57 protein-coding genes and 1 tRNA gene (2 of these 58 only partly in view) are annotated in these 57671 nt (G+C 33.5%); 20 read left to right on the forward strand and 38 right to left on the reverse strand.

What is annotated here, in order from left to right:
- Nucleotides 1–311 precede the first annotated feature (311 nt).
- The 16 genes from HM984_RS11380 to HM984_RS11450 all read right to left on the reverse strand — a co-directional run bounded on the left by HM984_RS11380 (nucleotide 312) and on the right by HM984_RS11450 (nucleotide 15302).
- Nucleotides 312–385, reverse strand: a tRNA-Asp gene (locus HM984_RS11380).
- 76 nt (nucleotides 386–461) lie between these two features.
- The gene (locus tag HM984_RS11385) at nucleotides 462–1391 is read right to left on the reverse strand and encodes a DUF58 domain-containing protein (RefSeq protein WP_179349261.1); all 930 of its coding nucleotides are present in this window, start codon (nucleotides 1389–1391) and stop codon (nucleotides 462–464) included.
- A 67-nt stretch (nucleotides 1392–1458) separates the two neighbouring features.
- Entirely contained in the window at nucleotides 1459–1776 is a 318-nt protein-coding gene (gene trxA, locus HM984_RS11390) for a thioredoxin (protein ID WP_020898224.1), read from the reverse strand.
- A gap of 309 nt (nucleotides 1777–2085) precedes the next feature.
- A complete protein-coding gene (locus HM984_RS11395) occupies nucleotides 2086–3054 on the reverse strand; it encodes an alpha/beta fold hydrolase (protein ID WP_179349262.1) in 969 nt (322 codons plus the stop codon).
- Nucleotides 3055–3063: 9 nt separating this feature from the next.
- On the reverse strand, nucleotides 3064–4044 hold the full coding sequence (locus tag HM984_RS11400) for an alpha/beta fold hydrolase (protein ID WP_179349263.1): 981 nt from the start codon (nucleotides 4042–4044) through the stop codon (nucleotides 3064–3066).
- A 104-nt stretch (nucleotides 4045–4148) separates the two neighbouring features.
- Entirely contained in the window at nucleotides 4149–4895 is a 747-nt protein-coding gene (locus HM984_RS11405; RefSeq protein ID WP_179349264.1) for an SDR family NAD(P)-dependent oxidoreductase, read from the reverse strand.
- 62 nt (nucleotides 4896–4957) lie between these two features.
- The gene (locus tag HM984_RS11410; protein ID WP_179349265.1) at nucleotides 4958–5521 is read right to left on the reverse strand and encodes a TetR/AcrR family transcriptional regulator; all 564 of its coding nucleotides are present in this window, start codon (nucleotides 5519–5521) and stop codon (nucleotides 4958–4960) included.
- 51 nt (nucleotides 5522–5572) lie between these two features.
- The gene (locus tag HM984_RS11415) at nucleotides 5573–5935 is read right to left on the reverse strand and encodes an SdpI family protein (protein ID WP_257018494.1); all 363 of its coding nucleotides are present in this window, start codon (nucleotides 5933–5935) and stop codon (nucleotides 5573–5575) included.
- 159 nt (nucleotides 5936–6094) lie between these two features.
- On the reverse strand, nucleotides 6095–6382 hold the full coding sequence (locus HM984_RS11420; RefSeq protein ID WP_179349266.1) for a type II toxin-antitoxin system RelE/ParE family toxin: 288 nt from the start codon (nucleotides 6380–6382) through the stop codon (nucleotides 6095–6097).
- Nucleotides 6382–6615, reverse strand: coding sequence for a ribbon-helix-helix domain-containing protein (locus tag HM984_RS11425; RefSeq protein ID WP_179349267.1), 234 nt, complete (start codon nucleotides 6613–6615; stop codon nucleotides 6382–6384). Before HM984_RS11425 ends, HM984_RS11420 begins: the two co-directional genes overlap by 1 nt.
- Before the next feature lie 293 nt (nucleotides 6616–6908).
- The gene (locus HM984_RS11430; protein ID WP_179349268.1) at nucleotides 6909–7754 is read right to left on the reverse strand and encodes a hypothetical protein; all 846 of its coding nucleotides are present in this window, start codon (nucleotides 7752–7754) and stop codon (nucleotides 6909–6911) included.
- Nucleotides 7755–7815: 61 nt separating this feature from the next.
- Nucleotides 7816–7938 carry a hypothetical protein gene (locus tag HM984_RS17960; protein ID WP_503328564.1) on the reverse strand — a complete coding sequence of 41 codons (123 nt, stop codon included), beginning with the start codon at nucleotides 7936–7938 and terminating at the stop codon, nucleotides 7816–7818.
- Between the two features lie 59 nt (nucleotides 7939–7997).
- A complete protein-coding gene (gene dinD / locus HM984_RS11435) occupies nucleotides 7998–8837 on the reverse strand; it encodes a DNA damage-inducible protein D (RefSeq protein ID WP_179349269.1) in 840 nt (279 codons plus the stop codon).
- 14 nt (nucleotides 8838–8851) lie between these two features.
- Nucleotides 8852–13231 (reverse strand): DNA polymerase III subunit alpha, encoded by a 4380-nt coding sequence (gene dnaE / locus HM984_RS11440; RefSeq protein WP_179349270.1) that lies wholly within the window; start codon nucleotides 13229–13231, stop codon nucleotides 8852–8854.
- Between the two features lie 218 nt (nucleotides 13232–13449).
- Nucleotides 13450–13899, reverse strand: a complete 450-nt coding sequence (locus HM984_RS11445; RefSeq protein ID WP_115808036.1) for a ferritin-like domain-containing protein — start codon at nucleotides 13897–13899, stop codon at nucleotides 13450–13452.
- A 191-nt stretch (nucleotides 13900–14090) separates the two neighbouring features.
- Nucleotides 14091–15302 carry a DUF6252 domain-containing protein gene (locus tag HM984_RS11450; protein WP_115808037.1) on the reverse strand — a complete coding sequence of 404 codons (1212 nt, stop codon included), beginning with the start codon at nucleotides 15300–15302 and terminating at the stop codon, nucleotides 14091–14093.
- Between the two features lie 214 nt (nucleotides 15303–15516).
- Here HM984_RS11450 and HM984_RS11455 point away from each other — a divergent pair, with 214 nt between their 5' ends.
- The 7 genes from HM984_RS11455 to HM984_RS11485 all read left to right on the forward strand — a co-directional run bounded on the left by HM984_RS11455 (nucleotide 15517) and on the right by HM984_RS11485 (nucleotide 21538).
- Entirely contained in the window at nucleotides 15517–16029 is a 513-nt protein-coding gene (locus HM984_RS11455) for a 30S ribosomal protein S16 (protein ID WP_115808038.1), read from the forward strand.
- A gap of 173 nt (nucleotides 16030–16202) precedes the next feature.
- Nucleotides 16203–16730, forward strand: coding sequence for a ribosome maturation factor RimM (gene rimM, locus HM984_RS11460; RefSeq protein WP_115808039.1), 528 nt, complete (start codon nucleotides 16203–16205; stop codon nucleotides 16728–16730).
- 39 nt (nucleotides 16731–16769) lie between these two features.
- A complete protein-coding gene (locus tag HM984_RS11465; protein WP_115808040.1) occupies nucleotides 16770–17117 on the forward strand; it encodes a four helix bundle protein in 348 nt (115 codons plus the stop codon).
- Nucleotides 17118–17156: 39 nt separating this feature from the next.
- Nucleotides 17157–17867 (forward strand): tRNA1(Val) (adenine(37)-N6)-methyltransferase, encoded by a 711-nt coding sequence (locus HM984_RS11470; RefSeq protein ID WP_179349271.1) that lies wholly within the window; start codon nucleotides 17157–17159, stop codon nucleotides 17865–17867.
- 180 nt (nucleotides 17868–18047) lie between these two features.
- Nucleotides 18048–19079 (forward strand): AI-2E family transporter, encoded by a 1032-nt coding sequence (locus HM984_RS11475; protein WP_179349272.1) that lies wholly within the window; start codon nucleotides 18048–18050, stop codon nucleotides 19077–19079.
- A gap of 254 nt (nucleotides 19080–19333) precedes the next feature.
- The gene (locus HM984_RS11480) at nucleotides 19334–20512 is read left to right on the forward strand and encodes an acyl-CoA dehydrogenase family protein (protein ID WP_179349273.1); all 1179 of its coding nucleotides are present in this window, start codon (nucleotides 19334–19336) and stop codon (nucleotides 20510–20512) included.
- Between the two features lie 129 nt (nucleotides 20513–20641).
- Entirely contained in the window at nucleotides 20642–21538 is an 897-nt protein-coding gene (locus HM984_RS11485; protein WP_179349274.1) for a metallophosphoesterase family protein, read from the forward strand.
- 65 nt (nucleotides 21539–21603) lie between these two features.
- Here HM984_RS11485 and HM984_RS11490 read toward each other — a convergent pair whose 3' ends face one another.
- The 8 genes from HM984_RS11490 to trmB form a co-directional block, all read right to left on the reverse strand.
- Nucleotides 21604–21936 carry a 2Fe-2S iron-sulfur cluster-binding family protein gene (locus HM984_RS11490; RefSeq protein ID WP_179349275.1) on the reverse strand — a complete coding sequence of 111 codons (333 nt, stop codon included), beginning with the start codon at nucleotides 21934–21936 and terminating at the stop codon, nucleotides 21604–21606.
- A gap of 59 nt (nucleotides 21937–21995) precedes the next feature.
- Entirely contained in the window at nucleotides 21996–23057 is a 1062-nt protein-coding gene (locus HM984_RS11495) for an NAD(P)/FAD-dependent oxidoreductase (RefSeq protein ID WP_179349276.1), read from the reverse strand.
- A 62-nt stretch (nucleotides 23058–23119) separates the two neighbouring features.
- Nucleotides 23120–23362 (reverse strand): NifU family protein, encoded by a 243-nt coding sequence (locus HM984_RS11500; protein ID WP_020898203.1) that lies wholly within the window; start codon nucleotides 23360–23362, stop codon nucleotides 23120–23122.
- Nucleotides 23363–24502, reverse strand: coding sequence for an Mrp/NBP35 family ATP-binding protein (locus tag HM984_RS11505; protein WP_115808048.1), 1140 nt, complete (start codon nucleotides 24500–24502; stop codon nucleotides 23363–23365).
- A gap of 180 nt (nucleotides 24503–24682) precedes the next feature.
- Nucleotides 24683–25564, reverse strand: a complete 882-nt coding sequence (locus HM984_RS11510; protein ID WP_179349277.1) for a hypothetical protein — start codon at nucleotides 25562–25564, stop codon at nucleotides 24683–24685.
- Nucleotides 25565–25589: 25 nt separating this feature from the next.
- Complete coding sequence (locus tag HM984_RS11515; RefSeq protein WP_179349278.1) at nucleotides 25590–25919, reverse strand: MGMT family protein; 330 nt, start codon at nucleotides 25917–25919, stop codon at nucleotides 25590–25592.
- Nucleotides 25919–26512 (reverse strand): LysE family transporter, encoded by a 594-nt coding sequence (locus HM984_RS11520; RefSeq protein ID WP_371312446.1) that lies wholly within the window; start codon nucleotides 26510–26512, stop codon nucleotides 25919–25921. Before HM984_RS11520 ends, HM984_RS11515 begins: the two co-directional genes overlap by 1 nt.
- A gap of 39 nt (nucleotides 26513–26551) precedes the next feature.
- Nucleotides 26552–27226, reverse strand: a complete 675-nt coding sequence (gene trmB / locus HM984_RS11525) for a tRNA (guanosine(46)-N7)-methyltransferase TrmB (RefSeq protein WP_179349336.1) — start codon at nucleotides 27224–27226, stop codon at nucleotides 26552–26554.
- A gap of 96 nt (nucleotides 27227–27322) precedes the next feature.
- On the opposite strand from trmB, the gene HM984_RS11530 reads away from it, so the two are divergent.
- Complete coding sequence (locus tag HM984_RS11530; RefSeq protein WP_179349279.1) at nucleotides 27323–28375, forward strand: glycosyltransferase; 1053 nt, start codon at nucleotides 27323–27325, stop codon at nucleotides 28373–28375.
- Here HM984_RS11530 and HM984_RS11535 read toward each other — a convergent pair.
- Both HM984_RS11535 and HM984_RS11540 read right to left on the reverse strand, forming a co-directional pair.
- The gene (locus HM984_RS11535) at nucleotides 28358–29401 is read right to left on the reverse strand and encodes a sensor histidine kinase (RefSeq protein ID WP_115808052.1); all 1044 of its coding nucleotides are present in this window, start codon (nucleotides 29399–29401) and stop codon (nucleotides 28358–28360) included. The two genes, HM984_RS11530 and HM984_RS11535, sit on opposite strands and share 18 nt — an antisense overlap.
- Nucleotides 29401–30087 (reverse strand): response regulator transcription factor, encoded by a 687-nt coding sequence (locus HM984_RS11540; RefSeq protein ID WP_115808053.1) that lies wholly within the window; start codon nucleotides 30085–30087, stop codon nucleotides 29401–29403. Before HM984_RS11540 ends, HM984_RS11535 begins: the two co-directional genes overlap by 1 nt.
- A gap of 231 nt (nucleotides 30088–30318) precedes the next feature.
- On the opposite strand from HM984_RS11540, the gene HM984_RS11545 reads away from it, so the two are divergent.
- A complete protein-coding gene (locus HM984_RS11545; protein ID WP_179349280.1) occupies nucleotides 30319–31914 on the forward strand; it encodes a T9SS type A sorting domain-containing protein in 1596 nt (531 codons plus the stop codon).
- Nucleotides 31915–31989: 75 nt separating this feature from the next.
- Complete coding sequence (locus HM984_RS11550; RefSeq protein WP_179349281.1) at nucleotides 31990–32970, forward strand: long-chain-fatty-acid--protein ligase; 981 nt, start codon at nucleotides 31990–31992, stop codon at nucleotides 32968–32970.
- Nucleotides 32971–33235: 265 nt separating this feature from the next.
- On the opposite strand, the gene tyrS is transcribed toward HM984_RS11550, so the two are convergent.
- Nucleotides 33236–34546, reverse strand: a complete 1311-nt coding sequence (gene tyrS / locus HM984_RS11555; RefSeq protein WP_115808056.1) for a tyrosine--tRNA ligase — start codon at nucleotides 34544–34546, stop codon at nucleotides 33236–33238.
- Between the two features lie 162 nt (nucleotides 34547–34708).
- Here tyrS and HM984_RS11560 point away from each other — a divergent pair, with 162 nt between their 5' ends.
- Nucleotides 34709–35722, forward strand: a complete 1014-nt coding sequence (locus HM984_RS11560; RefSeq protein ID WP_179349282.1) for an NAD-dependent epimerase/dehydratase family protein — start codon at nucleotides 34709–34711, stop codon at nucleotides 35720–35722.
- On the opposite strand, the gene HM984_RS11565 is transcribed toward HM984_RS11560, so the two are convergent.
- The 3 genes from HM984_RS11565 to HM984_RS11575 are packed head-to-tail and all read right to left on the reverse strand — an operon-like array spanning nucleotide 35709 to nucleotide 38253.
- Nucleotides 35709–36182 carry a DUF4296 domain-containing protein gene (locus HM984_RS11565; RefSeq protein ID WP_115808058.1) on the reverse strand — a complete coding sequence of 158 codons (474 nt, stop codon included), beginning with the start codon at nucleotides 36180–36182 and terminating at the stop codon, nucleotides 35709–35711. The genes HM984_RS11560 and HM984_RS11565 overlap by 14 nt on opposite strands.
- A gap of 1 nt (nucleotide 36183) precedes the next feature.
- Nucleotides 36184–37527: a dihydroorotase gene (locus tag HM984_RS11570; RefSeq protein WP_179349283.1), complete on the reverse strand. Its 1344-nt coding sequence runs from the start codon at nucleotides 37525–37527 to the stop codon at nucleotides 36184–36186.
- Nucleotides 37528–37533: 6 nt separating this feature from the next.
- On the reverse strand, nucleotides 37534–38253 hold the full coding sequence (locus HM984_RS11575) for a polyprenol monophosphomannose synthase (RefSeq protein WP_115808060.1): 720 nt from the start codon (nucleotides 38251–38253) through the stop codon (nucleotides 37534–37536).
- Between the two features lie 147 nt (nucleotides 38254–38400).
- Here HM984_RS11575 and HM984_RS11580 point away from each other — a divergent pair, with 147 nt between their 5' ends.
- Entirely contained in the window at nucleotides 38401–39051 is a 651-nt protein-coding gene (locus HM984_RS11580; protein WP_115808061.1) for a DUF4271 domain-containing protein, read from the forward strand.
- Between the two features lie 16 nt (nucleotides 39052–39067).
- Complete coding sequence (locus tag HM984_RS11585) at nucleotides 39068–39817, forward strand: uroporphyrinogen-III synthase (RefSeq protein ID WP_115808062.1); 750 nt, start codon at nucleotides 39068–39070, stop codon at nucleotides 39815–39817.
- 74 nt (nucleotides 39818–39891) lie between these two features.
- Here the strand turns inward: HM984_RS11585 and pckA are convergent, their stop codons facing one another.
- Together pckA and HM984_RS11595 are read right to left on the reverse strand one after the other, a co-directional pair.
- Nucleotides 39892–41508: a phosphoenolpyruvate carboxykinase (ATP) gene (gene pckA / locus HM984_RS11590; protein WP_115808063.1), complete on the reverse strand. Its 1617-nt coding sequence runs from the start codon at nucleotides 41506–41508 to the stop codon at nucleotides 39892–39894.
- Between the two features lie 65 nt (nucleotides 41509–41573).
- Nucleotides 41574–41963, reverse strand: coding sequence for a DUF423 domain-containing protein (locus HM984_RS11595; RefSeq protein ID WP_115808064.1), 390 nt, complete (start codon nucleotides 41961–41963; stop codon nucleotides 41574–41576).
- Nucleotides 41964–42208: 245 nt separating this feature from the next.
- Here HM984_RS11595 and HM984_RS11600 point away from each other — a divergent pair, with 245 nt between their 5' ends.
- The 3 genes from HM984_RS11600 (at nucleotide 42209) to HM984_RS11610 (ending at nucleotide 44746) form a co-directional block, all read left to right on the forward strand.
- Complete coding sequence (locus tag HM984_RS11600) at nucleotides 42209–43573, forward strand: saccharopine dehydrogenase family protein (protein ID WP_115808065.1); 1365 nt, start codon at nucleotides 42209–42211, stop codon at nucleotides 43571–43573.
- A gap of 109 nt (nucleotides 43574–43682) precedes the next feature.
- On the forward strand, nucleotides 43683–44204 hold the full coding sequence (locus HM984_RS11605) for a hypothetical protein (RefSeq protein WP_179349284.1): 522 nt from the start codon (nucleotides 43683–43685) through the stop codon (nucleotides 44202–44204).
- A 71-nt stretch (nucleotides 44205–44275) separates the two neighbouring features.
- Nucleotides 44276–44746: an Lrp/AsnC ligand binding domain-containing protein gene (locus HM984_RS11610; protein WP_115808067.1), complete on the forward strand. Its 471-nt coding sequence runs from the start codon at nucleotides 44276–44278 to the stop codon at nucleotides 44744–44746.
- A 61-nt stretch (nucleotides 44747–44807) separates the two neighbouring features.
- Here the strand turns inward: HM984_RS11610 and HM984_RS11615 are convergent, their stop codons facing one another.
- From HM984_RS11615 to HM984_RS11625, 3 genes are all read right to left on the reverse strand, one after another.
- Entirely contained in the window at nucleotides 44808–45845 is a 1038-nt protein-coding gene (locus HM984_RS11615; RefSeq protein ID WP_179349285.1) for an aldo/keto reductase, read from the reverse strand.
- A gap of 256 nt (nucleotides 45846–46101) precedes the next feature.
- On the reverse strand, nucleotides 46102–47061 hold the full coding sequence (locus HM984_RS11620) for an OmpA family protein (RefSeq protein ID WP_115808069.1): 960 nt from the start codon (nucleotides 47059–47061) through the stop codon (nucleotides 46102–46104).
- A gap of 62 nt (nucleotides 47062–47123) precedes the next feature.
- A complete protein-coding gene (locus HM984_RS11625; RefSeq protein ID WP_115808070.1) occupies nucleotides 47124–47885 on the reverse strand; it encodes an exodeoxyribonuclease III in 762 nt (253 codons plus the stop codon).
- Nucleotides 47886–48087: 202 nt separating this feature from the next.
- Between HM984_RS11625 and HM984_RS11630 the strand changes: the two genes are divergently transcribed.
- Together HM984_RS11630 and HM984_RS11635 are read left to right on the forward strand one after the other, a co-directional pair.
- Complete coding sequence (locus HM984_RS11630) at nucleotides 48088–51513, forward strand: DUF8818 domain-containing protein (RefSeq protein ID WP_179349286.1); 3426 nt, start codon at nucleotides 48088–48090, stop codon at nucleotides 51511–51513.
- Between the two features lie 91 nt (nucleotides 51514–51604).
- Nucleotides 51605–52639 (forward strand): flavin-containing monooxygenase, encoded by a 1035-nt coding sequence (locus HM984_RS11635; protein WP_179349287.1) that lies wholly within the window; start codon nucleotides 51605–51607, stop codon nucleotides 52637–52639.
- Nucleotides 52640–52757: 118 nt separating this feature from the next.
- Here the strand turns inward: HM984_RS11635 and HM984_RS11640 are convergent, their stop codons facing one another.
- Together HM984_RS11640 and HM984_RS11645 are read right to left on the reverse strand one after the other, a co-directional pair.
- Entirely contained in the window at nucleotides 52758–54296 is a 1539-nt protein-coding gene (locus HM984_RS11640) for a glycine--tRNA ligase (RefSeq protein ID WP_115808073.1), read from the reverse strand.
- Nucleotides 54297–54373: 77 nt separating this feature from the next.
- The gene (locus HM984_RS11645; RefSeq protein WP_179349288.1) at nucleotides 54374–55258 is read right to left on the reverse strand and encodes a DUF8428 domain-containing protein; all 885 of its coding nucleotides are present in this window, start codon (nucleotides 55256–55258) and stop codon (nucleotides 54374–54376) included.
- A 70-nt stretch (nucleotides 55259–55328) separates the two neighbouring features.
- Between HM984_RS11645 and HM984_RS11650 the strand changes: the two genes are divergently transcribed.
- Together HM984_RS11650 and HM984_RS11655 are read left to right on the forward strand one after the other, a co-directional pair.
- A complete protein-coding gene (locus HM984_RS11650; protein WP_115808075.1) occupies nucleotides 55329–56006 on the forward strand; it encodes a ComF family protein in 678 nt (225 codons plus the stop codon).
- A 56-nt stretch (nucleotides 56007–56062) separates the two neighbouring features.
- Nucleotides 56063–57671, forward strand: the 5' portion of a protein-coding gene (locus tag HM984_RS11655; RefSeq protein WP_179349289.1) for an Ig-like domain-containing domain. 2 nt of this gene lie beyond the right edge of the window; only the first 1609 of its 1611 coding nucleotides appear in the window; its start codon is at nucleotides 56063–56065; its stop codon straddles the right edge of the window (only 1 of its three bases is visible, at nucleotide 57671).
- Nucleotides 57657–57671 carry the final stretch of an amidohydrolase gene (locus tag HM984_RS11660; RefSeq protein WP_179349290.1) on the reverse strand. It continues 768 nt past the right edge of the window, so 15 of the gene's 783 nt are visible here — the last part of the coding sequence; its start codon lies beyond the right edge, outside the window; the stop codon is at nucleotides 57657–57659. The genes HM984_RS11655 and HM984_RS11660 overlap by 17 nt on opposite strands.

Below are 57671 nucleotides of genomic sequence, written 5' to 3' on the forward strand. Positions count from 1 at the left end.
GCACAGTTTAGAGGTGTTAAAAATATAGAATTTTTCCTTTTTAGATTAACAACCATTTTTGCTTAAACACAACTTTTAGTCTTGATCCTAGATCTCCTCATTACATAGGTATTAAAGCAACTTAAGAAGCCCAAAAAACAAAAAAGCATCCCGATTTTCTTATACAGAAAAAAGGAAAGCTTCTCATTGGTAAGAACTCAACAACAATGAGTTTCTTACAACTACTCTAGGATCTCTCCTAGAACAACACAACGTCTTTATGTCGCTAAAAAAAAGCCTCAATTTCTTGAAGCTTCTTTCTGCAATTTTAGCGGTCTGGACGGGACTCGAACCCGCGACCTTCGCCGTGACAGGGCGACATTCTAACCAACTGAACTACCAGACCGTTGCTTAATTGCGAGTGCAAATATACACTGCATTTTCAATTCCACAAACAAAAAACAAAAAAAATAAAAAATATTTTAAATAAATTTTTGTCGCTCTATCATGTACGTCGTTAATATACTATTAAAACCAGCATTAATATCAGCCTCTACATACTTAATTCGGTATTGACCACACCTTAATTTTAAGTCTGTAAAGTATTCTTTTACAGATTTTTCGTAGTTCTCTTTGATGTTATCGGCATACAAATTTATATGGTCACCAGTCTCAACATCTATAAATCGTGTTGGTGTATTATTAAAATTAAAAGTTTGTTCTTTTTCTTTATCAAAAACATGAAATAAGACCACTTCATGCTTATTATGCTTTAAATGTCGCAACGCTTCAAACAGTTTTTCGTCATCTTCTGACGTTTGAAACATATCTGTAAACACAAAAATTAAGGATCTGCGATGAATTTTTTCTGCAATCTGATGTAAATAGCGATACGTTTCCGTTGTTTTAGTCTCAGATTTAGAAACCACAGCATCACTCAACTTATGTAATAACATTTGATGATGACGCTCACTACCTTTTTCAGGGGAATAGAAATCATAAGTATCACTATAAATACTTAGGCCAACAGCATCGCGCTGCTTTTTAAGAATATGCATTAAGCAGGCACTTGCTAAAGCCGAGAACGCAATCTTATTAAGATTGTCTAAAGCAGTCCCAGCCGTTTCAGGATAGTGCATAGAACGGCTATTATCTAATATAATATGGCAACGCAAATTGGTTTCCTCATCATAACGCTTGGTGTACAAACGGTCTGTTTTTGCATATAACTTCCAATCAATATGCCTGGTGCTTTCTCCGGGATTATAAATCTTATGCTCGGCAAACTCTGCAGAAAACCCATGAAATGGACTTTTATGCATACCAGCAATAAAGCCTTCAACGACTTGCTTCGCTAACAATTCGAGATTTTTAAAACCTCCTGTTTTATTGAGTTCTTGTTGTAAATCCATCAGTTACCGAAACTAAAAAAGGTTTGCCGTATAGGCAAACCTTTTATCATTTCTTTTAGAGTATTGACTACAAAAGTGCGTCGATAGCGTCAGAATATGCCTTTTTAGGCGCAACTCCAACTTGGCGACCAACAACTTCACCACCTTGAAAAACCAATACTGTAGGTATGTTTCTTACACCATACTTAGCTGCAAATTCTTGGTTTGCATCAACATCTACCTTACCAACAACAGCTTTACCTTCGTATTCTGTGCTGATTTCGTCAATGATTGGTCCAACCATACGACAAGGTCCACACCAAGCAGCCCAAAAATCAACTACTACAGGTTTGTCACTCTTTAATACTGTCTCTTCAAAATTTGCATCTGTTATTTCTAATGCCATAATATTTATTTTTTAAATGTATTCGACTTTGTTTTTATTCTAACTTTCTTCCAGTTAGAACTACAAAATTAGTCAAAATATTTCGCAAACCTTACAATGGCTGTATATGTTTTGGTTATAGCCATATAGACGACTTATATGTTTATTTATTTTAGCGCAACCGAAAAGGTCAGGCTGTCCGTTATATCTTTTTTTTGCCATATGTGGCAGCAAAAAAAAGGATGCCACTTCCATCCTTTGCGCAAATTTAGTATACAGACAAGCTTTTTCCTTTAAAATGAACACTAAATACGTTTTGCATTGCGTCCTTTATTCTATGCCATTCTTAGACAAAAATTCTAAAATGAGTTTTGCAATGTCTCTGGTCTTTTCTTCCGCTGCAAAATGACCTGCATCTAATAAATGTAATTCTGCATCTGGTACATCTCTTAAATACGCTTCCGCTCCTTTGTAAGTGAATTTCAAATCCTTTTTACCCCAAACAATTAAGGTTTTTGGTTGGTTATCTCTCAACATCTTTTGCCATTTCGGATAGCGAATCAAATTGGTATTGTAATCTTGAAATAACTGCACTTGAATTTCTCTATCACTTTCAGATCTTAAAAATGCTAAGTCGTGTGTCCAAGCATCCGGACTTTGTATATTGATATTTGTAGCATCTAAATCAAATAAATATTGTTTATTTATTATGGCATCTTCACCTGTTAAGCTATATAAAAAATCGTGCTTTGCTTGTGACGTATCGGTTTGTGCCGTTCTAAAAAAATCCTGTCGGTTCGATGATAAACCATCTAAATACGCATTCGCATTCTGAACAATTAAAGCTTCAATCCGTTTTGGGTTTTTCATCAGCATTCGGTACCCCACAGGAGCTCCAAAATCTTGCATGTACATCACGTAATTCTTAATATCAAGTCTATCAATTAACTTCTCTGTATAATCCGCCAAGAGATCAAAAGTGTATGTCGTCGTTGCTGGATCTAAATGTGTGCTATAACCAGACCCCAAATTGTCTGGTGCAATCACATGATAATGCGTCGCTAACATCGGAATTAGATTTCTATACGAATGTGAAGATGACGGGTAACCATGCAGCAATACTATCGTTGGGTTGCTTTGATCTCCTGCCGCTCTATAAAATAGTTTTACACTATCAATTTCAACATAATTATAGGTCGTCGCTGGTGGTAAAAAGAATTGTTTTTTAGTCTCTTCTGATTTACGCTGACATCCAAATAAGGCTAGTGATACCAGTAAAATTATTACAAATTGTTTCATTCTAGTTTTCTATTTATTCTGATTTCTCATGAAGTTTCTAATGTTTTCAATAATAGCATCTCCCTCTTCTTCTAATGCAAAATGTCCTGTATCATAAATGTTATAATCAATGTCTTTTACGTCTTTTTTAAACGCTTCTGCACCACTTTCTGGAAAAAAAGCATCGTTTTTACCCCAAACTATTAATAAGGGAGGTTGGCTATCCCTTAAATAATCTTGCCATTTTGGGTATAACTTCACGTTATTCTGATAATCGTAAAACAAATCTAAATTTACCGCATGTGCATTTGGTCTAGAGAGTCTTAAAAAATCCAAATTATAACTATCAGGATCTACGGTTTCAATATCTCTAACACCATGTGTGTATTGCCATTTTAAACCTTCCAAAGAAAAAGCAGGCAATAAAGCATCTTCAGTTTCTTTAGTTCTGTTTTTCCAAAGTGCCCTTATTCCAGCCCAAGCATCGCCTAGACCTTCTTCGTAAGCATTTCCGTTTTGGTTGATGATTGCAGTAATTCTTTCAGGATGTGCAGTCGCTAAACGAAATCCAATAGGTGCTCCATAATCTTGTATCATTATAGCATAAGAATTAATCTCCTTTTGCTCTAAAAAGGAATCAATAGTAGTCGCTATATTATCAAAGGTATACGTATATGTTTCAGCATCTGGAAAATCACTATTACCAAAACCTGGATAATCAGGTGCTATTAAATGAAACTCGTTAGATAATTGTGCTAACACTTTTCGGTATTGGTACGATGATGCCGGAAAACCATGTAGTAAAACAATAGTCGGATTTTTAGGATTACCAGCTTCACGATAGGCAATATTTATCCCGTTTACAGCTAAGGTTTTATATTTTAATGTTGATTTTTCACTAGTAATATTGAATGTTGTCGTTTTAGACATACGATCCGTTTCTGATGTTACCTTCTCTTTACAAGATACAAACAGTAAAACGATACTCACGGTTAGGACTAAATTTTTCATAGTTTGAATTCAAATTTAAATCTCAAAATTATTTTGAGACTTATGGAATAGAAAAGCCATAACCTAAATTAGTTAAGATTATGGCTCATTAATTATTTATACTTTTAATTTCTACCAGCCATAACACCACCATCGGTATCCCAAATAGCACCTGTTACCCAAGAAGCCTTGTCTGATAATAAAAAGATAATACTATTGGCCACATCTTCCGATTCACCAAAACGACCTATGGGGTGAAATCCATTAAAACCAACCAATGCTTTTTTAGCCGCTTCTTCACCTCCAAAAACACCATGATACACAGGAGTATTAACTAAAGCAGGAGACACCGCATTAACACGAATGTTATCTTCTGCCAATTCCATCGCCAGATGTTGTGTCAGCGAATGCAAACCTGCTTTTTGCATAGAATATGCCGTAGAAGGAGTTGCTTTTACAGCTTGTTTTGCCCACATAGAACCTACATTTACAATAGAGCCTCCTTCAGTTGCTTTCATTTTTCTAGCAGCACTTTGTGTAATAAAAAAGAAACCTCTATTTAAATCTAAATATGAATTATAGTCTTCCATCGTATGATCTAAAAACGGTTTAGGGCCAAAAATCCCTGAAGCATTTACCAAATAGTCTAAGTTATCTAAACCATCAATTTTAGCGATTAAAGCATCTACATCTGTTGTACTAGATATGTTTGCTGTGTGTTTAACCAAGTTTGGTGCATCCGCAATTTTATCTGTATTTCTACCTACAACATGTACTGTTGCTCCTCCTTCTAATAAGGCGTTTGTAGTGGCATTACCTATTCCGCTTGTTCCGCCAATGACTAAGGCTACTTTGTTTTCAAATTCTTTCATTATATTTTCATTAAATTATTAAAATTAGACAGACAAGTCTGTCTTTGATTGTTCAAATTTTTTTAAGCAATTATTTTTTTACATAAATTTTTAGACTCAACAATAGGCCAATCTTCTTGGTGTAAGTGACTTTCTCCAACAGCACTTTCATAGAGTAAATATATTTGTCTTGCGAGTGAATTTACTTGTTCACTTTTAACTTGCTCTAAATTGCTGGTGATCAGTTTTGCGATAAGTGCGATAAAACTGTTTTTCTGAGATTGAATTTCATGTCTAATACTCTCATTGTCTTTTGGTATTTCTGAAACGGTTTTAATACACCAACACCCATTAAAATCTTTATCCTGATAAAACAGTTGAAGGAAATCGAATATCGCTAGGATCTGATCTTTTCCTTTTGGTTTAGAGGTCGTGAAATTTTCAAAATCTTCTAAAAAATTGACATTCTTGTATTGGAGATATGCCAGACAAATGTCTTCTTTAGATTTAAAATGATTATAAAGGGTCGCCTTAGCAATGCCTGCTTCAGCAATAATTTGATTGATACCTGTAGAATTATACCCATTCTTATAAAATAAAAATGAGGCCGTTTCTGTAATTCTATTTTTTACTTCGGCATGTTTCATGGTGCAAATATATAAAATAATTCTAAAAACAGACAAGTCTGTCTATTTTATTTATTGAGTATCTTTAAATTCTTCTTTCATTTTTTTCTCGACTTTAACGATTAATAAAACTACCATTAAAATCATTAAACCTAAGCCTAACATAGTAGAAATACTTTCAGCTGGCTCGTACACCAAACCAACTAATCCAAATACTGAAAGTAGAAGTCCGTATTTTATCATTTGTTTAGAGGCATATAGCTGTGCAAAATCCCATCTCACTTGATTTTTCATAGAACTTGCTGTTCTATAGCCATAGAGTCCATTGATTTTCTTTGGTGGAAACTTATACATTATCAGTCCTACAACGCAAAAAATGAGTCCGCTACTGAATGGAATTAAAAATAATGGATTTTCGAATAACATGTTATTCATTTCTATTCGTGGTTTTTACTGGAAGAATAAATGTTTTGTTGTGTTGCTAAGCAACTAAGTTAGCAAATAAATCACGGAGAGAATATTCCGTAGGAATTAGTAAGTTGACATTGACCAAGCAATTAATTATACATGGTGTTGCAACTGTAATTTTTTAAATCAGAGACTATTCTTCAAATCCTGTTTTCCAACTATCGCCATAATTTCCACGATATTATTATTTATTTTGTAATAAATACTATCAGCACCAGAAACACACCGTCTATATCCAGTTTTTATGTAATCGACAGATTCAAAAGAAAATGGGTTTTTAGCTATAATATCAAAGTTCTCAAAGAAAGAATCGAAATATTTATCAGCCTGAGCCGTTCCGAATTTTGCCACTCCATATCTATGAATTCTTATTAAATCTTCTTTGGCTAAATTACTTAGTTTATAATCAGCCATTAAATCAACGACTTAGATTCCGCTAATATTTGTTCTTTGCTTAAATTCGTAAATCCGCTATTTTCGGCCTTTTGCAATTTAGCACTAATCCAGTCAATTTGTCTTTGCTGTTTTCTTGCTTGTCTAATTAAATCGTTTACTAATTCACTTTTAGTTGAATACTCTTTTTTATCAACTTGTTCTTTTAACCACTCATCATTCGGTTGAGTGAATGAAATACTTTGCCTTCCCATACTATTTAATTTTGGTGCTAATTTACACCACAAATGTATATTTTACAAATTAATATCCAATATCAGTTCGTAGGTTTTTATAGTTACCAACGTTAAGTATAAGAAATCGTAGGGCAGTTAAAAAGAACTGTCGTTTCGGTTTGTTACTTAGCTAAATATAAATATTTTGCTTTTATCTTTTCTATTATAAACGCCAAATTTTATATTTAGCGGACTTTGTTAATATGTACAGGCCTTTTGGTTTAGCACAAACGCCCTATGTTTTTTATACCGTGTTGTACATAGTGCTTTTATCAGCTAATCTGTTTTATGTTTTCTGCAACACCAATAAGCACGACCTCTTTAAGGTAATCATCAAAATCTATTGAAAAAAAAACTCCAAATTCTTCAGAGTTTTTAAAAACGGTATCTACTAATTTCCAACCATCTTTTGGAATATAATTTCCAGTAATTTCAGTTAGATGTGCTTTCGAATACGATGTATTATGTGTGTAATCATTTCTTATACTGTATAAGTATTTTTCCTTTTCTAAATCAGGTAAATCTCCATCGATATATTCTCCGATTACATTTCCTATTGAGGTATAATTATTTGTTATTTTAATTTTACTAAACAAAGTTTCACGAGAATTTTCTGTGATTACTTTTCTTAGAAATTTGATAAAAGAATTTTTTACACCATAAATTTCATTGTGTTTTACGTAAAGAGCTTTTGCAAATTGAAGCTTGTCATCTTCTTCTATTTCGGAAATTATATTTTCTCTTTCAACTTTCTTTTTTGCAGAAATTAACCAATCATTAAATGGTTGTCTATTTTCAGGTTGACCTAATTGATCAAAACAAGTAAGCAACAGATAAGTTCTTAATGGTGGGTATGAATATCTTTTAATGATTTGTCCGCTCTCATTTTTCACTTCTTCATCCAATAATTCTACTAACTGTATTCTTTCATATACCTCTAATAAAATTCTAACTTTTGATTTTTTCCAATTGTCTTTATTAGGTTTTTGTCTCAAGTTATTATCGTGCCTCTCGCAAATTGATTTAAAACCGTTTAAGTATTCTTCTTTATTTATCCAATTTGAAACATTTTCATAAAGACTATTTATTATATTTCTATAGGCTTTAAATGTGGTCATTTTTTTTGTTTTTTGGCATTATGTACAACACATAAATATACGTAAGTCAAGTTATAAACATCTAATTCAACTTATAAATTATATCATGCTCCTTCAAACTATTTAAAAGCTGTTGCGAAATCTTAACTTTATTTTTTCGGCTTGGCATCTGTACTTTTATCTTTTCAGCATTATCATATACCACAAAATTTAAGATTCAGTATTTTGGACAAAAACACTTAGAATGATCATGATTTAATTTTGTTATTTTAATTTATCCGGATTCTTTCCTAATTTCTTAGATTCAGAAGAAACTCTTCTTTCTAGTTTCTTAATATCTTCTTCTGCAGGTAATTCTTCTGGCTTAATTCCTCTTTCAATAAGTAATCCTCTTACTCCTTTGTTATTCTTAATATGTTCGTAAGAAATACTACTTTCTCTCTTGTATCCTTTTTCCTTTGTATTGAACACAGTAATTTCAGTAGCAAAATCCTTAGCTTTAATGGTTATTGTTGGAAGAAAATCTGCTAATGCTCGACCTTTAGGGACTCCAAGTTTATTTTTCATTTGTTGCGTTGTTTTACCGAACAATGCCTTATCTCCTTTACTTCTTATTAAACCGAAATTTTTATCACTTCCTGTTTTTTCATATATAAGTTCTGAGAGCTCTTTTTCCGAACTACTAAGTTTTAAACGGGCTTGTAATCTTTCCCAATCTTTTATTCTCTGTTCAATTATTTCAAACTTTCTAGTTTGAATAGCAAAATAATTCTGAGCAAAAGAAATTTGCTCTTTTCTTGGATCTCCATTTTGTGCAATCAAGTAACACGCATATCTTGTCAACATAATATCTTCAATCTCTCTGCTACTACCAGAACCTATTGGTACCATTTTGTTGACGTCAACAAAATGGTCTAAAATTAGATTATCAGATGCCTCACAAGAAATTTGAGCTTTAACAATAACTTTATGAAAATTCCGCCATTCTTTATATCCTAATAATTGTTGAATATCTCTTGCAAACCAAAATTCAATTCCATCTTCAGTTGTTTGAGAGTGATTTTCAAAATTATCTGTTAATGATTTTACTATTTCAGACTTCATATTAACGTCTTTTTCTAATTCAACTTATAAATTATATCATGCTCCTTCAAACTATTTAAGAGTTGTTGCGAAATCTTAACTTTATTTTTACGGCTTGGCATCTGCACTTTTATCTTTTCAGCATTATCATAGACCACAAAATTTAAGGTTTGAGTGCCTTCATGGAATTTTATTAAGTCATACAACACAGAAACTGTTTCCCTTTCTAAATCCTTAATATTTAATTGAATCGATAACTTTTTAGCATAGGTATCCATCACATCATGCAACAACTGGAAACTATTAAACTGAATCCTTGGATCCCCTTTTTTACCTGTGTCTCTATTTACCCAACCTTCTCGGACAAATGCTCTGACATACACAAAAGAGTTAATCACAAAAAAGTGTCTAAACTTTAGATAATCTTCTCCAAAAATTCGAAACTCAAAACTATCGGTATAATCTTCAATGGTAAAAATAGCCCAACCTTTTCCTTGTTTACTCACACGATGTTGCACATCGGTGACAACACCTCCAAAAGTAACTTCTTTGTTTACAATGGTTTCCAAATCATTAAAATGCGCCACCACTCCGTTGCAGAAGGTTTTCATTTCAATATTAAAATCATCTAATGGATGACCAGAAATATAAATCCCAACCACTTCACGTTCTCGCGATAATTTCTCCATCGTTCCCCAATCTTCACATGGAGGTACAATAGGTTCTGCAATCTGAACATCACTTGCCGCACCAAATAAACTGACTTGCGCCGAGTTCTCATTTTCCTGATGTTTGGCTCCATACTTAACTGCTTTTTCTAAAAAGCTAATACCATCACCTTCATCTGCAAAGTATTGCGCTCGGTGTGTATCTGCCCAACAATCAAAACCACCTGCATTCGCTAACCCTTCAAAAGCTCTTTTATTGGCAGCACGCAAATCAATACGTTTGGCAAAATCGAAGATAGATTTATAGTGTCCATCTTCTTTTCTGTTGTCTACAATCGTTTGAACAGCTCCATGACCAACACCTTTTATCGCTCCCATTCCGAAACGAACGGCATTATCTTTATTTACTGAAAACTTGTAAAAACTTTCATTAACATCGGGTCCTAAAACCGGTAAGCGCATCCGTTTACATTCTTCCATAAAGAAGGTTACGGATTTAATATCATTCATATTATTGGATAATACCGCAGCCATATATTCTGCTGGGTAATGCGCTTTTAAATAGGCCGTTTGGTAAGCAATCCATGCATAACATGTGGAGTGCGACTTGTTAAAGGCGTAACTCGCAAAGGCTTCCCAATCCTTCCATATTTTTTCTAACTTTTTAGCATCTAAACCTTTTGCACTTGCTTGTTCAATGAATTTTGGTTTCATCTTATCCAAAACAGCAATCTGCTTCTTACCCATTGCTTTTCTCAAGACATCGGCTTCACCTTTGGTAAAGTCAGCCAATTTTTGAGACAGTAGCATTACTTGCTCTTGGTAAACCGTAATTCCGTAAGTTTCCTTAAGGTATTCTTCCATTTCTGGTAAATCGTACACAATCTCTTCATCACCATGTTTACGCGCAATGAAACTTGGAATATATTCCATCGGACCAGGACGATACAAGGCGTTCATGGCAATTAAATCATCAAAAACCGTAGGTTTAAGATTCTTCATGTGTTTTTGCATTCCAGGCGATTCATACTGAAACACACCAACCGTTTCTCCACGCTGGAATAACTCGTACGTTGGCACATCATCTAACGGAAAATTCTCTGGATCGAGTAAAATATCGTGCTTGGCTTTTACAAGTTTAACCGTATCCTTAATTAAGGTTAACGTTTTTAATCCCAAGAAATCCATCTTTAACAGCCCTGCATCTTCTACAACAGAGTTATCAAATTGGGTAACATATAAATCGGAATCCTTAGCCAGCGCAACAGGCACATAATTGGTAATATCTCCCGGTGTAATGATTACACCACAAGCGTGAATCCCTGTATTACGAACCGAACCTTCTAAAATCCGTGCTTGGTTGATGGTTTCGGCTTGTAAATCATCACCATCAGAAATATTGAGTAATTCATTAATTTTCTCTAAATCTTCAGCTCTAAATTTACTTGCTAATTCTTTTTCCGAAAGTCCAAAAATCTTGCCTAGTTTAGACATCAGCGGAATTAATTTCGCAATATGATCGGCTTCATTAAGTGGTAAATCTAAAACTCTGGCGGTATCTCTAATTGAAGATTTTGCAGCCATGGTTCCGTAAGTAATAATCTGCGCTACTTGGTTAGAACCATATTTATCAATTACATATTGCATCACACGACCTCGACCTTCATCATCAAAATCGATATCAATATCGGGCATACTTACACGATCTGGATTTAAGAAACGCTCAAAAAGTAAATCGTACTTTATCGGATCAATATTGGTAATCCATAAACAATAGGCAACCACCGAACCTGCTGCAGATCCACGCCCAGGACCAACGGAAACATCCATTTTTCGGGCTTCGCGAATAAAATCTTCTACAATTAGGAAGTAACCTGGATAACCCGTTTTTTCAATAACGCTCAACTCAAAATCGAGACGCTCTTCAATAGCTGGTGTAATCTCACCATAACGTATTTTGGCACCTTTGTAGGTTAAATGTCTTAGAAATGCATTTTCTCCACGTTTACCGCTATCGGCTATATCTTCTTCAAATTTAAATTCTTCAGGAATATCAAACGCAGGCAATAATACAGCTCGCGCTAATTCGTAAGGCTCAATCTTATCGACTACTTCTTGAATATTTACAATTGCTTCTGGCACATCCTTAAAGAGTGCTTTCATTTCTGCTGAAGACTTAAAGTAATATTCCTGATTTGGTAAACCATAACGATAACCACGACCACGACCAATTGGCGTCGCTTGTTTTTCACCATCTTTTACACACAATAAAATATCGTGCGCATTGGCATTTTCTTGATCGACATAATAAGTATTATTGGTGGCGACCAATTTAACATCATGCTTTTTTGCCAATTGAATTAATACCGGATTCACCCGATTTTCATCCTCTTGGTTATGACGCATTATTTCAATATATAAATCATCTTGAAACGTTTCTTTCCACCATAATAAGGCTTCTTCCGCTTGATTTTCACCAACGTTTAAAACCTTACTTGGTACTTCACCATACAGGTTTCCGGTTAAGCAGATTAAATCTTCTTTGTACTGTTCAATCAATTTTTTATCAACTCTTGGTACATAATAAAAACCATCCGTAAAGGCCGCAGATGATAATTTTGCTAAATTGTGATAGCCTTTTTTATTCTTGGCCATTAACACAATTTGATACCCATTATCTTTTCTGGTTTTATCTGCGTGATTTTCGCACACAAAAAACTCACAACCGATAATTGGTTTCATGATTTTACCTTTCTTTTCTAATCCAGCTTCTTCTGCTTGTTTGTGTTGTGCTTTTACGCCTTTATTATGATTAGAAACTGCAGTCACAAAGTGAAATGCTCCCATCATATTTCCGTGATCCGTCATCGCGACGGCCGGCATATTTTCTCTGGCAGCTGCAGCCACTAAATCTTTAACGCTAATCGTCGATTGAAGAATGGAATACTGTGAATGGTTATGTAAGTGTGCAAAATCAACATCTTTAATTTGCGATGCCGCTTCTTTATCGATGGTTATAGGTACCGCTTGTTCCTTTTGAAGGCGCGCATTAATCTTAGCACTTTCTTTTTTTAGATTAATGTGTTTTAAACCGATAAGCTGAACTTCCGCAGGGTTTTCTTGAGTGAAATTCTCAAAATATTCTGGCTCTACATCTAACTGCTCTTTGGTGTATTGTTTACGTCTTATTAATTCTAAAAAACAACGTGTCGTTGCTTCCACATCGGCTGTAGCATTATGAGCTTCAGAAAATGGTTTATTAAATAAGTACTCATGTAATTCCGTTAAAGTTGGCAATTTAAACTTCCCGTAACGTCCACCTGGCAACTGACACAAACTTGCTGTATGTTCGGTACAGGTATCTAAAACTGGTAATTCTTGAAGTGGATTCGTAACGTTTTCACGTACAAATTCCGCTCCCATAATATTTAAATCGAACTTTACATTCTGACCAACAACGAATTTCGTTTTAGCCAAAGCCGCATTAAATTTCTCTAAAACTTCAGAAAGTGGCACACCTTGTTCTTGCGCTAATCCTGTTGAAATACCATGAATTTTTTCAGCATCATACGGAATATTAAAGCCTTCTGGTTTTACCAAATAGTCTTCGTGTTCAATACAATTTCCCATACCATCATGCAATTGCCAAGCAATCTGAATACATCTTGGCCAATTATCAGTATCGGTAATTGGTGCATCCCAGCGTTTTGGTAATCCTGTGGTTTCGGTATCGAATATTAAGTACATGCGTTGTTCTGTCGTTTATTATTAAATGGTGTGTTTTTACTGCAAGGACATCAAAGCGTAAAACACTTATAATCAGTAAAAACTACAATTTTAGTCTTCAAAAAGTTAGCTTATAAAATTACATAGAATTTGAACTTTTCTAAAGTGAAATTACAAAGAGTTTTGAACATAAAAAAAGCCAGCTTTAAAAGCTGACTTCAATCTTTATTTTAAATTAATTACGATATTAACTCCTCTTGTACTTTCTCTGAATTAATTGCGGCTTGGATAGCATTTTTATGCTTTAACAACAAGGCGTCAATACTTGGCGGCAAATTACGTTCCTTAATTAAATCGTTATAAACCTCTAAACTCGCTTCTTCCCCTTTAATAGCCTCTTCTAAAATAGTCTCTTCGTTATTAGAACTAAATGCAGACTTTAAACTCATCCAATTTCTGTGCATTGCACCTTTAAAACTGCCTGAATCTTCTGGAATCTCACCATACTGCAATATCTCAGTTCTTAATTCCTTTGCAAATTCACTGCGTTCTGAGGCTCTACGTTTAAAAAACATTTCTAATCGTTTACTATCCACATTGTCAATAGCATTTAAATAGCCTTTTTCGGCGTCGTAATTCTTAATCAATAATTCGTTTAATTTATTTGAAATTTCTTCTGTATACTTCATTATATCTTGTTCATTTAAGATTTCAATAAGTTCTTTTAGGTTGCGTATTGTTTCACAACCATAATTAATATAACAGAAATGATAGGGAACACTGCAAAATTTAACCTCTTTAACAAAGACTTATAAGTCTTTAACAAAAAAAGCGTCACTCATAATGAGTAACGCTTTAATAGTCTTATATATCGTTTAATTTATGCTTGTAAATAATCTGGCACTCCATCACCATCGGTATCAACAGCATCATCAGGATTACCATCACCATTTGGATCTGCATTTTCATTTATAGTTAATATTGTATCTCCGTCATCATCATTATCTAAATAATCCACATCACCATCACCATCAGTATCAATAGGATTTCCGTCTGCATCTTTAGCTTCATATTGCGTTAATATGCCATCTCCATCATCGTCATTATCTAAATAATTTGGAATTCCATCATTATCCGTGTCATCATCCTCAAGATCACCATTACTATTAAAATCTTCATACGCATCAGGCACACCATCTCCGTCGGCATCACCACAATCTAAATTATCTATTTGCAATTGAATACTACCATCAGCATCACCACAAATTTCTATTTGCTCTTGTAAGTAAAGGATAAACTGTGCACACTTTTCATTATAATTACCAATAGTTGCCGTTGTATATTGTGAATTAGCTTCTACAACATTTGCAGTAGCAATTTCGCAAGATATTTGGCAGTCAGCTAAACTATCTATTATATCTTGTAAAGCGCCATCGGTATCACCACAATAGACACGTTGATTTATTAAAGCTTCAGAATAAGCACTACATGCCGCTAAATAAGCCGCACTATTTACAAATTCTAAATCAGAAGAAAATGTGTTTTCAAAAGCCAACAATGCAACATCAGAAACTATTTCTACATCTATACACGTTATAGGGTTTGTTGGAAATTCACCAGAGATCAAAGGCACTTTATAAAAAATACCATTTGTAAACCCAACGGAATTTAATCCAGAGGCATCAAAAGCTAAAAATCGATAAGTTCCTGTAAAAGTTCTGTTTACCACATCTATTTCCTCAATGATAATCTCACCAAGTTCAGGGTAGATTGAAACACTCTCATCTGGTTTATTGGTCGTAGAATAGGTTGCACCAAAACCATCACTATATTGTGCTTCAACAATATCTATATCACCCACAACAAAGGCTGATTCAATTACAGAAGGAACAATCAGTTTTACAGTTTCAGAGTTGTTAATTCCTGTAATGGTTAAAAACCCAAATGCGTCAATACTAGCTGAGAAAGCCTTAGCTCTCCACAGTTCATTTTCACGATCACCTTGAAAAGCAGGCGTATTAAACTGTACTTCGTCACCACAACTGAATGCTGTTAAAAAAATAAGAGATAAGAGGATTAGTTTTTTCTTCATTTAAAAAAGGCTTTTGTCTGTGCTCCAAATATAACGAAACAACAATGTCAAAAGTATAATAATTTTTAATAATGAGCATAACTCCACTTTTTCTTTTAGTTAAAGTACACTTAGCGCTCGTTTAAAACAAATTAAACCGTTGCAGATTAAAAAATTATAGTATCTTTGCGCCCTCATTAATAACAGAGGTCGAGAACCTCATTAATTAATTATTATGCCTGTAAAAATTAGATTACAAAGACACGGTAAAAAAGGAAAACCTTATTACTGGATCGTAGCAGCGGATTCTCGCGCTAAAAGAGATGGTAAATACCTAGAAAAATTAGGTGCTTACAATCCAAACACAAATCCTGCAACTATTGAATTAAATGTTGACGGAGCTGTACAATGGTTACAAAATGGTGCACAACCAACTGACACTGCAAAAGCTATTTTATCTTATAAAGGAGCAATGCTAAAAAATCATTTAGCTGGTGGAGTTAGAAAAGGTGCATTAACTGAAGAGCAAGCAGAATCAAAATTCAACGCTTGGTTAGAAGAAAAAGCAGCTAAAGTTGAAGCAAAAACTGATGGTTTATCTAAAGCTGATGCAGATGCGAAAGCTAAAGCATTAGAAGCTGAAAAAGCTGTAAACGAAGCACGTATTGCTGCAGCAGCGCCAGTTGTTGAAGAAGAAGTAGCAGAAGATGTTGCAACTGAAGAAACAGCAGCTAACGAAGAAGAATAAAAAAATTATTTTTTATACTTTTAACCCAGACTATTTTAGTCTGGGTTTTTTTATGTGAAATTGTATATTATTTTGAATACCATAGGTTTTTAAACACATTTCGTCATAAAGAAAAATCTTATTATTACTAACTGAGATCCTGAAACTAGTTCAGGAAGACAACTAAATTTGTCATGAAAAAAGAAGAGTGTTTTTATTTAGGGAAAATTGTATCAAAATACAGCTTTAAAGGCGAACTTCTCGCGAAGCTAGATACAGACGAACCTGATTTATATGATAACCTTGATGCTATTTTTATAGATCTGAGAGGAAACTTGGTGCCTTTCTTTGTGGAATCATCACAATTACACAAATCGGATTTATTACGTTTAAAATTTGAAGACGTCGATACTGAAGCTGATGCTGATTCTTTAATAAAAACCGAATTATACTTGCCATTAGATTTGCTTCCTAAACTTGAAGGTGATAAATTTTATTTTCATGAAGTTATAGGTTTCACAATTAAAGACACCAATTTTGGAGAGGTAGGTATTCTTCAAAGTATTAATGATACTACGGCCCAGTCGTTATTCGAAATAGATAGAGATGGCATTGAAATCTTAATTCCTATGAATGATGAATTTATAGTTAAGGTAGATCGGGAAAATAAAACAATAGAGGTAAATACACCCGAAGGATTGATAGATCTTTATATAGAGTAAATCCCAAATTAAAAATAACAAATTCCAAAGGATACGATTATGGCAGGTGGTAAAATTTACGACTTAGAAGAAAGAACTTACTTGTTTGCCCGTGATTGTAGATTCAAAGTTAAAGAACTGAAACGAACCATTTCAAACATTGAAGATGGAAAACAATTAGTAAAATCATCTGGATCTGTTGCTGCCAACTATATTGAAGCAAATGAAAAACTTGGAGATAAAGACTTTAAGTTTAGATTGAAAATTTCGAGAAAGGAAGCTAAAGAATCTGTTTTATGGTTAAAACTATTACGAGACTTAAACTCCGATGACAAAGAACTAGTTAACCTTATAAATGAAGCTGAGCAACTTCGAAAAATATTATCTGCAATTATTAACAAATCATAATCCGTTTTGGATTTTGTAATTTAAATTTTGGAATTTTTTATGAAGCCTTTTAAATTCAAAGAATTCACAGTCCATCAAGAGCGTTGTGCTATGAAAATTGGCACAGACGGAGTGTTACTTGGCGCTTGGACTTCTGTTGAGCATAATCCGTATAATGTTTTAGATATTGGTTCTGGTACAGGCATCCTAAGTCTAATGATTGCGCAAAGAAGTCATGCAGATCAAATTGAAGCCATAGAAATAGATGATGATGCCTTTGAACAATGCGTAGAGAATTTTGAAAACTCACCTTGGGCAGACCGTTTATTTTGCTTCCATGCCTCTCTATTAGAATATATCGAAGCTGTGCATGAAAAGTTTGATCTTATTATTTGTAACCCTCCATTTTACACAGAAGATTACAAAACAAAAGACAGTGCTAGAGACTTAGCTCGCTTTAGTGATGCCATGCCATTGGAACATATTATTTTTGCTGTTATAAATTTTTTATCTGAAAAGGGTAAGTTTTCTATCGTTCTTCCATATAAAGACGAACAAAAGTATATTGAAGAAGCAAGTCTCATTGATCTTTTCCCTAATCGCATCCTGAGAGTCAGAGGAAATGAAAAATCGGATATTAAAAGAAGTCTCATAGAATTCTCTTATTCAGAAAGTCCAATTAAAATTTCAGAATTAATTATAGAAACCGAACGTCATCACTACACAGAAGATTATATTAATCTCACCAAAGATTTTTATTTAAAAATGTAAAAAGCATAAATCTAGTATACGCTAAAATCAGAGCGTATAAAACTTTAGATATAAATAGCGTCCTCCCTTCTATTAATTTTTATCTAGCAACGCCCCTATTCATTTCATATCAAATAAAAATCTTTTGATTATAAAATTTTGATGTATTTTTAAGATATCTAATTTTCAAAAATACCTGACGTGAGTACTCCAAAAATAGAAATTTCCGCGAATAATTTAATAAAAATACTTTTACTTACAGGGGGTCTTTTAGCTTTGTTTTTCTACGGAAAAGACCTTATACTTCCTTTATTAGTTGCTGCCATCATTGCTATTTTACTCGATATACCAGTTCAAAAACTCAAAAGTTGGGGATTGCCAAATTGGCTTTCTATTGCCTTAGCAGTTTTATTTATGTTACTGTTTTTTTTATTGATTTTTTGGCTTTTAAATTCCCAAATAAATACCATGGCAGAAGATTGGCCAACTATTAAAGACAAGGCAAATGAAAAATTAAATTCATTATCGCAATGGGCAAACAACCAGTTAAATTGGGATTATAAAGATTATATAGAAGGTAACAAAAAACTGGTTGAAAAAGCGGAAGGTTTAATTAGTACTTTCTTAGCTTCACTTATGAGTCTATTATCGCAATCCCTTATCATATTTGTCTATATTATCCTTTTTTTGATGCAAAAAAAGCAGTTTATAACATTTTTTAAAAAACAATTTTCAAATGAGGCCGCGATAAGTTCATTATTAAGAAAATCAGCTCAAACCATTAAAAACTATTTCGTTGGTAAAGGAAAAATAATGGTGTTCTTATTTATCATTTATTATATTGGCTTCTTATTTGGCTCTGTACCTTATGCCTTATTTTTAGCTCTATTTGCATCACTGTTTTCAATTATTCCATATGTTGGTAATTTAATTGGTGGTGGAATTGCTGTAGCGCTTTCCTATCTCTATGCTGGGTCAACGCCTGCCTTAATTGTTATTGGTGTTATTTCCGTAACTCAACTCGTAGAAAATTATGTACTAACCCCTTGGATTATTGGCGATGAAATCAATTTAAATCCCTTCATTACTATTTTCGGAATCATTTTATTCTCTGCATTATGGGGAGTTGTTGGAGCAGTTATATCGTTACCATTAATTGGAGTTTTAAAAGTAATATTCGACCATACCAAAGGCATGGAAGCGTGGGCTTACTTATTAAAAAAAACAGACTGACAGTGATGATCTTAACAATATTTAATTTCACTCATATTTCTAATTTTTCAATATAATTTATACCATTTACCACTTCTAAAAAACACACATTAAATTGTTAACCGCAATCGTATTCGCTATTTTTGTAATTCATTTAACTAAATATAACAATAGGAGGAGACCTCATTATCTATGCTTATTGAAACGCTATTTTTTATCCGTAATTTAAGCACAGCAATCACCTCTAATTTTTAATCTCTATAAAATCTAATTCCATGAAACCAGATTTATTCGAAGCACCAGATTATTATAATCTTGATGAATTACTCACAGAAGAACACAAGTTAGTGCGTGATGCAGCAAGAGCATGGGTAAAGCGCGATGTCTCACCTATAATTGAGGAGTATGCTCAAAAAGCAGAATTCCCAAAACAAATCATTAATGGTTTGGCCGAAATAGGAGCTTTTGGCCCCTATATTCCTGAAGAATATGGAGGAGCCGGATTAGACCAAATCTCTTATGGTTTAATAATGCAAGAAATTGAACGTGGAGATTCAGGTGTACGTAGTACAGCATCTGTGCAATCGTCTTTAGTAATGTATCCTATTTGGAAATACGGTAACGAGGAGCAACGCCAAAAATACTTACCAAAATTAGCTTCTGGCGAATGGATTGGCTCTTTTGGATTAACAGAACCAGATCATGGTTCTAATCCAGGCGGTATGGTAACCAATTTTAAAGACATGGGAGACCATTACCTTTTAAATGGAGCAAAGATGTGGATTAGTAATTCACCTTTTTGTAACGTTGCTGTCGTATGGGCAAAAGATGAAAGCGGTCGTATTCACGGTTTAATCGTAGAACGTGGTATGGAAGGTTTCTCTACACCAGAGACACATAACAAATGGTCACTAAGAGCTTCTGCAACTGGTGAACTTATTTTTGATAATGTAAAAGTGCCTAAAGAAAATTTACTACCAAACAAATCTGGATTAGGAGCACCATTAGGTTGTTTAGATTCGGCACGTTTTGGTATTGCTTGGGGAGCGATTGGTGCAGCAATGGACTGTTACGATACAGCCTTACGTTACAGTAAAGAACGTATGCAATTTGGAAAACCGATTGGACAATTTCAACTACAACAAAAGAAATTAGCTGAGATGATTACCGAAATCACAAAAGCGCAATTATTAGCTTGGAGACTTGGTGTAATGCGTGAAAACGGTACAGCAACCTCAGCACAAATATCTATGGCAAAACGAAATAATGTAGATATGGCTTTAACTATTGCTCGCGATGCAAGACAAATGTTAGGTGGCATGGGAATTAGTGGTGAATACTCTATTATGAGACACATGATGAACCTTGAAAGTGTAGTAACTTATGAAGGTACTCACGATATTCATTTATTAATTACAGGCTTGGACGTTACAGGTTTAAACGCTTTTAAATAGTCGCTAAGCAACATTTTACTATTACATTCGGAAGCATACGTTTCGAAACATAGCAAAACGAAAAATTAAAAAATGCTTCTCATTATTGAGGAGCATTTTTTGTTTAAATTAGTCGAACATAAAAATAAGATGTCTTCAAAAACAAGATTAGATCGCGCATACAAGAACGCCAAACGACTTAAGTTTAACGATACTTCCAAATATATTTTATTTAGCGACTGCCACCGCGGAGATAATAGTTTTGCGGATGATTTTGCTAATAATCGCAACATTTACTTTCATGCTTTACGGCACTACTATATGGAAGGATTTAGCTATTGCGAACTTGGTGACGGTGATGAACTATGGGAAAACATCACATTTGAAAGCATTTTTTATGCCCATAAAAATGTGTACATGCTGATGAAACAATTTCATGATGAAGACCGCTTACACATGATTTGGGGTAACCATGATATGGTGTATCGCGATCCAAAATATGTAGAAAAACATTTATCTACTTTTTTTGATCCAAAAACAGGCAATGATGAAGACTTATTTTGCGGCATACAATATCATGAAGGCATTATTTTAGAACATACAGATACCAAACAACAATTATTTCTAACCCATGGTCATCAAGCGGATTGGTGGAATTTCCTCTTTTGGAAATGGAGCCGGTTTATGGTTCGTATGTTATGGAAACCACTGAATGTAATGGGAATTGCAGACCCCACAAGTCCTGCCAAGAACTATACCGAACTTATTAAAATAGAACGTCGCACTAAACGATGGATTATTGAAAACAACAACTTAATCACCATCGTTGGACATACACATCGACCACGTTTTCCTGAACCAGGTGACATCGCTTATTTTAATGATGGTAGCTGTGTGCATCCAAGAAGCATTACGGGTTTGGAAATTGAAAATGGATCAATTTCACTAATCAAGTGGCAAATTGTATCGTCTAAAGATGGCAACTTAAAAATTGATCGGTTTTTGTTAGAAGGACCTACAAAATTATCAGAATATAAAACGGAATAATTTTCATGAAACTATTGGAAATTTAGTTCCTTATAAAAAAGATTCCTGCCTTCGCAGGAATTTGTTTAAGACTCAGGCGCTAACTCCACTTCCAAACCTTCCATTTCTGGTGTCATTTGAATTTGGCAACCTAAACGCGAATTATCTTTAACATCAAAGGCCTCAGAGAGCATGGCTTCTTCATCATCTTGCATTCCTGGTAATTCGGTTTCGCTTAATACGTAACATTGACAAGATGCACACATAGCCATACCTCCACAGATACCTATGGTGCCTTCTGGAGCTAGCTCGTAAGAACGAACGATCTCCATTAAGTTCATGGCCATATCTGTCGGAGCTTCAATTTGATGTTTAACTCCTTCTCTATCTATAATGGTAATATTTATATCTTGTTCCATAATCAGTTTCCAAGAATGCGGAAACATTCTCTTTTAAGACCTGTTAAGTCTATTTTACATTAATCAAAAGCTTTAACAACTGCCTTAGGCGCTTCTTTTCTAGAGCCATCAAAACCATCAACTCCAGCAACTGTAGTGTACTTTAACACATAACGTTTTCCTGGATTAATAATTTTATAAGCAGACTGACACATTAATGTAGCTTCGTGAAAACCACAAAGAATTAATTTTAATTTCCCAGGATACGTATTAACGTCTCCAATAGCAAAAATACCAGGAATATTAGTTTGATAGTCTAATGAATTATCAACCTTAATGGCATTCTTTTCTATCTCAAGTCCCCAATTTGCAATGGGTCCTAGTTTAGGAGACAATCCAAACAATGGAATAAAATGATCGCATTTTACTTCAAATTCTTTTTCAATATGTTGCGCTTGTTTTACAACTATAGCTTTCACTTTATCATCACCAACAATGCCTATAACTTCGGCTGGTGTAATAAGGTTTATTTTTCCGTTATTCTTTAATTCCTGTACTTTTTCAACAGAATCTAAATGCCCTCTAAATTCGTTTCGTCTATGAATTAAAGTCACACTTTTAGCGACATCACTTAAAAAGATACTCCAATCTAAGGCTGAATCTCCACCTCCTGCAATCACAACATTTTTACCGCGATACATTTCAGGTTCCTTAATCATGTACTCCACACCCTTATCTTCAAAATCAGCTATATTATGGATTAAAGGCTTACGAGGTTCAAAACTTCCTAATCCACCTGCAATTGCAACTACTGGAGCTTGATGTTTTGTACCTTTATTGGTGGTAACGATAAACGTACCGTCCTCTTGTTTTTCTATAGTTTCTGCACGTTCTCCTAAAGTAAACCCTGGTTCGAACTGCTTACACTGCTCCATTAACTTATCCGTTAAATCACCAGCTAAAATCTCTGGGTATGCCGGAATATCATAAATTGGTTTTTTAGGATAGAGTTCTGTACATTGACCACCTTGTTGTGGTAAGGCATCAATTAAATGGCATTTTAATTTTAAAAGTCCAGCTTCAAAAACCGTAAAAAGCCCGGTTGGACCAGCGCCAATAATAAGTATATCTGTTGTAATCATGAATGTAAAATTGAATACAAAACTACTAATGTCGTTTTAATCAGAATGTGATAAATGTCACATTATTTTTCAACATTAATAACTTTTTCGATTTGTGGAGCATATTTTTTAATAGTCATCTCTACACCAGATTTTAAGGTCATCTGATTAACGCTACACGATGTGCAAGCACCTACAAGTTGTACTTTTACAAACTTACCATCGTCAATAGATAATAAATTAATATCGCCTCCATCACTTTGTAGAAACGGACGGATTTCATCCAATGCTTTTTCTACGTTTAATCTAAGTTCTTCTGTGCTCATTTAATTTTTTTTAACAGCAGAGCAACCTGCCATTGTTGTGATTTTTATCGCTTCCGTAGCTGGTAATGCGTCATTACGATCTACCACCTGCTGAACAACATCTCTTGTAATTGCTTCAAAAGCTGCTTCAATCGGAGTTCCTGTTTGCATTGCTGCTGGTCGTCCTAAATCACCAGCTTCTCTTATGCTTTGAACCAATGGTACTTCACCTAAAAACGGTACATTTAAATCTTCCGCTAAATGCTTAGCCCCTTCTTTTCCAAAAATATAGTATTTATTTTCTGGAAGCTCCGCAGGTGTAAAGTAGGCCATATTTTCTATAATACCTAAAACAGGTACATTGATACTATCTTGCTGAAACATCGCCACTCCTTTTTTAGCATCTGCTAAAGCTACATTTTGAGGTGTACTCACCACAACAGCTCCTGTGATAGGCAAAGCTTGCATAATACTTAAGTGAATATCTCCCGTTCCTGGAGGTAAATCAATTAACATAAAGTCTAATTCTCCCCAAGCCGCATCAAATATCATTTGATTTAAAGCTTTAGAAGCCATTGGCCCTCTCCAAATAACGGCTTGATCTGGTTTTGTAAAAAATCCGATAGATAATACTTTTACTCCGTAATTCTCTACAGGTTTCATTTTAGATTTTCCATCAATGGTTACAGATAGTGGTCGTTCGTTAGCCACATCGAACATAATCGGAATTGAAGGTCCGTAGATATCAGCATCTAAAATACCAACTTTAAATCCCATCTTTGCTAAAGTCACAGCCAAGTTTGCGGTTACTGTAGATTTACCTACTCCACCTTTACCAGACGCAACTGCCACAATATTCTGAATACCTGGAATGGACTTTCCTTTAATCTCGTTTTTTGCAGATGTTGCTGGTGCATCAACTTTTATATTGACTTTTATCTTTGCTTTTTCGTACACTAGCTTGTGTATTGTTTGCAAAATTTCAACTTCTGTCTTTTTACGTGCTTGAAGACTTGGGTTTCTTATGGTGATGTCTACAATGACTTCATCTGCAAACGTAACAACATTAGTTACCGCTCCACTATCTACCATATTTTCACCTTCACCAGGTGCTGTAATAGTTTTAAGCGCGTTAAGTATATCTTGTTTTATTAATTTCATATCGTTTAAAGACTTAAGAAAATGGAGACTAGAATAAAGACTCGCGTTTTTTCTTATTAAGATTAATTCTAAACGCAAAGATACTTAGAATAGTTTAGAATTTGAACTAGATAAATTGAATTGATTAATGCCTGAATTCGATTTTTAAATACATTAAACGTTTGCAATTATTAAGAAAAACTACTCAGTAAGAAATAGGCCATTCAATTTTCTAATTAATATTATGGAATCTTTATACTTAAAATTAGATTTTGTTTGATTTACTATGGGTTCAGAATCAAACTGACTATAGTTTATATGGCCTTCAAATGTATTTGAATAATATATTTTATTAAAGGACATCAACTTAACTCTTAATTTCGTTTTGTAATTGCCTTCATATCTTTTCACTGTAGAAAAAATAAAATGTTTAGGTTTCAATCTATAATCTTCATGACCTGTACCACATAAAAAACTGTATTGTTTTAAATACTCTATTGGTTTCCATTCTTCATTTTTATCTTTTGCTTCCAATAACATAAACAAATCGCCAGCGATAGGTTTTTGTATTATTGTTTCCTCTTTACCATAATTATAGACATAAACAGGAAACGTTTTAAAATGAATTTTACTCCTTTTTTCTAATTTCTCTAATAACTTGTTTTCGTATTTATTAATTGATAAACTATCATGATCATTAGGATTGGTTTCGTCATTTAAATCCAAAATTGAATCCTGAATTATTGTTAGAGGTGGCGGAGGTGGTGGAAAACTTAAAATATCAAACTCATCAGTATGAAATTTAATTCTAGTATTATCTACAAAGACTTTTATACTATCGTGACTATTTAAAGGAATGCCGTGATCTGTATAATCTGAAGACTTATATTTCACCTTGAAATTCATATTTAATGAATCCTTTACGTTTATGGCATAAACTATAGGTATAGAACGCAACATCGTGATTGATTGCTCCGCTATTATAGTATCACAATCTTTTGGGGTAACAAAAGGCAATGTTATATTGTTTTCACTGTTATAACATGACGTCATTAAAATGAAAATTATACAAAGTTTTTTCATAATAATATTTTAACTTAAAATAGCCTTACAATTCCTTAGCAGGGTCCCAATAAATAGCCTCTAAGTTCTGAATTTGATTTTCAACAACCTCAACACCCTCATTTTCCAAAAGCTGCTGCATAAGATTGGTACCTTCAAAATGATGCTTTCCTGTTAAGAGTCCTTTTCTATTTACAACTCTGTGTGCTGGTATATCTTTTCCGTGAGAACCATTCATCGCATAACCTACAATTCTCGCGCTTTTTCCTGCTCCTAAATATTTTGCAATGGCTCCGTAACTGGTTACTCTTCCGTAAGGAATTTGCTTAGCGACTTCATATACTTTTTCGAAAAAACTAAGCGTTTCAGGTTTCATTACAGTTCTTTTAGAATGGTAATAAATGTAACTAAAGCAACAAGTCCGGTAATTATACCAATACTCAGATTCATGCTTTTTTGAGAAGTGAATTTTCGATCTTTAATCTTATCAAAAAAGAAAATATAGAAATAAAGCATTACAAAAGTACCTGTTGCAGCACCTGTTACATAAGTGACAATGCTTAATTTTTCGAAATTCATCCAACCAAAAGACACCAAAGTAATGGTCATATATGCCTGAAACGGGATGGGAAATATATTCAGCGCAGACAGCAACATACCATGTAACAATCTACCATGTTTACTTTTAATTTCAGTTTCTTGCTTCTGTTCTTTCTGCTTAGATGCTAACATCAAAAAATAAACAGTAATGAGAACAAAGATCACAAAAGCAACACGTTTTAAAATTGCTACAATATCTGGGTGACTAGACAAATATCTCGCAAAGATAGCAGCCACATAAGTTTGAATATATACGACAATACAAACCCCTGTAGAAAACATGATACCACGAGCAGCTCCTTCCTTTAGACTAATTCTTGCCGCTGTCATATTTAGCAATCCAGGAGGTATAACTCCCACAAATGCCACAAAAAGGCCAAGAAAAAAAATGACGGTAATACTCAAGTTTTAGTTGATTTTAAATCTAATATACGTAATTGCTTTATCTTTCTCTAAATACTGACTTTCGTAAAACGTCTGAATTTCAGTTACATCCTCAGGACTGCCTTCTAATTTATAAACATTATGGTTGGCATATAATACCTCATAACCCGAACCATGCAATAAACCTAAGGTATAGCCATGCATAAATTCACTATCCGTTTTTAGATGCATTAATCCTCCTGGTTTTAAAACTTTTTTATAGCGTTCTAAAAACTGTAAATTAGTCATTCTATGTTTTGTTCGCTGGTATTTTATTTGTGGATCTGGAAATGTAATCCAGATTTCATCAACTTCATTTTCTTCAAAAATAAATGCTATGAGTTCAATTTGTGTTCTAATAAACGCTGCATTGGGAATATCATCTTCAATCGCTGTTTTTGCTCCTCTCCAGAATCGTGCCCCTTTAATATCTATACCAATAAAGTTTTTATTAGGGTAGCGTTTTGCCAAACCAACGGTATATTCTCCTTTACCACAGCCTAACTCTAGAACTAAAGGGTTATCGTTTTTAAAAACTTCCGATTTCCATTTTCCTTTTAATTTGTATGTAGCATCGACCAATTCTTCTCGTGTTGGCTGATATACATTATGAAAGGTTTCGTTTTCTCTAAAGCGTTTAAGTTTATTTTTACTTCCCACTACATATTGATTTATTAATAATTCGGTAAAATTAAGCAAACATTTTAGGTTTACCTTTGTTTAATACAATCTAAAATTAAGAAACACTAATAAAAGTTGAATACAAAAAAAAGGATTTTAGTTGCACCATTAAATTGGGGATTAGGACATTCTACAAGATGTATTCCTATTATAAATGAATTATTAGCGCATAACTTTGAACCTATTATTGCTAGTGACGGCATCGCTTTAGAATTATTAAAAAAAGAATTCCCTAAACTAGACTCCTTTGAGTTACCCTCTTACAATATTACCTATGCTAAAAAAGCAAATAGCTTTAAAATTAAGTTATTGAAAGACACACCTCATGTTTTAAAAACTATTAAACGCGAAAAGAAGGTTGTAGAAAGTTTAGTTGAAACGGAAGCGATTAGTGGTATTATTTCAGATAATAGATTTGGTGTTAGGCACAATGCTATCCCATCTGTATTCATAACACATCAATTACGCGTATTGAGTGGCAACACCACATGGTTAAGCAGTAAATTGCATCAAAACATAATTTCTAAGTTTAATGAATGTTGGGTTCCTGATCATATGGGCACCACTAATTTGAGTGGAGACTTAGGCCATGTTCCTAACTTTATAGCATCGGTAAAATATTTAGGACCGTTAACCCGATTTAAAAAACAAGATTTAGAAATAGAATACAATCTGCTTGTTTTGCTCTCTGGGCCAGAACCTCAGCGCACCTACTTAGAAGAAAAGCTATTAAGCGACCTAAAACACTATAACGGAAACGTGCTCTTTATAAAAGGAAACGTAGAGTCTCTACAACGTAAAACGGTTATGGATAATGTGGTTATCTATAATTTTATGACAAGTAACCAACTTGAAATTGCCATCAACAAAAGTAACCTTATTCTTAGTCGCTCTGGCTATACCACTATAATGGATTTAGCAAAACTAGAAAAGAAAGCCTTCTTTATACCTACTCCGGGGCAATTTGAACAAGACTATTTAGCTAAAAAATTAGCTTCTGAAGGCGTTGCTCCATATTGTAAGCAAGACGATTTTGATATTAATATGTTATCTAACATTGAAAACTATAGTGGTTTTAAATCGGAAGACTACCAACTAAATTATAAAAAGTTATTTGGTCTTTTCTAAAGTAAATGAAAACTCACTACCCACACCTAATTCGCTTTCAATATATATTTTTTCCTCGTGAGCCTCAATAATATGCTTTACAATTGATAGCCCAAGACCAGAACCACCCTCTTTACGAGAACCACTTTTATCTACACGGTAAAAACGCTCAAACAATCGCTGAAGATTGGCTTTTGCAATCCCATCACCATTATCCGTAACTCTTATAATCGCTTTATTCTTAATGAGGTTTTCTACACTTACTTCTGTAGTTCCTTTTTCTCTTCCGTATTTAATAGAGTTAACAATAAGATTAGTTAAAACTTGTTGAATACGTTCTTTATCGGCATAAACATTAATGGGGTCTAAATAATCGATATCAAAGGTTAATGTAATTTGTTTTTTAGCTGCTTTCATTTCAAACAGATCAAATACATTTTGTACTAATTTAACAATATCAAAATTTTCTTTCTCTAAACTAAGAACACCAACTTCTAGTTTGGTAATCATGTCTAAATCTTTAATAATATACGTTAGGCGTTCGACTCCTTTAGCCGCTCTAGCTAAATATTTTTTTCTAATCTTTTCGTCTTCTACCCCACCTTCTAACAACGTAAGCAAATAGCTTTGAACAGTAAATAGTGGTGTTTTTAATTCGTGTGAAACATTGCCAATAAATTCTTTTCGATATTCTTCTCTAATTTTAAGCGTTTCGATTTCAAATTTTTTATTCTTAGCGTATTTATCAATTTCTTTGGTTAACGTCCCCATATCAGTAGTTATGGGTTGCTGCCTTAAACTTGTCGATTCTAAAAGTGTTAAATCATCATAGATTTTTTTAACACGTCTGTATATAAAACGTTCAACTCTATACTGAATAATAAAAAAACAAAACGGAAAACAGACTAAAGGATAGAAAACAAAATGCCAATTGATAATATGATAATAATTCAAAAAAACACCCACAAGAAACGTTGTAAACAACGTTACATAAAGTGCTGTTCGCAAGGCGAATTTATATGATTTTTTAAGGTTTTTTTGCTGCATTAGTCTACAAACTTGTAACCAACACCTTTTACGGTTTTAAAGGACTTATCTCCTATTTTTTCACGAAGTTTCCGAATATGCACATCGATGGTTCTTCCGCCGACTACGACTTCATTTCCCCAGACTTTATCTAGAATTTCGTCACGTTTAAAAACCTTACCTGGTTTGGTTGCTAACAAAGATAACAATTCAAACTCTTTTCTCGGTAATGCCGTTTCTTTCCCGTTAACGGTAATTTTATATTCTTCTTTATAAATAACTAAATCACCGATTTGAATCACCGTTTCAGCACTACTTTCAGAGTGTTTTAGTCGTCTCAGTAAAGCTTTCACTTTACTTATTAAGACTTTTGGTTTTATCGGTTTTGCGATATAATCATCAGCACCAGCTTCAAAACCGGCTACTTGAGAATAATCTTCACCCCTTGCCGTTAAAAACGTAATAATAGTTTCGCTTAGACTAGGCTCCTCTCTAATACGTTCGCAAGCTTCAATACCATCCATTTTTGGCATCATCACATCAATTATAATTAAATGTGGTTGGTGTTTTTTTGCTAGTTTAACAGCTTCCTCACCATTTTCACCTTTAATAACTTGATAGCCTTCTGCCGTCAAATTAAAACCTACTATTTCTAAAATATCTAGGTCATCATCTACCAATAAGATCTTAATGTCTTTCTTTTTCAATTGAATAAGGTTTTAAATAATTGTAAATATAAATTATATCCCTGTTAACCATCTACAAATAGTGAATTGATAACAATTCCCTAACATTGAAATTGTAAATTCTTGAAACTAAGAAGCACCTGACATTTACCATGTTAACATATTGTAAAATGATAACTATTAACGACTCTGATTCTTAAAACTCACTATTTGTTATTATATTTGTTGTCTAACTTTTATACAATTAAAATTATGAAAAAAATTTACTTTTTATTATTTACATTAATCTCAACTTTTTCTTTTGCCCAAGGCACTGAAACATTTGATGGCTTTTCTGTAGAGGGAAATAGCTACGTTGATGGGACTTTTACAGGTCAAGATGGTTCTACTTGGACTTATACACAATGTAGAGCAGATTATGAAATTACTGGACAATCTATAATGATTGGAAGAAACAGATCACCTCAAGCTGAATTTAGTTCAGGATTAATTTCTGGAGGAGTTGGTACTATTAGTTTTAATTACATGCAGGCTTTTGGAACTGCTGTTAATTTAAACGTATTGGTTAATGATGTTGTAGTTGGTAATGTAACAAGTAATGCAGAGCAAGATGTTATAAAAGCATCTGGAACTATTACAGTAAATACACCAGGCGATGTCGTAATAAAATTTATAAATGCAGAAAATGGTGCTGGTCAAGTTGCTGTTGATGATGTTGTTTGGACGGCATTTGCAGGAACAGCACCTCCAAGTATATCGATTACAAGCCCAAGTGATAATACTGCATTTGCTCCAGGTATGACATCTGTAGATGTAGAATTTATCACTGCTAATTTAGCCGGTGGAGAAAGTGTTACATTAACTGTTAATGGAACTCCTAATGTAAACGCAACAAGTCCTTTTGCAGTTGCAACGACAAATGGTCAAACTTATACTGTAACAGCTGATTTAATTGATGGTGGTGGTACAACTTTAGATACTGACATGATTACTTTTAGCGTATCATCTATAAACCAAGTCGCTAACATTACTGAATTAAGAGCTGGTACTCTTGGCGGAACTTATGAATTAACAGGTGAAGCTATTATATCTTACATTGTTACTGAAAATACTAGAAACCAAAAATACATCCAAGATGGTGGTGCTGGAATCCTTATTGATGATACAGCAGGTATGTTAGCAACTGCTTTAAATATTGGTGATGGTATTACTGGTTTAAAAGGTCAGCTTACTGAATTTTCTGGAACGCTTCAATTTATTCCAACTCAAGATATAGCAGGTACTTCTTCTACAGGAAATACGTTAACTCCAATTGTTCTTTCTGCTTCTGACCTTATAAATAGCGGAGACACTTACCAAAGTAGATTAATTACGTTAAATAGTGTAACTTTTGCAGACGCAGGAGTATTTGCTGATAACACAAGTTACGACGTAGCCGATGGAGCAGATGTAACCGTTTGTAGAGTTTCATTTGGTGACGAAGATTTAATTGGTACTGCAATCCCTGCAACAGCTGCAAGCATTACAGGTTTAGGTGCTCAATTCAATTCAGATAACCAAATTATGCCTAGATATGCTAGTGATATCGCAGCACCATTAAGCGTTACCAATTTTAACGCTAATACATTTAGCTTATATCCTAACCCAACAAATACAGGTTCTGTTTCAATTTCTTCTACATCTAACGAAGCGATAAACGTTCAAGTATTTGATATCTTAGGTAAGCAAGTTAAAAACCAAACATTAACTAACAACACGTTAAATGTTACGAACTTAAAGTCTGGTGTTTACATTGTAAAAATCACTCAAAATAATGCTTCTACTACTAAGAAATTAGTGATTAAGTAAGTATAAATTTTAATACCTATTAAAAGCGTCTCGAAAATTATCGGGACGCTTTTTTATTTTCCATATTTTTGCAGCATGATATCTAAAGACGCCATTTTTAATATAAAATCTGATGCTGAATTTGAAGTATTAGCTTTAGACATTTTTAAATTCCAGTTTAAAAATAATAAAGTCTATCGTTCGTTTTGCGATTTACTATACAAGCATCCATCAGACATAAAACGAGTTTCAGAAATTCCGTTTTTGCCGATTCAGTTTTTTAAATCTCGTGATGTTTTAAGTTCGTCTTTACCTATTCAAAAAACATTTAGCAGCTCTGGCACTACTGGAAGTATTACGAGCAAACATTTAGTTACAGACTTAAATCTCTATGAAGAGAGCTACTTAAAAGCTTTTAAACACTTTTATGGAAATATTGAAGACTATGTGGTCTTAGCCTTATTACCCTCTTATTTAGAACGCGATGGTTCTTCTTTAATTTATATGGTGAATGATTTAATTGAAAAATCGAACCAAACCGAAAGTGGGTTTTATCTTAATAATATTGAAGAATTAGCGCATACTTTAATATCACTAGAAGCTAAACAACAAAAAACATTACTCATAGGAGTTTCTTTTGCACTATTAGATTTGGTTGAGGCCTATCAACTCAACTTAAAGCATACCACAATTATGGAAACTGGAGGTATGAAAGGCAGACGAAAAGAAATTATTAGACAAGAGCTGCACCAAATTCTACAATCTGGTTTTGGAGTTCCTCAAATTCACAGTGAATATGGGATGACCGAACTATTAAGCCAAGCCTATTCTAAAGGCCATGGTGTTTTTGAGTGTCCACCCTGGATGAAAATAGTAACACGCGATACTGAAGATGCACTTACCATTCAACACCCCAACAAAACGGGAGGTATTAATGTAATTGATTTAGCAAATATAAATTCGTGCTCATTTATTGCGACTCAAGATTTAGGTAAAGTTGATGAGAATGGCAACTTTGAAATCATCGGAAGATTCGATAATTCAGATATTAGAGGTTGTAATTTAATGGCTTTATAACTTTTATCCAATGCCCCAAAAGCAATAGCATACCTATAGATTTTAGTGCTCTTCAACTATATTTAAAAAAATTTTACAAATAAGTGTAAGGACATAAATTAAGCAACGACTACTCAGATGCTATGAAAAAGAAAAGTTTTCAATAGTTGATTGATTGATTGGTTAGAAGTGCTCAAAATAAATTTTGAGCACTTTTTTTGTGCATAAAAAAGACCTGTCAAATTTTAGAATTCAACTGGTCTTCATATAACTTAAATAGTAGATCTTAAACCACCTCTAAAATAAAGTTTGTTTTCTTACCTCTACTTAGAATGATATATTTATCATGAATTAAATCTTCTGATGACAATAAATAATCCTCTTTCACCTTTTCCTTATTCACAGCTACCGCATTTTCCTTTAGAGCACGCCTTGCATCTCCATTAGAACTTAAGAAATCTGTTTTTGCTGCTAAAGCACCAATCATGTCTAACCCTTCACTAAATTCTACTTGCGAAATTTTAGCATGTTTTACACCTTCAAAAACATCTAAAAACAAAGATTCTGACAATTGTTTAATCTCGTTTTTAAAATCTTTACTAAATAATATTTCTGACGCTTTTACCGCATTATCGTAATCATCCTTACTATGTACAAATACGGTGACTTCTTCAGCCAAACGTTTTTGTAATAATCTTAAATGTGGAGTTTCTTTATGAGCTGCAATTAAAGCTTCAATCGTTTCTTTATCTAAAAACGTGAAAATTTTAATGTATTTCTCAGCATCCTCATCGGTAGAATTTAACCAAAATTGGTAAAATTTATAAACCGAAGTTTTATCCGTATCTAACCAAACATTTCCGCCTTCAGACTTTCCAAATTTAGAACCATCGGCTTTTGTAATTAAAGGACAGGTCATAGCATACGCTTTTGCTTGGTCTTCACCATTGTGCATACGTCTAACCAATTCTGTTCCTGTTGTAATATTTCCCCATTGGTCACTACCTCCCATTTGCAATTTACACCCCATGGTTTTATACAAATGATGAAAATCGTAACCTTGAATCAATTGGTATGTAAATTCGGTAAAAGACATCCCAATACTTCCTTCTTCACCAGAAAAACGCTTTTTCACAGAATCCTTAGCCATCATATAATTTACGGTAATACGTTTACCAACATCTCTGGCAAAATCGATAAAGCTAAAATCCTTCATCCAATCGTAGTTATTCACTAACACTGGAGCATTTTTTTCTGTTGAATTAAAATCTAAAAAACGAGATAATACACTTTTTATTCCTGCTACATTATGAGCTAAAGCGACTTCATCTAAAAGATTACGTTCGTCACTTTTCCCTGAAGGATCTCCAATCATACCAGTAGCACCACCTACTAAAGCAACGGGCTTATGACCTGCTTTTTCTAAATGAACTAATAATATTATCGGTACTAAGCTACCAATGTGTAATGAATCTGATGTAGGATCAAAACCAATATAGGCAGTAGTCATCTCATTGTCTAATTGTTCTTCTGTACCTGGCATGATATCGTGTACCATTCCTCTCCAACGTAATTCTTCTACAAACTTATTTGCCATTGCTTTTTAGTTTCAAATTGATTTGCGCAAAGATAAGTTTCCACTGCTAAAGACAAAAGACAATTTTAACTCAATTTGCTTAAGCAGATACGTATTAGACCTACAACTTATAAATTGAAAATTCACATTAAGAATAAGGCTTAAAAAACGTAACTTTACACAATGATTTTAGTTACAGGAGGTACAGGTTTAGTTGGTTCTCATCTGCTTTTTCAACTTTTGAAAAGTGATGAACCGATACGTGCTATCTATAGACGAGAAAAAACATTAGCACGTGTAAAAAACGTATTCTCCTACTTTTCTGATAATGCTGAAACACTTTTTAATAAAATTGAATGGGTTGAAGCAGATATTAATGACATTCCTAAACTTGAAGCTGCTTTTAAAGATATTACACATGTTTATCATTGTGCTGCCTTTGTATCTTTTGAACCGAATAGATATAACGATTTAAGAAAAATTAATATTAAAGGCACAGCGAACATTGTTAATCTATCGATTAGTCATCAGATTAAAAAATTATGCTACGTGAGTACTATTGCCGCAATTGGGCATCATAGCAATCCTGAAAAATTAATAGATGAGCAAACCGATTGGAACCCAGAAGATGACAATAGTGTTTATGCGATTACCAAATACGGAGCAGAGCTTGAAGTTTGGCGCGGTACACAAGAAGGTTTAGATGCTGTGATTGTAAACCCTGGAATTATTTTAGGAGCTGGCTATTGGAATGGTGGCAGTAGCGGCAACTTATTTAAGCGCCTACATAAAGGTATGACTTATTATACAACAGGAATCACTGGTTATATAGATGTTTGGGATGTCGTTAGTGCTATGGAACAACTAATGCATAGCAATATTAAAAACGAAGGTTTTATTTTAGTTGCTGAAAATCTAAGCTTTGAAACCTTTTTTACTAAAACTGCAAAAAGTTTAGAAGTTAAGCCTCCAACAAAACAAGCAAAATCTTGGTTATTAGGAATTGCGTGGAGATTAGATTGGCTAAAGCATTTGCTTACAGGAAAACGTAGAAGCTTATCTAAACAAACGGCAAAATCCGCGATTAGTGTTACAAATTATGATGCTTCTAAAATAATAAATAGCTTAAATTTTGAATTTAAACCTATAGATAAAAGTATAGAAGAAGTCAGTAAATTATTTCTTAAGGATTATTAGGCTTCATTTTTTTTAAAGCAGTCTTATCAAAAGTTTTCCGAATAGAATCTTTAGTTGTTTTTTTTACCTTAGCAATTGAATCTCTAACTTGCTTTATAGAATCGACCTCTATTTCTCTTATGTCTTCAAAATGTTGCTTTTCAGATTTTAGTCGTTCTTTTACCTCATCAACAATCGCTTTATATGTTTCGGTTTCAAAAGTATAATAGGTGTTACTTTCTGCAAACCGAGTGCTATCTATATTGTGTTTTTTTAAAATGTAAAATTCCGGATCAAAATCATTTTTTTCTAAAGTAGACCTATTAACTCCTTTTGCTGCATTAACAACATATAAGTCGTAAAGCAGATCCGTCATTTGTGCTTCTGATATCAAATTATCTGGTTTTTTTGGTTTATTAATACCATCGCAGGCCAAAATTAAAATACCTAATACCAATATAATACTGATTCGCTTTAACATCTTATCTATCAAAAGTTAGTCGTTGTCCTGCTTTAACGTCTAAAACATTGAAATTGTTATATACTAATTGACCGTTTACAAACGTATGTGTGATTCTGCTTTTAAAGGTGTTGCCTTCAAACGGAGACCAACCGCATTTATAAAGAATATTACTCTTATTAACCGTCCAAGGACTTTGAGGATCTACAATTACTAAATCTGCAAAATAGCCTTCCTTTATATATCCACGTTTTTCAACATTAAACAGTATAGCCGGATTGTGACAGGCTTTTTCTACAATTTTTTCTACGGAAATTTTTCCTTGATGATGTGCTTCCATCAAAGCCATTAACGCATGCTGTACTAATGGTCCGCCTGAAGGTGTACTTGTATACTTATTATTTTTCTCTTCTAAAGTATGTGGAGCATGATCTGTAGCAATGACATCTATTTTGTCATCTAATAAGGCTTTCCAAAGTTGATCTCTATCTTTCGTTGTTTTCACTGCAGGATTCCATTTAATATGACTTCCTTTTTTAGCATAATCTTCTTCTGAAAACATCAAGTGATGTACACAGACCTCAGCTGTAATCTTTTTATCTTTTAATGGAATTTTATTAGAGAATAAATTGGTCTCTTTTCCTGTAGAAAGATGGAACACATGTAACCTTGCCCCTGTTTTCTTAGCTAATTCGATCGCTTTTGAAGATGACAGGTAACACGCCTCTTCACTTCGGATTTTAGGATGCATTGCCATAGGAATATCATCACCATATTGCTCCTTATATTTTGCTAAGTTGGCTTTTATAGTCGCTTCATCTTCACAATGCACAGATATCACCATATCGGTACTCGAAAATATTTTTTCAATCACTTTAGGATCGTCCACGAGCATATTACCTGTAGAAGAGCCTAAAAATAGTTTTAGACCTGCAACCGTTTTGGGGTCGACTTTTAAAATTTCTTCCAAGTTATCATTGGTACCACCAAACATAAACGAATAATTAGCATAAGATGAGTTTGCTGCAATGGCAAATTTTTCTTCTAATTTTTCTAAGGTTGTGGTTTGTGGATTGGTGTTTGGCATCTCAATAAAAGATGTAATTCCACCAGCAATTGCTGCTCTAGATTCCGATTCTATATCTCCTTTATGCGTTAGTCCTGGCTCTCTAAAATGCACTTGGTCATCTATCATTCCTGGGAAAACATAATTCCCTTCTACATCAATAACCAATATATCAGCAGACTTTACACTTATAGACGTGTCAATCTCTTTTATAATATTATCTTCAATAAGAATGTCTCCTTCAACAATTTTTCCTTCGTTGACAATTCTTGCGTTTTTTATGAGGGTATTTCGCGTCATGTATTTTTACTTAGCAAATAAGCTTTTTAATTTTAAACTAACTACTCCAAATATAGCTTCGGTAATAATACCTCCGCTCATTTTTGATTTTCCTTTGGTTCTATCTTTAAAAATAACTGGTATTTCTACAATTTTAAAACCTTTTTTATGGGCTTTGAATTTCATTTCAATTTGAAACGCATAGCCTACAAATTCTATTTTCTTAAGATTTATGGTTTCTAAAACAGTTCTTTTATAACAAATAAACCCTGCTGTAGAATCCTTAACTTTCATTCGTGTTATCAATCTTACATAACGTGATGCTCCATAAGATAACAAAATACGAGACATTGGCCAATTAACAACCGTAATACCTTTTACATATCTCGACCCAACAGCAACATCTGCGCCAGCAACACAAGCATTATACAATCTAGAAAGATCATCTGGATTGTGTGAAAAATCAGCATCCATTTCAAAAACATATTGATACGATTTTTCTAAAGCCCATTCAAATCCTGCAATATAAGCAGTTCCTAAACCACTTTTTTCCTTGCGTTCTAACAAAAATAATTGATTCTTAAATTCTTGTTGCAAACGTTTAACGGTATCTGCTGTTTTATCTGGTGAGTTATCATCAACAATAAGTACATGAAATTCCCTTGGCTGTGAAAACACAGCTCTAATGATTGATTCTACGTTTTCAATCTCATTATAGGTCGGGATTATGACAATTGCGTCAGACATTAACTCACTTTTAAACACTCCTTGGAGCGACTTCTTAGAATTTCAACAAAAATAAAGTTTTTAATGGATTATATACTGTAATTAACTTTTTTGATAGTTATGAATCGTACTTCTAATTGTAAGCTCATTTTTTTATAATTTAGCGGCATGCGAAATTATATAACACACGAGTGGTTTACCATTTTTACAATCATAGGATTGTTTACCATCGTGGTTGCTAAATATTTAAATACACTTCGCTTCAATGATTTCTTGTCTGTCATCGGTAATTCTAAATACCTTAAGATTTATACTAAGGATCAAAAATTTATAGATCAATTTGATAGCTTTCTGTTTATTAACCTTTCGCTATCCCTAAGTATTTTCATCTATTTTGCTTATAATACGTTTGTAACACCCGTTGATTTTGAGCTGATGTCGTTCTTAAAACTAACATTTGCGGTCTCTACTGTTATTATTATAAAAACACTTTTGGAACGTCTTATTGGGAGCCTTTTTGAAATTGATAGTTTAATAGATGATTACTTATTTCAAAAAACAACTTTCAAGAATTTTTCTGGTCTCGTTTTTTTTATGGCAAATTTATTTTTACTGTACACCGACATACGCATGACTATTATCATAATATCAGCAATCTCTATTGTTTGCCTTATAAATGTGATTGGATTTTTATCTTCATTCAAAACCCATCAAAAATCAATAAATCCAAATTTTTTCTATTTTTTATTGTATCTTTGCGCTCTCGAAATTAGCCCTTATATACTTTTATTTAAGGTAATTAGAGAATATAACGTTTAAAACACCCCGTTTACGTATGAAAGTGAAAACAATTTTAGTATCACAACCAGAGCCTAAAATAGAAAATTCCCCATACTTTGATTTGCAAGAAAAGCAAAAAGTAAAAGTGGACTTTAGACCCTTTATTCATGTTGAAGGTGTTTCCTCTAAGGATGTGAGACAACAAAAAGTAGATCTTACAAAGTACACAGCCATTATACTTACAAGTAGAAATTCAGTAGATCATTTCTTTAGAGTTGCAGATGAAATGCGCTTTAAAGTGCCAGATTCTATGAAGTATTTCTGCCAGTCTGAAGCTGTTGCCTATTATCTACAGAAATATGTGGTTTATAGAAAGCGTAAAATTTACGTTGGGAAGCGTACGTTTGAAGATTTAATGCCTTTGATTAAAAAATATAAAGACGAAGCGTTTTTATTACCAACAACAGATAAAGTTAAACCTATTATAGCAGAGTTATTAAATGAACTAGGTGTTAATTGGAAACAAGCTACTTTCTACAAAACAGTAATTAGTGATTTATCTGATTTAGCGGATGTGTATTATGATATCTTAGTATTCTTTAGCCCTTCTGGTATTGAATCATTATTTCATAATTTCCCTAATTTTGAACAGAAAAATACACGTATCGCTGTATTTGGAAATACAACCGTTAAAGCAGTTGAAGAAAAAGGAATGCGTGTAGATATCGCTGCACCAACTCCAGAAACTCCTTCAATGACAATGGCTTTACAGAAATATATTGATTCCGTAAATAAAGGTAAATAGTATTAAAACTATTAGATATAAAAAAAGCGATTCTAAATTTTAGAATCGCTTTTTTAGTTTATATAAGTTATGATCTAGAATGCATAACGTTGTGGACCACCACGTCTCACTTCTTCTGAAGCATAAGACTCAAACTTCTTAAAGTTCTCTCTAAACGCATTAGATAATTTAAATGCCATAGTATAATAAGCTTTATCATCATTCCAAGTTGTTCTTGGGCTCAACACTTCTGTTGGTACTCCAGGACAACTTCTTGGTTGCGCCACTCCAAATACAGAATGGATATGATAATCTTCATACGTGTAATCACCTAAATCACCATTTAATGCTGCGTTAATCATAGCACGTGTGTATTTTAATTTCATACGTGTTCCTACTCCGTAAGGACCACCTGTCCAACCTGTATTAATCAGCCAAACATTCACACCTGCTTCTAACATTTTTTTGCTTAACATATCAGCATATTCTGTTGGGTGTAACGGCATAAAAGGGGCACCAAAACAAGCAGAAAAACTTGGTACTGGTTCTACAACACCTGCTTCTGTACCAGCAACTTTTGCCGTATAACCAGAAATAAAGTGGTATGCAGCCTGACTTGGAGTCAGTTTAGATATCGGAGGTAATACACCAAAAGCATCTGCCGTTAAGAAAAATATATTCTTAGGGTTTTCACCCACAGAAGGTTTTCTAATATTATCTATATGGTAAATTGGGTAACTTACCCTAGTATTTTGAGTTATAGATGTATCAGCAAAATCGACGTTGCCTTTATCATCCATAATTACATTTTCTAATATGGCTCCTTTTTTAATCGCAGCAAAAATCTCAGGCTCTTGTTCTTGAGATAGGTTGATTACTTTAGCGTAACAACCACCTTCAAAATTAAACACAGTATTTTCTTTTGTCCAGCCATGTTCATCATCTCCAATTAAACTACGATTAGGATCGGTAGACAGTGTTGTTTTCCCCGTTCCAGATAATCCGAAGAAAATAGATGTATCACCATCTTTACCAACATTAGCACTACAGTGCATTGGTAACGTATCTTTAAATACTGGAAGAATGAAATTTAATGCCGAGAAGATGCCTTTTTTAATTTCGCCTGTATAACCGGTTCCTCCGATTAAAGCAATCTTACGTGTAAAATCTAAAATCGCAAAGTTATGTTGGCGTGTACCATCAACTTCAGGATCAGCCATAAAACCTGGCGCATTAACCACAGTCCATTCTGGTGAGAAGTTTTCTAATTCAGCTTCCGTCGGACGTAAAAACATATTATACGCAAACATGTTGCTCCAAGGATACTCATTAATAACTCTAATATTTAATTTGTAATCCTCATCTGCGCAAGCGTAACTATCGCGTACATAAATTTCTTTTTCAGATAAATAATCAACGACTTTATCATAAAGCTTCTGAAATTTGTCACTATCAAAAGCAATGTTGATGTTTCCCCACCAAACTTTGTCTTTAGTGATATCATCTTTCACAATAAATCTATCCATTGGAGAACGACCCGTAAATTCACCTGTATTAACTGCTAAAGCACCTGAAGACGATTCTACTCCTTGGCCTTTAGAAATTGTTTCAGCATGCAATTCATCTGAAGATAATTGATAATTTACTTTTGCATTTTTAATTCCATATTGATCCAACGAAATCGTTTTCGTTGATTGGGAATGATTTGCCATAATATTTGTGTTGTTTAGTGCTGCAAAATTATAATTTTATTTTGAAACAACGCCTTTGATTTATATTAATCCACCTTATTTTTTACAATGCCTATTAACAGTATTACCCAAGCTATTATAAGTAATAGGCCACCAACAGGAGTCATTAGAGCAATCGATTTAAAATCGAAGCCAGAAAGTGAATTTGTCGCTAGCCCATATATAGAGCCAGAAAAGAAAACAACACCTAATAAAACGAAATAAAATACTGTCTTTTTTATTTTTAAACTCACAAACGATGTACCACCTACAATTAGGAGAAAAAAAGCATGATATATCTGATAACGCACACCTGTTTCAAAAGTTTTAATGGCGTTAGAATCCACCAGTTTTTCTAGTCCATGTGCCGCAAAAGCACCCAAAATTATACCTAATATTCCTAAAATAGATCCGGTAACTAATAATCTCTTGTTCATAATTAAAAATGTGAATTCGGTTTATTATGCCTCTTGTATTTGTTACATTCGTACGAAGAATTTATATAAGCATTTTCAATTCGCTAAAAAATTGATTTTTTGCACCATGTTTTTGTCATTTTTTATTTCCTTAACGATGCTATGCAAGTAAAAAAGGACTTCAACACGGCACAAAATCTTCTATTTTCGCTAAAACTCAAAATACTTACATAAATTCAATACAAAATTAGTTATATAAACTCATTATGCGAAACATATTAATCATCGGAGCAGGAAAATCTTGTTCTTATCTTATAAAATATTTACTCGATAATTCTCAATCTGAAAAACTTCATATTACCATTGGAGATCTCAATGTAGAGAATGCTAAAAAGCTTGTTGGTGATCATCCCAACACAGACGTTATTCACTTAGATGTCTTTAATGCAGAATCTAGAGTTGCTGCTGTTAAGAAAGCAGATATAGTAATCTCAATGCTTCCTGCGCGTTTTCATATAGAAGTTGCGAAAGATTGTATTACTTACAAAAAGAACATGGTTACAGCGTCTTATGTAAGTCCAGAAATGCAAGCCTTAGACGAAGATGCCAAGGCCAACAACCTCATCTTTATGAATGAAATTGGTGTAGACCCCGGCGTTGACCATATGAGCGCCATGCATGTTATTGATCGTATTAGAGACAAAGGCGGAAAATTGATTTTATTTGAATCGTTTACAGGTGGTTTAGTAGCCCCTGAAAGCGACGACAATCTTTGGAATTATAAATTTACATGGAACCCAAGAAACGTAGTTGTGGCAGGACAAGGTGGCGCTGCAAAATTCCTGCAAGAAAACCAATTCAAATACATACCCTATAATCGTTTGTTTAGACGCACCGAATTTTTAGATGTTGAAGGTTACGGCCGTTTTGAAGGTTATGCTAACCGAGATTCTCTAAAATATCAACAAGTTTATGGATTAGACCATATCAAAACATTATATAGAGGTACCATGCGACGCGTTGGTTTTAGTAGAGCATGGAACGTCTTTGTACAATTAGGAATGACAGATGATAGCTATACTATTGATGATAGCGCTAATATGAGCTACCGTGATTTTGTAAATTCATTTTTACCATACAGCCCAACGGATTCCGTGGAGCTTAAATTTAGACATGCCTTAAAAATTGACCAAGATGATATTGTTTGGGAAAAGTTCTTAGAGCTCGACATTTTTAATCCTAAAAAAATGGTAGAACTAGATAAAGGCACACCTGCTCAAATACTTCAGAAAATTTTAATGGATAGCTGGACTTTAAGCGAAAACGACAAAGATATGATTGTAATGTATCATAAATTTGGTTATGAACTCGATGGTAAAAAGTATCAAATTGATTCTACAATGGTGACCCTCGGAAAAGACCAAACCTACACCGCAATGGCTAAAACGGTAGGTTTACCAGTAGCCATCGCGACGTTGGCCATATTGAATGGTAAAATTAAAACACCTGGAGTTCAAATTCCAATAACTAAAGAAGTTTACGCTCCAATTCTAAAAGAATTAGAATCTTACGATATTGCCTTTAAAGAATATGAAGTACCGTATTTAGGTTATAATCCGCTAAATATTTAATGTAATTATGTTTTTTTCTTATGTCATTTAGCCAATTACGTTATTTAAAAAATTGTATATTGACGCTATTATTAGCCAAAAACCAAATAACTACCTAAATTTAAAAGACATGAAAATCCTACACTTACTCAAAATTTTAGTTTTAGTACTTTGCATTGCATCTTGTAGCGATGATGATAACGACAGCTCGCCTCCGCTGAATGACAACCCAGGAATGGTTGCCACGATAAACGGAGGCACTTTTGACGATTATAATTTTACAGATGGCACGTACCTAGTTTCCTCAGGAACTAATGGCAATACCATGACTATTGATATTGCAGATACTAGCGGAAATCAAGTAACGCTGTTTCTAAATAGCACAGGTGGCTTTAGCTCTGGTACAGTAAAACAAATGGGTAATATGGATTCGGATAACTTTGTAACGTATAGTCTCATAAGGCAATCTAATCCTCAACTTAGCTATTTCTCTACTTCAGGAAATGTTACGATTACTGAAAACAGAACACATCCAACAGAAACAGGAATTAAAATTATATCCGGAACTTTCAACATTTCTGCAACGACTACAGACAATGCCCATAGTACAGTTTTAATCGGTTCTTTTACCGAATTAGAATATGAAGATTAACTAAATATCATGGCAACTATGTTGAATTTGATTCGTTATTTTTAACTTTCAATTTATAAACAAGACATCCAATGAAAATTAACGATAACGGTGTTTACATCGATGGTATTGATAAAAAAATACTGCGTGCCTTAATGGAAGATGCCAGAACACCTATTCTTGAGATTGCTCGTAATGTCGGTATTTCTGGTGCTGCGATACATCAACGTTTAAAAAAGCTTGAAAAATCGGGACTTATCGCTGGATCAAAATTTATAATTAATCCGAAAGTTTTAGGGTATACCACTATGGCTTTTGTTGGAGTTTATCTCGATAAAGCCATTAGTAATCCTGAAGCCGTAAAGCAATTGCAAAAAATACCAGAGGTGATTGAATGCCATTATACCACAGGAAACTGGTCTATTTTCATTAAGATTCTTTCTAAAGACAATGAGCATTTAATGCATGTTCTTAATTCTGAAATACAAAGCATAAAAGGGGTTTCTCGAACAGAAACGTTTATTTCTTTACAAGAACAGATTAATCGACAGATTAAAATCTAGTTTTTACAAAAAAAAGCGCTCATCATCGATGAGCGCTACTTTATTCTATAAGTAATACAAATTATGTTGCAGGATTTGGAATCTCAGCATGTACTGCGTTTATAGCTTCCATAATTTCATTAGACAACGAGATATTAATACTATCTATATTTTCTTCTAATTGTTGAAGGTTAGTAGCTCCAATGATATTACTAGTTATAAATGGGCGTTCATTTACAAAAGCCAATGACATTTGTGCCAATGACATATTGTTATCTTCTGCAATTTTCAAATAACGTTTCGTCGCTTCTGATGCATTTGCACTATTATAGCGTGAAAAATGAGAATATACATTTAAGCGTGCATCTTTTGCCGCTGTTCCTTTTATATATTTCCCAGATAAAACTCCAAATGCCATTGGCGAATACGCTAATAAGCCTATATTTTCTCTATGCGCGACTTCTGCTAAATCTCCTTCAAAAGGTCGACATAAAAGTGAATACGCATTTTGAATCGTAATCATCTTTGGTAGATTATGCTGCCTAGATTCTTCTAAATAACGCATAGTTCCCCAAGCTTTTTCATTAGAAATTCCGACTTGTCTTATTTTTCCTGATTTAATAATGTCATCGAGGTTATGAAGAATTTCATTAAAATTATCTTCCCATTTATCATTTGAATTATAGTTATAATCGCGCTTACCAAACGTGTTTGTATCTCTTTCTGGCCAATGCAGTTGATACAAATCTATATAATCGGTTTTCAAACGCTTTAAACTATCATTTACAGCATCGTTAAGCGCATCCTTACTAAAACCATTAGTTCTAATATGAGCGGTATAATCACCAGTTCCTGCTATTTTTGAACCTAAAATAATCTTGTCTCTATTGCCGGTTTTAGCAAACCAATTCCCGATAATACGTTCGGTTTCCGCATACGTTTCTTTTCGTGCAGGTACGGGATACAATTCTGCTGTATCAAAAAAATTAACTCCTTTATCTAAGGCAAAATCCATTTGAGAAAACCCTTCGTCTTGGGTGTTTTGATTTCCCCATGTCATGGTGCCAAGGCATATTTTGCTAACTTTTATTTCTGTGTTTGGTAGGGTTGTATATTTCATAGCACTTCCTGCGAGAGCAGGAATCTCATTTTAGTTAAACTTAATTTTATAATCTAGGTTTAGACTGCGCTCAGCATGACATTTTTATACTTAGAATATACTGTAAAAATAAGAAGACCTCACAGGTTTTAAAAACATGGGAGGTCTAAATGTTTGTTAATATATCATTACGAAACGCTTTTAGCGTCGAGAGAATTTATTTAAATTAAAACTCAAATTCTACAAATTGCTTCGTTTCTCACAATGACATTTCAATTTAAATCTCATTTAATAACTTTGAAATCTCATCTAACTTAGGCGTCAATATAACTTCAATTCGTCTGTTTTTTGCTTTCCCTTCAGCAGTATCATTTGCAGCAATTGGAGCAAATTCCCCACGTCCTGCAGCCGTTAAGTTTTCAGGATTAATTGCATCATTTTCTCTAAGTATATTTACAATTGCAGTGGCTCGTTTTGCAGATAAATCCCAGTTACCACTCAATTGTGCATTCCCTTTGTATGGTACATTATCGGTATGCCCTTCGATTAGAACTGAAATTTCAGGATTTTCAGCCAATACACTTCCTAATTGTTTTACGGCTTGTTTTCCTTGTGCTCCAACATACCAGCTTCCAGATTCAAACAACAATTTATTTTCCATAGAAATATAGACTTTTCCGTTGCGTTGCTCTACAGTTAATCCTTTACCTTCAAAATTAGTTAGCGCTTTAGAAATCGCATCTTTTAATTTATGCATTGCGGCATCTTTTGACGCAATAACATTTTCTAATTCTGCAACACGTTGCGAACGACTTTCTAATTCTTGTTTCAACGTATTTAAACGTTCGTTTTCTGCGGCTAAAGCTTGTTCTTTTGCTTCTAATTGTGCTAAAAGTTCTCTGTTTTTCTGCGAGTTTTTCGCAATTGATGCAGAACTATTTTCTTCTAAGGCTTTGTAAGACGCTTTTAAAGTTTCAAGATTTGTTTTAGCTGCAGCATAATCTGCCTGAAGTTTATCGCGGTCAGCAACAGCCGCATCGTAAGCTGACTGAAGTTTACCTAAATCATTATTTAATTGGGTTTTATCTTTAGATAAGGCTTCTAACTCATCAGACATACTGCGGTTTTCCTTTTTAAGAGTCGTGTATTTATCTTCAAGATCTGTGTAGATTTTCTTTGACACACAAGATGAGAATAGTGTAAATGTTAATGCTAAAATTGAAAGTTTTTTAATCATATCTCTTCTATTAAGTTGTTTTAAGTTTAGTTTCTATTTGGGGTTTGTTTTAAATTTTATTTTTAAATATCCAATTCTAATAAAATCGGACAATGATCACTATGCACCGCTTCCGTTAATATAACGCTACGTTTTATTTTTTCTTGTAACGGTTTGCTTACCATGGCATAATCTAACCTCCAACCTTTGTTGTTTGCTCTCGAATTTGCTCTGTAACTCCACCATGAATATTCCTGACGCTCAGGATGTAAATACCTAAAACTATCTATAAATCCACTGTCTATAAATTCTCCTAACCATTCACGTTCTTCAGGTAAAAAACCTGAAACTCCTTTCATTTTTGGGTTGTGAATATCGATTTCTTCATGACAAATATTATAATCACCACACACCACCAAGTTTGGTTTTTCAGTTTGAAGTTCATTCAAATACTGCTGAATAAGATTCATATATTCAAACTTATGGGACAGTCTAGCATCGTTAGTACCAGATGGTAAATACATACTCATCACTGAAACGCCATCATAATCTACTCTAATGTTTCTACCTTCAAAATCCATGGATTCAATTCCTGTGCCGAATTCTATATGATTTGGTTCTTCTTTACATAAAATCGCAACTCCACTGTAGCCTTTTTTCTGAGCGCTAAACCAATAATTAAAGTTGTAACCCGCTTCTGTAAACACATCTAAATCGACTTGTTCTTCCATGGCTTTAATTTCTTGTAAACAAATTACATCTGGCCCTGTTGCTTTTAACCAATCTACAAAGCCTTTTTTTACGGCTGCTCTAATACCATTTACGTTATAAGAAACTATTTTCATGTGTTTATATTTATTGTTTTTTAATGGTCACATGCTGTTCGCTATTAATCATCCGTTTGGGTAATTAAAGCTTCAACATGCTCGTTTCATCTCGTCATTTTCTGTTTAACTGCTAAATTAAATAATACTGTACTTTTACCCTATAATTTTATACTGCATTTAACGATAAAATATTTCCTGCTTTAAGAAGTTATTATTCTACATGAAATACGCTATACTTATTATACTAATTATCGGTTCTTTTAGTGCTATGGCGCAAGAGAACCCAAGTAATTATATAAAAAAGAAAATAGCCGTTAAAGATTCTATTCAAATTGATTCAGTTAACATTAACCCTTCCCTATTTAAAGTCAGGACTAATGACAACAAAATCATAGATTCGACTTTATATACCGTTGATTTTGTAAAAGCCATACTTCGTTTTAAGCAACCTATTGAAACGGACACCATTCAAATTGAATATTTACGCTATCCAAAATTTCTAACGAATGTGTATCAGCAGTTAGACGATACGGTTATTATTGAACGCTCATCGGAATTTCAGCAATTATATCAACTTCAAAACACCACCTCTAAAAACAGCTTTATACCTTTTGATGGCTTAACGACTTCTGGAAGTATTTCGAGAGGCGTAACGATTGGAAACAATCAGAATTCGGTATTAAATAGTGAACTCGATTTACAAATTTCAGGAAAACTAAGCGATAAAGTATCCTTAAGAGCGTCTATACAAGATGCCAATATTCCGTTGCAAGAAAGTGGTTACTCGCAACGTTTAGATGAATTCGATCAAGTTTTTATTGAGTTATTTAGTGACGATTGGAATATACGTGCCGGAGATATCGATTTAGAAAACACTAAAAGTTATTTTGCTAATTTTTCGAAACGTGTGCAAGGACTAATGGTAAGGGCTAACCTTAGTGAAAAAACCTCTGTTTTTGCTTCGGGAGCTTTAGTACGTGGTCAGTTTACGACCACTCAATTCACAGCTCAAGAAGGTAACCAAGGACCTTACAAATTACGTGGCTCAAACAACGAACTCTATGTTCTTGTGGTGTCTGGTAGTGAAACCGTTTACGTTAACGGAGTACCTTTAGAACGTGGAGAAAACAACGATTACATTATTGATTATAATGCTGGCGAAATCATTTTTAATTCTACATTTCCTATTACTTCCGAAATGCGAATTACAGTAGATTATCAATTTAGCGAACGTAATTATTCACGATTTACAGTGTTTGGCGGAGCTAATTATGAAACCGAAACGCTTAAATTAAATGTGTCCATATATTCTGAAAGTGATGCTAAAAATCAGCCTTTACAACAAAATCTTTCTACAGAGCAAACGCAAGTTTTAGCAGATGCTGGTGACAATAAAGATTTAATGTCGGCACCTTCTTCAACCCCAGCATCATATTCTGAAAATCAGATTTTATACCGAAAAGAGCTCTTTGGAGGCGAAGACATATTTGTATTTTCTAACAACCCTGAAGACGAATTATTCAGTGTGCGTTTTACCTTGGTTGGTGCAAATCAGGGAAATTATGTATTGGTAAACACAAATGCCATTAATAATATTTTTGAATATGTGGCTCCTATTGCTGGCGTACCTCAAGGAAATTATGAACCTATTGTGCAACTGATTGCTCCAGAACGATTGCAAATTGCGATTGTTAATGGACAGTATAGACCAAGCAAAAAAACAGAGCTCTTTTTTGAATTAGCAGGAAGTAAAAAAGATAGTAATCTATTTTCAAACTTAGATGATGAAAATAATGATGGCTATGCCGGAAAATTCACTTTAAAACAAAGTATCATTCAAACCGATAGTTTATGGAATTTATCTGCATTGGTTGATGCTGATTTTATTCAAAAGAACTTTAATACCATACAACGTCTGTACAGAGCAGAATTTAATAGAGATTGGAATCTAGAGACTTCAGAAACGGATGAGGATAATTTTGACTTCGGAAATCAGTTATTACTCACCACAGGCTTGCGTTTATCACATGCTAAAAAAGGTTTAGCAACCTATAATTTTGAACATTTAAACTATTCTGAAAACTTCAATGGAAACCGACATCAGGTTACCGCTAATTTGCGTTTAGGTGATTTTAAGATTTTTACAAATTCTAGTGTTTTAAATAACGAAAGCACAATTAATCGTTCTACATTTTTACGCTCTTTTAATCGTGTGGTTTATGGAAAAAACAACAAATGGACTGGTGTAAAATTTGCCACTGAAGATAATGAACAACGCGTTACCGCAACAGATTCGCTTACTCCATTGAGTCAGAAGTTTAAATCCTACGAAGCTTTTGTTGGTATTGGCGATAGTACTAGCATATATGCTGAAGTTGGCTATATAAAACGTTTTAATGACAGTCTGCGCAACACTAATTTGGAGCGCGTTAACAGCTCTAACACCTATTATCTAAAATCTACATTAATTCAGAATAAAAATACTAATCTTCAATTGTTTGTAAATTACAGAGATTTAAAATCAGAGGATAGTACTATTGAAGACGAACAAAGTTTGAATAGTCGCTTAAATTTTAGTCAGAAGCTATTTAACAATCTCGTTTTATGGAATACTAATTTCGAAACGAATTCTGGAACCTTAGCACAACAAGATTTTACTTATGTCGAAGTCGAAGACGGACAAGGAGCTTACACATGGATTGATTACAACGAGAATAACATACAAGAATTAAACGAATTTGAAATTGCCCAATTTACCGATCAAGGTAGTTACATCCGTGTGTTATTACCCAATCAAGTATTTGTGCGCACCCATCAAAATCGCTTAAGTCAAACCCTTACTTTTAACCCACAACAATGGACTAAATCGGAGAATAAAACCGAAAAATTCTTTTCGCATTTTTATAATCAAACCTCATATTTAATAGATCGAAAAATAAAACGAGATGGCAATAATTTTAATCTCAATCCATTTAAAGACGACGAAGAAAATCAGTTAGCATTAAACAACAGCGTGCGAAATGTATTGTTTTACAATAGAGGAAAACAACACTATACAACAAGTTATACCTTTTTAACAAATACTAGTAGAAACTTATTATCTATAGGCTCTCAAGAAAACAGCTTAACCAATCACCAACTCAATTTTAATCATAAATTTTCTACAAATTGGTTAGCAAATATGTTGAGTACTTTTGGAAATAATGAGAGTATAAGTGAAAATTTCACCAACCGAAATTTCAATATTGAAGAAACCAGATTTCAACCAAAATTATCATATCTCTTTAATGAGAATGCACAATTTGATGTGTTTTACCAATACACTTCCAAAGAAAACACTATAGGAAGTTTAGAAACCTTAGCGCAGAATAATTACGGTTTGTCTTTTACGTATAACAATGCTCAAAAAATAGCACTAACAGGTGAATTTAACTTTTATAAAAATGAATTTGAAGGGAATACCAATTCTCCTGTAGCTTATGAAATTCTTGAAGGTTTACAGCCCGGAAAAAACTTTACATGGAGTTTACTAGCACAGAAAAAACTGACCAAATATTTAGATTTGAATTTAAATTATTTTGGACGTAAATCTGAGACCTCTAAAATGATTCATACAGGTACGGTTCAATTAAAGGCTTATTTTTAGAGAACCGCAAAAGCTTTCAAATACATACCCTTACAATTTGTTTAAAACCGTTAAAAACGGTATACTGTCAGAATAATAACAAAACACAGTAATGAAAGACTTTGTAATAGTAGGTGCTGCGCAAGCAGGCCTCTCTATGGCTTATTTTCTTAAACAAAATCAGAAAGATTTCTTGATCATTGACAGAGAAGACGAAATTGGTGCGTCGTGGCTAAACCGGTGGGATACTTTAAAATTATTTACGCCTACTGAGTTTAATCATTTAATAGGAATGCCGTTTCCTGCTCCAAAAGGTCATTATCCGGATAAATACGAAGTAGCAGCCTATTTTAAGAGCTATGTAGAAAAATTTGATTTTCCTCTACAATTAAATACTCTAGCAGAACGTATTGAAAAAAAGGATAAGCACTTTATCATAAAAACGAATAAGCAAGAAATAACTTGCAGACATGTTATTGTCGCTACAGGACCATTTCATATTCCATACACCCCAAAATTTCACAATAAGCTTTCGGACAGTATCTATCAGGTGCATAGTAATTATTACAAAAACTCGGATCAATTACAAAAAGGGTCTACTTTGGTTGTGGGTGGTGGAGATAGTGGATTTCAAATTCTGGATGAGATCTCTAGCAATACATCGAATACCACATATTTTTCAGGAAGTACTGATATTAGAACACTCCCCCAAGAATTTTTAGGTAAAACCTTATGGTGGTGGTTTACAAAAACAGGATTTTTAAGTTTTAGTAAAAACTCATGGATTGGAAAAAAAATTAATCAATCTAAGCAACCTATCATTGGTACGGACGTAAAAACGATTATAAAACGCGATAATGTTACGCTTGTTGGTCATACCATGGACGCAGATTTAAACACTATAAAAACCGCAACAGCAGAACTTACAGATGTTAAAAATATAGTTTGGGCTACGGGCTACAAACCTAATTTTGAATGGATAGATAATTTAGAACTTACCGATGATGGGTATCCAAAACATCATAGAGGAATTAGTACTACAGAAGGACTCTATTTTATCGGATTACCATGGTTACACACAAGAGGTTCTGCCACATTGGGCGGTATAAAAAAGGATGCGGCTTATTTAGCTAATAAAATTTTATAGTGATAACTATTTCGGTATTTACCTAATTAGATCCTTTAGAAAATAAAAAAACACCCAAACTTTAAAAGCTTGGGTGTTTTAATTTATATCAGATTCCTGCTTTTACAGGAATTTGTAATTACATTTTCATTAGCCAATGCTTCACATCAACCTCTGCTTTTATAATTTCTTTTAAATCTTCAATCTTTACACGTTTTTGATCCATAGTATCTCTATGACGAATCGTTACGGTATTGTCTTCTAAAGTATCGTGATCTACTGTAATACAAAATGGTGTTCCGTTGGCGTCTTGCCTTCTGTAACGTCTACCAACCGTATCTTTTTCTTCATAAGCAACATTGAAGTCCCACTTTAAATCCTCAACAATCTTTTTAGCAACCTCAGGTAAACCATCTTTTGCCAATAAAGGAAATATAGCAGCTTTAACAGGAGCTAATACAGCCGGAAGTTTTAAAACAGTACGTGTTTTACCATCTTCTAATTCTTCTTCAACCAAAGCATTTGAGAACACAGCTAAAAACATACGATCTAAACCAATAGAAGTTTCAAGAACGTAAGGTGTGTAGCTTTCGTTATCTTCATGGTCAAAATATTGTAATTTCTTACCAGAAAATTCTTCGTGTTGCTTTAAGTCAAAATCTGTACGCGAGTGAATTCCTTCCAATTCTTTAAACCCGAATGGGAACTTAAATTCGATATCGGTAGCAGCATCAGCGTAATGCGCCAATTTTTCATGATCGTGGAAACGGTAATTTTCTTCTCCCATTCCAAGAGAAAGATGCCACTTCATTCGTGTTTCTTTCCAATGCTCAAACCATTTTTTTTGTGTGCCTGGTTTAATAAAAAATTGCATTTCCATTTGTTCAAACTCACGCATTCTAAAGATAAACTGTCTTGCAACAATTTCGTTTCTAAATGCTTTTCCTGTTTGTGCAATTCCGAAAGGAATTTTTAAACGTCCTGTTTTCTGAACATTTAAAAAGTTAACAAAAATACCCTGAGCTGTTTCTGGACGTAAATACAAATCCATCGCCGTTTCTGCAGAAGCACCAAGTTTAGTTCCAAACATTAGGTTAAACTGCTTAACGTCTGTCCAATTACGACTTCCTGCTACAGGACAAGCAATTTCTAATTCTTCGATTAATGCTTTTACGTCTGCTAAATCTTCTTTTTCTAAAGATTGGCCTAAACGTTTTAAAATAGTATCGATTTTTTCTTGATACCCAACAACACGTCCGTTAGTAGAAATAAATTCTTCTTTATTAAAAGATTCTCCAAAGCGTTTTTCTGCTTTTTTAACTTCTTTTTCAATTTTAGCTTCAATTTTTAAACAATAATCTTCTACTAAAACATCTGCTCTATAGCGTTTTTTAGAATCCTTATTATCAATTAAAGGATCGCTAAAAGCATCAACGTGTCCGGAAGCCTTCCAAGTAGTTGGATGCATAAATATTGCAGCATCAATCCCTACAATATTATCGTGCATTTGTACCATGGCTTTCCACCAATAGTCTCTGATATTTTTCTTTAATTCTGCTCCATTTTGAGCATAATCGTATACTGCGCTTAGTCCATCATAGATTTCACTACTCTGAAACACGTAACCATACTCCTTTGCGTGAGAGATTACTTTTTTAAATTGATCTTCGTTTGCCATAATATTGCAAAAATAGAAAACCGCTCTGATTAACAGAACGGTTTTACAAAAATTATATCGTTATTTATAAGTATTACCTATTTTAAATTTAGACTTGTACTACCTAGCTTTACATTTTCGTGAAAAATATTGACAAAGTAGACGCCTTTTAAGAAGGGTTGATCCTCATCATCAGCAACTATAGCGGTACATATTTCTAAATTTTCTTTTTCGTAATTTATACTTTCTTTAAAGCTGTAGTTTAATGAAGTATTACCAAAAAATACTTCACCTTTATCTGATACCACATTACCTTGTGGACTCACAATCTGTATGTAAATGTCTTTTTTACCATTTAATGCTAATGGATTTTCATTTAACGTAATACATACGTCAATGGCATTGGCACGTTTTGCACGATCGGTAAATCGTTTTTTACCCGATTTCAATTTATACGATTTCGCATTAATATTACTTGCTTTTAACATAGCAGCATTATCAATGGTTTTATACAACGCGTTGTTAGCCTCTTCTAAATCATTAATTTTTAAGGCATTATTCTTTATTGTATTTAAAGCATAACGTTTTTCACTCTGCAATTTTCTATTTGCAGAATTTAGAGAATCCATAGTACTTAACAGTACTTTATTTCTAGATTTTATAACGATAAGTTGATCTTTGAATTTAGTGATAATTGATAAATCACTGTTTAGTAATTTTAAAGAATCTAAAGCATTACTTGCTTCTAGTTTTGCTTCTTTGAGCTGAGAAGACATAAAACTATAGTCTTGACTTAGTTCGTCATAACTTGACAATAATTCTGACAGCTCTGTTTCTATCAAAACTTTTTCTTGTTTTAAGAAATCTTCGTAAGATTCAATGGATTTATATTTATTAAAGCTATATATTCCTAAAACAGTTAAAACAACTAGTAAAGAACTAATAATCAATCTATAATTAAATAGCTGAGGGTTAACTATCATTATTAATTTTATTAATTTAAGGCGAAACTAGAGCTAATTGAAGTCTAATTTTATTTTAATCGACTAAGTGATGAAAAACTTGTTAAACTTATTCTTTCCTAAGGTTTGTGAAGCATGTAATAATGTTTTAACTGATAATGAAATTGTTTTATGTACCTCTTGCAGACACCATTTACCAGTTACCAACTTTCATTTTGATAATGCCGAGGATGTAAAAAAAATAGTTTATGGACGGGTAAAACTCGAAAATGCAACCGCATTATTGCATTTTTCAAAGAAGGGAATTGTACAGCAAATATTACATAATTTAAAATATAGAGGTCATGAGGATATTGGAGAATTCTTTGGCAAATGGTTTGGCGCAGAACTAGCAACTGTAGAAGCTTATAAACACATCGATGTTATTGTACCCGTACCTTTGTATAAATCGAAATTGAGAAAGCGTGGTTATAACCAAGTTGCAAAGTTTGGAAAAGCCATTGCAACAGCACTAAATGCTGAGTATAATGACACGGTTTTAATCAAAACAAAATCGTCTAAAACACAAGTATTTAAAGGACGTTTAACACGTTGGAATGACGACGGAGCGTTATTTGATATTTCTGAAAATAAATCTCTAATAGGAAAACATATTTTACTCGTAGATGACATCATTACTACTGGCGCAACCGTTGAAGCTTGCGCTACAGTTTTGTTAAAAATTGATAATATTAAGTTAAGTCTTGCTACGATGGCAATTGCAGATTAATTTTTTCGTTTCTAAATAAATTATATTGTTTCTTTGTGCTAAATTATTTTGAATAGATGCGTTTACCTTTAATGCGAATTTTAATCCTCATTTTAATTGCAATTAGTATAGCTAGTTGCGCCAATCGCGGTACTCCTACAGGTGGCGAGAAGGATATTTTACCACCCGAAATCACAAAATCTGTACCAGCGAATTTTTCGACTAACTTTAAAGGAGATGAAATTAGAATTTACTTTAATGAATACATCAAAATAAAAGATCTTAGAAAACAACTTATTGTGTCGCCTCCTATGGACACAGAACCAGTAGTTACACCAATGAGTGGCGCTAGTGATTACATTACAATTAAAATAGTTGATACTTTAGAAGCCAACACCACCTATGCGTTTAATTTTGGAGAAAGTATTGTAGATAACAACGAAGAAAACCCTTATCCGTATTATCGCTATGTGTTCTCTACAGGAAACATTATTGATTCGTTGTCTGTAAAAGGGTATGTTGTAGATGCTCTAAAAGAAGAACCAGACACCTTTATTTCGGTGATGTTGTATGAAGTGGATTCTACGTACACAGATTCTATAATTTACAAACAAAAACCAAGATATATTACCAATACACTAGATAGTCTTACAAGTTTTAACATTGAAAATATTAAAGCAGGAACCTACAAACTGATTGCGTTAAAGGACAAGAACTCAAATTACATGTTCAATCAGAAAAACGATAAAATAGGCTTTAAAGAAGACTTTATTACGGTACCCACAGACGACTCTTACAAGCTGACTCTTTTTAACGAAAAGGTAAATTATAAAGCCGTTAAACCGTCACAAGATGGTGAAACACGTATTATTTTTCCTTATGAAGGAGATTATGAATCTATGCGAATCGAAGTGCTCGGTGATACACCTGAAGCTTATAAAACCCGAATTGTAAAAGATCCAAAAACAGATACATTATACTATTGGTATAAACCAAAATTTGAAATTGACACGACATTCTTTCTCGTTAAGAACGATAAGCAAATTGACACCTTTAAACATCGCTTTAGAACTATAAAAGGAGATTCTTTAAGTATAAAACCGTCTATACAAGGAACATTACATTTTAATGAGGATTTTACTATTGAAGCTAATATTCCATTGGCTAAAATTGACACCACAAAGATTAAAATTATAGATAAAGATTCTTTGGCTGTGCCTTTAAAAGTCGAATACGATTCTATTTTTAATCGCTATAAATTCCCCATAGATAAGCAAGAAGGTCAAAAATACAACTTTACTATGCTTCCTGGCACATTTACCGATTTCTACGATAATACCAATAAAGACACCTTAACATATTCTATTAAAACTAAAATGAAATCTGAATATGGCAATATTAGAGTTAATATTAGAAATGCTAAATTTCCACTAATTGTACAACTCGTCAATGAAAAAGGTGATGTATTGTATGAACGCTACACTACAGATTCGCCTGTTGTAGATTTCAGAAATTTAGTTCCTAGAAAATACAAATTGCGTGCTATTTTTGACACCAATGGAAATGGAAAATATGATACTGGAAATTTCCTATTAGGCATCCAACCAGAACGTGTTAGTTACTCAGAACCTATTGAGGAAGTTCGCTCTAATTTTGACTTTATTGAAGAGTTTACGCTTTTAGATT

It is taken from the genome of Winogradskyella pacifica (assembly GCF_013403915.1).
In the GTDB taxonomy this organism is placed as follows: Bacteria; Bacteroidota; Bacteroidia; order Flavobacteriales; family Flavobacteriaceae; genus Winogradskyella; species Winogradskyella pacifica.

Coding starts and splice junctions, on each gene's coding strand:
- HM984_RS11385 (WP_179349261.1), bottom strand. CDS start 1,391: ATGGATTTACAACAAGAACTCAATAAAACAGGAGGTTTTAAAAATCTC.
- trxA (WP_020898224.1), bottom strand. CDS start 1,776: ATGGCATTAGAAATAACAGATGCAAATTTTGAAGAGACAGTATTAAAG.
- HM984_RS11395 (WP_179349262.1), bottom strand. CDS start 3,054: ATGAAACAATTTGTAATAATTTTACTGGTATCACTAGCCTTATTTGGA.
- HM984_RS11400 (WP_179349263.1), bottom strand. CDS start 4,044: ATGAAAAATTTAGTCCTAACCGTGAGTATCGTTTTACTGTTTGTATCT.
- HM984_RS11405 (WP_179349264.1), bottom strand. CDS start 4,895: ATGAAAGAATTTGAAAACAAAGTAGCCTTAGTCATTGGCGGAACAAGC.
- HM984_RS11410 (WP_179349265.1), bottom strand. CDS start 5,521: ATGAAACATGCCGAAGTAAAAAATAGAATTACAGAAACGGCCTCATTT.
- HM984_RS11415 (WP_257018494.1), bottom strand. CDS start 5,935: ATGAATAACATGTTATTCGAAAATCCATTATTTTTAATTCCATTCAGT.
- HM984_RS11420 (WP_179349266.1), bottom strand. CDS start 6,382: ATGGCTGATTATAAACTAAGTAATTTAGCCAAAGAAGATTTAATAAGA.
- HM984_RS11425 (WP_179349267.1), bottom strand. CDS start 6,615: ATGGGAAGGCAAAGTATTTCATTCACTCAACCGAATGATGAGTGGTTA.
- HM984_RS11430 (WP_179349268.1), bottom strand. CDS start 7,754: ATGACCACATTTAAAGCCTATAGAAATATAATAAATAGTCTTTATGAA.
- dinD (WP_179349269.1), bottom strand. CDS start 8,837: ATGAAGTCTGAAATAGTAAAATCATTAACAGATAATTTTGAAAATCAC.
- dnaE (WP_179349270.1), bottom strand. CDS start 13,231: ATGTACTTAATATTCGATACCGAAACCACAGGATTACCAAAACGCTGG.
- HM984_RS11445 (WP_115808036.1), bottom strand. CDS start 13,899: ATGAAGTATACAGAAGAAATTTCAAATAAATTAAACGAATTATTGATT.
- HM984_RS11450 (WP_115808037.1), bottom strand. CDS start 15,302: ATGAAGAAAAAACTAATCCTCTTATCTCTTATTTTTTTAACAGCATTC.
- HM984_RS11455 (WP_115808038.1), top strand. CDS start 15,517: ATGCCTGTAAAAATTAGATTACAAAGACACGGTAAAAAAGGAAAACCT.
- rimM (WP_115808039.1), top strand. CDS start 16,203: ATGAAAAAAGAAGAGTGTTTTTATTTAGGGAAAATTGTATCAAAATAC.
- HM984_RS11465 (WP_115808040.1), top strand. CDS start 16,770: ATGGCAGGTGGTAAAATTTACGACTTAGAAGAAAGAACTTACTTGTTT.
- HM984_RS11470 (WP_179349271.1), top strand. CDS start 17,157: ATGAAGCCTTTTAAATTCAAAGAATTCACAGTCCATCAAGAGCGTTGT.
- HM984_RS11480 (WP_179349273.1), top strand. CDS start 19,334: ATGAAACCAGATTTATTCGAAGCACCAGATTATTATAATCTTGATGAA.
- HM984_RS11485 (WP_179349274.1), top strand. CDS start 20,642: ATGTCTTCAAAAACAAGATTAGATCGCGCATACAAGAACGCCAAACGA.
- HM984_RS11490 (WP_179349275.1), bottom strand. CDS start 21,936: ATGGAACAAGATATAAATATTACCATTATAGATAGAGAAGGAGTTAAA.
- HM984_RS11495 (WP_179349276.1), bottom strand. CDS start 23,057: ATGATTACAACAGATATACTTATTATTGGCGCTGGTCCAACCGGGCTT.
- HM984_RS11500 (WP_020898203.1), bottom strand. CDS start 23,362: ATGAGCACAGAAGAACTTAGATTAAACGTAGAAAAAGCATTGGATGAA.
- HM984_RS11505 (WP_115808048.1), bottom strand. CDS start 24,502: ATGAAATTAATAAAACAAGATATACTTAACGCGCTTAAAACTATTACA.
- HM984_RS11510 (WP_179349277.1), bottom strand. CDS start 25,564: ATGAAAAAACTTTGTATAATTTTCATTTTAATGACGTCATGTTATAAC.
- HM984_RS11515 (WP_179349278.1), bottom strand. CDS start 25,919: ATGAAACCTGAAACGCTTAGTTTTTTCGAAAAAGTATATGAAGTCGCT.
- HM984_RS11535 (WP_115808052.1), bottom strand. CDS start 29,401: ATGCAGCAAAAAAACCTTAAAAAATCATATAAATTCGCCTTGCGAACA.
- HM984_RS11545 (WP_179349280.1), top strand. CDS start 30,319: ATGAAAAAAATTTACTTTTTATTATTTACATTAATCTCAACTTTTTCT.
- HM984_RS11550 (WP_179349281.1), top strand. CDS start 31,990: ATGATATCTAAAGACGCCATTTTTAATATAAAATCTGATGCTGAATTT.
- tyrS (WP_115808056.1), bottom strand. CDS start 34,546: ATGGCAAATAAGTTTGTAGAAGAATTACGTTGGAGAGGAATGGTACAC.
- HM984_RS11560 (WP_179349282.1), top strand. CDS start 34,709: ATGATTTTAGTTACAGGAGGTACAGGTTTAGTTGGTTCTCATCTGCTT.
- HM984_RS11565 (WP_115808058.1), bottom strand. CDS start 36,182: ATGTTAAAGCGAATCAGTATTATATTGGTATTAGGTATTTTAATTTTG.
- HM984_RS11570 (WP_179349283.1), bottom strand. CDS start 37,527: ATGACGCGAAATACCCTCATAAAAAACGCAAGAATTGTCAACGAAGGA.
- HM984_RS11575 (WP_115808060.1), bottom strand. CDS start 38,253: ATGTCTGACGCAATTGTCATAATCCCGACCTATAATGAGATTGAAAAC.
- HM984_RS11580 (WP_115808061.1), top strand. CDS start 38,401: ATGCGAAATTATATAACACACGAGTGGTTTACCATTTTTACAATCATA.
- HM984_RS11585 (WP_115808062.1), top strand. CDS start 39,068: ATGAAAGTGAAAACAATTTTAGTATCACAACCAGAGCCTAAAATAGAA.
- pckA (WP_115808063.1), bottom strand. CDS start 41,508: ATGGCAAATCATTCCCAATCAACGAAAACGATTTCGTTGGATCAATAT.
- HM984_RS11595 (WP_115808064.1), bottom strand. CDS start 41,963: ATGAACAAGAGATTATTAGTTACCGGATCTATTTTAGGAATATTAGGT.
- HM984_RS11600 (WP_115808065.1), top strand. CDS start 42,209: ATGCGAAACATATTAATCATCGGAGCAGGAAAATCTTGTTCTTATCTT.
- HM984_RS11605 (WP_179349284.1), top strand. CDS start 43,683: ATGAAAATCCTACACTTACTCAAAATTTTAGTTTTAGTACTTTGCATT.
- HM984_RS11610 (WP_115808067.1), top strand. CDS start 44,276: ATGAAAATTAACGATAACGGTGTTTACATCGATGGTATTGATAAAAAA.
- HM984_RS11615 (WP_179349285.1), bottom strand. CDS start 45,845: ATGAAATATACAACCCTACCAAACACAGAAATAAAAGTTAGCAAAATA.
- HM984_RS11620 (WP_115808069.1), bottom strand. CDS start 47,061: ATGATTAAAAAACTTTCAATTTTAGCATTAACATTTACACTATTCTCA.
- HM984_RS11625 (WP_115808070.1), bottom strand. CDS start 47,885: ATGAAAATAGTTTCTTATAACGTAAATGGTATTAGAGCAGCCGTAAAA.
- HM984_RS11630 (WP_179349286.1), top strand. CDS start 48,088: ATGAAATACGCTATACTTATTATACTAATTATCGGTTCTTTTAGTGCT.
- HM984_RS11635 (WP_179349287.1), top strand. CDS start 51,605: ATGAAAGACTTTGTAATAGTAGGTGCTGCGCAAGCAGGCCTCTCTATG.
- HM984_RS11640 (WP_115808073.1), bottom strand. CDS start 54,296: ATGGCAAACGAAGATCAATTTAAAAAAGTAATCTCTCACGCAAAGGAG.
- HM984_RS11645 (WP_179349288.1), bottom strand. CDS start 55,258: ATGATAGTTAACCCTCAGCTATTTAATTATAGATTGATTATTAGTTCT.
- HM984_RS11650 (WP_115808075.1), top strand. CDS start 55,329: ATGAAAAACTTGTTAAACTTATTCTTTCCTAAGGTTTGTGAAGCATGT.